This is a genomic window from Alicyclobacillus contaminans DSM 17975 (assembly GCF_000429525.1).
Classification (GTDB): domain Bacteria; phylum Bacillota; class Bacilli; order Alicyclobacillales; family Alicyclobacillaceae; genus Alicyclobacillus_A; species Alicyclobacillus_A contaminans.
On sequence record NZ_AUCA01000022.1, the window covers coordinates 1 to 57,439 of the forward strand.

Annotated in this window: 55 protein-coding genes, 4 tRNA genes, 3 riboswitches and 1 other annotated feature (1 of these 63 cut by a window edge); of the genes, 45 read left to right on the plus strand and 14 right to left on the minus strand. The window is 59.5% G+C overall.

Annotation, left to right across the window (positions count from 1 at the left end; translation table 11 throughout):
• Nucleotides 1–226, minus strand: a 226-nt coding sequence (locus G463_RS19675) for a transposase (RefSeq protein ID WP_035486590.1), incomplete at its 3' end; no start/stop codon positions are given.
• Nucleotides 227–615: 389 nt separating this feature from the next.
• Here G463_RS19675 and G463_RS0109450 point away from each other — a divergent pair.
• Both G463_RS0109450 and mctP read left to right on the plus strand, forming a co-directional pair.
• A complete protein-coding gene (locus G463_RS0109450) occupies nt 616–831 on the plus strand; it encodes a DUF3311 domain-containing protein (RefSeq protein WP_026974977.1) in 216 nt (71 codons plus the stop codon).
• Between the two features lie 34 nt (nt 832–865).
• Nucleotides 866–2,383: a monocarboxylate uptake permease MctP gene (mctP, locus tag G463_RS0109455; protein ID WP_026974978.1), complete on the plus strand. Its 1,518-nt coding sequence runs from the start codon at nt 866–868 to the stop codon at nt 2,381–2,383.
• 127 nt (nt 2,384–2,510) lie between these two features.
• Here the strand turns inward: mctP and thrB are convergent, their stop codons facing one another.
• Together thrB and thrC are read right to left on the minus strand one after the other, a co-directional pair.
• A complete protein-coding gene (gene thrB, locus G463_RS19680; RefSeq protein ID WP_051322144.1) occupies nt 2,511–3,473 on the minus strand; it encodes a homoserine kinase in 963 nt (320 codons plus the stop codon).
• Between the two features lie 19 nt (nt 3,474–3,492).
• A complete protein-coding gene (thrC, locus tag G463_RS0109465; protein ID WP_026974979.1) occupies nt 3,493–4,581 on the minus strand; it encodes a threonine synthase in 1,089 nt (362 codons plus the stop codon).
• Nucleotides 4,582–4,840: 259 nt separating this feature from the next.
• Nucleotides 4,841–4,953, plus strand: a riboswitch (SAM riboswitch).
• A gap of 98 nt (nt 4,954–5,051) precedes the next feature.
• Here thrC and G463_RS19685 point away from each other — a divergent pair.
• Both G463_RS19685 and coaA read left to right on the plus strand, forming a co-directional pair.
• A complete protein-coding gene (locus G463_RS19685) occupies nt 5,052–6,368 on the plus strand; it encodes a homoserine dehydrogenase (RefSeq protein ID WP_084171474.1) in 1,317 nt (438 codons plus the stop codon).
• 83 nt (nt 6,369–6,451) lie between these two features.
• Nucleotides 6,452–7,411 (plus strand): type I pantothenate kinase, encoded by a 960-nt coding sequence (coaA, locus tag G463_RS0109475; protein ID WP_035486593.1) that lies wholly within the window; start codon nt 6,452–6,454, stop codon nt 7,409–7,411.
• A 110-nt stretch (nt 7,412–7,521) separates the two neighbouring features.
• Here coaA and G463_RS0109480 read toward each other — a convergent pair whose 3' ends face one another.
• Nucleotides 7,522–8,520, minus strand: coding sequence for a DMT family transporter (locus G463_RS0109480; RefSeq protein WP_051322146.1), 999 nt, complete (start codon nt 8,518–8,520; stop codon nt 7,522–7,524).
• Between the two features lie 80 nt (nt 8,521–8,600).
• Nucleotides 8,601–9,860, minus strand: a complete 1,260-nt coding sequence (locus G463_RS0109485) for an adenylosuccinate synthase (protein WP_026974982.1) — start codon at nt 9,858–9,860, stop codon at nt 8,601–8,603.
• A 220-nt stretch (nt 9,861–10,080) separates the two neighbouring features.
• Here G463_RS0109485 and G463_RS19690 point away from each other — a divergent pair, with 220 nt between their 5' ends.
• The 5 genes from G463_RS19690 (at nt 10,081) to G463_RS0109510 (ending at nt 14,963) form a co-directional block, all read left to right on the plus strand.
• Entirely contained in the window at nt 10,081–10,995 is a 915-nt protein-coding gene (locus tag G463_RS19690) for a LysR family transcriptional regulator (RefSeq protein ID WP_051322147.1), read from the plus strand.
• Nucleotides 10,992–12,293 (plus strand): hypothetical protein, encoded by a 1,302-nt coding sequence (locus G463_RS19695; RefSeq protein ID WP_051322148.1) that lies wholly within the window; start codon nt 10,992–10,994, stop codon nt 12,291–12,293. Before G463_RS19690 ends, G463_RS19695 begins: the two co-directional genes overlap by 4 nt.
• Nucleotides 12,290–13,066, plus strand: a complete 777-nt coding sequence (locus tag G463_RS19700) for a lipoate--protein ligase family protein (protein WP_035486596.1) — start codon at nt 12,290–12,292, stop codon at nt 13,064–13,066. The genes G463_RS19695 and G463_RS19700 overlap by 4 nt, the downstream gene beginning before the upstream one ends.
• A 67-nt stretch (nt 13,067–13,133) precedes the next feature.
• On the plus strand, nt 13,134–14,390 hold the full coding sequence (locus G463_RS19705; protein WP_084171478.1) for an MDR family MFS transporter: 1,257 nt from the start codon (nt 13,134–13,136) through the stop codon (nt 14,388–14,390).
• Nucleotides 14,391–14,399: 9 nt separating this feature from the next.
• Nucleotides 14,400–14,963 carry a hypothetical protein gene (locus tag G463_RS0109510; protein WP_156900159.1) on the plus strand — a complete coding sequence of 188 codons (564 nt, stop codon included), beginning with the start codon at nt 14,400–14,402 and terminating at the stop codon, nt 14,961–14,963.
• A 10-nt stretch (nt 14,964–14,973) separates the two neighbouring features.
• On the opposite strand, the gene G463_RS0109515 is transcribed toward G463_RS0109510, so the two are convergent.
• On the minus strand, nt 14,974–16,278 hold the full coding sequence (locus tag G463_RS0109515; RefSeq protein ID WP_026974984.1) for a uracil/xanthine transporter: 1,305 nt from the start codon (nt 16,276–16,278) through the stop codon (nt 14,974–14,976).
• Between the two features lie 60 nt (nt 16,279–16,338).
• Between G463_RS0109515 and G463_RS0109520 the strand changes: the two genes are divergently transcribed.
• The 9 genes from G463_RS0109520 (at nt 16,339) to G463_RS0109560 (ending at nt 28,430) form a co-directional block, all read left to right on the plus strand.
• Nucleotides 16,339–17,058, plus strand: coding sequence for an HAD family hydrolase (locus G463_RS0109520; protein ID WP_026974985.1), 720 nt, complete (start codon nt 16,339–16,341; stop codon nt 17,056–17,058).
• Nucleotides 17,059–17,191: 133 nt separating this feature from the next.
• Nucleotides 17,192–18,724 carry a Na+/H+ antiporter NhaC family protein gene (locus G463_RS0109525; protein ID WP_026974986.1) on the plus strand — a complete coding sequence of 511 codons (1,533 nt, stop codon included), beginning with the start codon at nt 17,192–17,194 and terminating at the stop codon, nt 18,722–18,724.
• Nucleotides 18,725–18,861: 137 nt separating this feature from the next.
• Entirely contained in the window at nt 18,862–20,214 is a 1,353-nt protein-coding gene (locus G463_RS0109530; protein ID WP_051322149.1) for a glucose-6-phosphate isomerase, read from the plus strand.
• A 146-nt stretch (nt 20,215–20,360) separates the two neighbouring features.
• A complete protein-coding gene (locus tag G463_RS0109535) occupies nt 20,361–22,142 on the plus strand; it encodes an ABC transporter ATP-binding protein (protein ID WP_245575793.1) in 1,782 nt (593 codons plus the stop codon).
• Nucleotides 22,139–23,953 carry an ABC transporter ATP-binding protein gene (locus tag G463_RS19710; protein WP_051322150.1) on the plus strand — a complete coding sequence of 605 codons (1,815 nt, stop codon included), beginning with the start codon at nt 22,139–22,141 and terminating at the stop codon, nt 23,951–23,953. Before G463_RS0109535 ends, G463_RS19710 begins: the two co-directional genes overlap by 4 nt.
• Before the next feature lie 50 nt (nt 23,954–24,003).
• Nucleotides 24,004–24,426, plus strand: a complete 423-nt coding sequence (locus tag G463_RS19715; protein WP_051322151.1) for a cupredoxin domain-containing protein — start codon at nt 24,004–24,006, stop codon at nt 24,424–24,426.
• Between the two features lie 181 nt (nt 24,427–24,607).
• Nucleotides 24,608–25,486: a hypothetical protein gene (locus tag G463_RS0109550; RefSeq protein WP_026974989.1), complete on the plus strand. Its 879-nt coding sequence runs from the start codon at nt 24,608–24,610 to the stop codon at nt 25,484–25,486.
• A 7-nt stretch (nt 25,487–25,493) separates the two neighbouring features.
• Nucleotides 25,494–27,035, plus strand: a complete 1,542-nt coding sequence (locus tag G463_RS19720; RefSeq protein WP_245575795.1) for a hypothetical protein — start codon at nt 25,494–25,496, stop codon at nt 27,033–27,035.
• A gap of 105 nt (nt 27,036–27,140) precedes the next feature.
• A complete protein-coding gene (locus G463_RS0109560; protein ID WP_026974990.1) occupies nt 27,141–28,430 on the plus strand; it encodes a glycoside hydrolase family 18 protein in 1,290 nt (429 codons plus the stop codon).
• An 86-nt stretch (nt 28,431–28,516) separates the two neighbouring features.
• On the opposite strand, the gene G463_RS19725 is transcribed toward G463_RS0109560, so the two are convergent.
• On the minus strand, nt 28,517–30,145 hold the full coding sequence (locus G463_RS19725; protein ID WP_051322152.1) for a methyl-accepting chemotaxis protein: 1,629 nt from the start codon (nt 30,143–30,145) through the stop codon (nt 28,517–28,519).
• 191 nt (nt 30,146–30,336) lie between these two features.
• Nucleotides 30,337–30,573 (plus strand) — a binding site (T-box leader).
• A 76-nt stretch (nt 30,574–30,649) separates the two neighbouring features.
• Between G463_RS19725 and proC the strand changes: the two genes are divergently transcribed.
• The 5 genes from proC to G463_RS23830 all read left to right on the plus strand — a co-directional run bounded on the left by proC (nt 30,650) and on the right by G463_RS23830 (nt 35,053).
• Nucleotides 30,650–31,483 carry a pyrroline-5-carboxylate reductase gene (proC, locus tag G463_RS0109570; protein WP_026974991.1) on the plus strand — a complete coding sequence of 278 codons (834 nt, stop codon included), beginning with the start codon at nt 30,650–30,652 and terminating at the stop codon, nt 31,481–31,483.
• Nucleotides 31,484–31,547: 64 nt separating this feature from the next.
• Nucleotides 31,548–31,649, plus strand: a riboswitch (purine riboswitch).
• 178 nt (nt 31,650–31,827) lie between these two features.
• Entirely contained in the window at nt 31,828–32,439 is a 612-nt protein-coding gene (locus tag G463_RS0109575) for a xanthine phosphoribosyltransferase (RefSeq protein WP_035486642.1), read from the plus strand.
• On the plus strand, nt 32,436–33,731 hold the full coding sequence (locus G463_RS0109580; RefSeq protein WP_026974993.1) for a nucleobase:cation symporter-2 family protein: 1,296 nt from the start codon (nt 32,436–32,438) through the stop codon (nt 33,729–33,731). The genes G463_RS0109575 and G463_RS0109580 overlap by 4 nt, the downstream gene beginning before the upstream one ends.
• 217 nt (nt 33,732–33,948) lie before the next feature.
• A complete protein-coding gene (locus tag G463_RS23825) occupies nt 33,949–34,695 on the plus strand; it encodes a GGDEF domain-containing protein (protein ID WP_026974994.1) in 747 nt (248 codons plus the stop codon).
• Between the two features lie 55 nt (nt 34,696–34,750).
• Entirely contained in the window at nt 34,751–35,053 is a 303-nt protein-coding gene (locus G463_RS23830) for a GGDEF domain-containing protein (protein WP_026974995.1), read from the plus strand.
• 64 nt (nt 35,054–35,117) lie between these two features.
• Here G463_RS23830 and G463_RS21730 read toward each other — a convergent pair whose 3' ends face one another.
• Nucleotides 35,118–35,906, minus strand: coding sequence for a peptide deformylase (locus G463_RS21730; protein WP_051322153.1), 789 nt, complete (start codon nt 35,904–35,906; stop codon nt 35,118–35,120).
• A gap of 172 nt (nt 35,907–36,078) precedes the next feature.
• Here G463_RS21730 and map point away from each other — a divergent pair, with 172 nt between their 5' ends.
• The 5 genes from map (at nt 36,079) to comA (ending at nt 42,068) form a co-directional block, all read left to right on the plus strand.
• On the plus strand, nt 36,079–37,332 hold the full coding sequence (gene map / locus G463_RS21735; RefSeq protein ID WP_051322154.1) for a type I methionyl aminopeptidase: 1,254 nt from the start codon (nt 36,079–36,081) through the stop codon (nt 37,330–37,332).
• A 146-nt stretch (nt 37,333–37,478) separates the two neighbouring features.
• Complete coding sequence (locus G463_RS0109605) at nt 37,479–38,906, plus strand: NAD(P)/FAD-dependent oxidoreductase (protein WP_026974996.1); 1,428 nt, start codon at nt 37,479–37,481, stop codon at nt 38,904–38,906.
• 205 nt (nt 38,907–39,111) lie between these two features.
• The gene (locus G463_RS0109610) at nt 39,112–40,500 is read left to right on the plus strand and encodes a bifunctional folylpolyglutamate synthase/dihydrofolate synthase (RefSeq protein ID WP_169725460.1); all 1,389 of its coding nucleotides are present in this window, start codon (nt 39,112–39,114) and stop codon (nt 40,498–40,500) included.
• Complete coding sequence (locus G463_RS0109615) at nt 40,497–41,033, plus strand: manganese efflux pump MntP (protein WP_026974998.1); 537 nt, start codon at nt 40,497–40,499, stop codon at nt 41,031–41,033. Before G463_RS0109610 ends, G463_RS0109615 begins: the two co-directional genes overlap by 4 nt.
• Nucleotides 41,034–41,117: 84 nt before the next feature.
• Entirely contained in the window at nt 41,118–42,068 is a 951-nt protein-coding gene (gene comA / locus G463_RS19740; protein ID WP_245575804.1) for a phosphosulfolactate synthase, read from the plus strand.
• 101 nt (nt 42,069–42,169) lie between these two features.
• On the opposite strand, the gene tpx is transcribed toward comA, so the two are convergent.
• Nucleotides 42,170–42,679 (minus strand): thiol peroxidase, encoded by a 510-nt coding sequence (gene tpx / locus G463_RS0109625; protein ID WP_026974999.1) that lies wholly within the window; start codon nt 42,677–42,679, stop codon nt 42,170–42,172.
• A 192-nt stretch (nt 42,680–42,871) separates the two neighbouring features.
• A riboswitch (cyclic di-AMP (ydaO/yuaA leader) is annotated at nt 42,872–43,020 on the plus strand.
• On the opposite strand from tpx, the gene G463_RS0109630 reads away from it, so the two are divergent.
• From G463_RS0109630 to G463_RS0109650, 5 genes are all read left to right on the plus strand, one after another.
• On the plus strand, nt 43,021–43,599 hold the full coding sequence (locus G463_RS0109630; protein WP_051322156.1) for a C40 family peptidase: 579 nt from the start codon (nt 43,021–43,023) through the stop codon (nt 43,597–43,599). It abuts the riboswitch before it with no gap.
• Nucleotides 43,600–43,869: 270 nt separating this feature from the next.
• On the plus strand, nt 43,870–45,006 hold the full coding sequence (locus tag G463_RS0109635; protein ID WP_026975001.1) for a citrate synthase: 1,137 nt from the start codon (nt 43,870–43,872) through the stop codon (nt 45,004–45,006).
• A 164-nt stretch (nt 45,007–45,170) separates the two neighbouring features.
• Nucleotides 45,171–45,371 carry an alpha/beta-type small acid-soluble spore protein gene (locus G463_RS0109640; RefSeq protein ID WP_026975002.1) on the plus strand — a complete coding sequence of 67 codons (201 nt, stop codon included), beginning with the start codon at nt 45,171–45,173 and terminating at the stop codon, nt 45,369–45,371.
• A gap of 185 nt (nt 45,372–45,556) precedes the next feature.
• Nucleotides 45,557–45,754 carry an alpha/beta-type small acid-soluble spore protein gene (locus G463_RS0109645; RefSeq protein WP_026975003.1) on the plus strand — a complete coding sequence of 66 codons (198 nt, stop codon included), beginning with the start codon at nt 45,557–45,559 and terminating at the stop codon, nt 45,752–45,754.
• Between the two features lie 169 nt (nt 45,755–45,923).
• Nucleotides 45,924–46,331 carry a phage holin, LLH family gene (locus tag G463_RS0109650; RefSeq protein WP_026975004.1) on the plus strand — a complete coding sequence of 136 codons (408 nt, stop codon included), beginning with the start codon at nt 45,924–45,926 and terminating at the stop codon, nt 46,329–46,331.
• Nucleotides 46,332–46,378: 47 nt separating this feature from the next.
• Here G463_RS0109650 and G463_RS0109655 read toward each other — a convergent pair whose 3' ends face one another.
• Together G463_RS0109655 and G463_RS21740 are read right to left on the minus strand one after the other, a co-directional pair.
• Nucleotides 46,379–46,816, minus strand: a complete 438-nt coding sequence (locus G463_RS0109655; RefSeq protein WP_026975005.1) for a CBS domain-containing protein — start codon at nt 46,814–46,816, stop codon at nt 46,379–46,381.
• Between the two features lie 77 nt (nt 46,817–46,893).
• Nucleotides 46,894–47,271 carry a hypothetical protein gene (locus G463_RS21740; protein WP_051322157.1) on the minus strand — a complete coding sequence of 126 codons (378 nt, stop codon included), beginning with the start codon at nt 47,269–47,271 and terminating at the stop codon, nt 46,894–46,896.
• Nucleotides 47,272–47,422: 151 nt separating this feature from the next.
• On the opposite strand from G463_RS21740, the gene G463_RS0109665 reads away from it, so the two are divergent.
• The 3 genes from G463_RS0109665 to G463_RS0109675 are packed head-to-tail and all read left to right on the plus strand — an operon-like array spanning nt 47,423 to nt 50,367.
• Nucleotides 47,423–48,484 (plus strand): efflux RND transporter periplasmic adaptor subunit, encoded by a 1,062-nt coding sequence (locus G463_RS0109665; protein ID WP_026975006.1) that lies wholly within the window; start codon nt 47,423–47,425, stop codon nt 48,482–48,484.
• Nucleotides 48,481–49,158, plus strand: a complete 678-nt coding sequence (locus G463_RS0109670) for an ABC transporter ATP-binding protein (RefSeq protein ID WP_026975007.1) — start codon at nt 48,481–48,483, stop codon at nt 49,156–49,158. Before G463_RS0109665 ends, G463_RS0109670 begins: the two co-directional genes overlap by 4 nt.
• Nucleotides 49,159–50,367, plus strand: coding sequence for an ABC transporter permease (locus G463_RS0109675; protein ID WP_035486602.1), 1,209 nt, complete (start codon nt 49,159–49,161; stop codon nt 50,365–50,367).
• Between the two features lie 67 nt (nt 50,368–50,434).
• On the opposite strand, the gene G463_RS0109680 is transcribed toward G463_RS0109675, so the two are convergent.
• The gene (locus tag G463_RS0109680; protein WP_026975009.1) at nt 50,435–51,283 is read right to left on the minus strand and encodes a zinc metalloprotease HtpX; all 849 of its coding nucleotides are present in this window, start codon (nt 51,281–51,283) and stop codon (nt 50,435–50,437) included.
• Between the two features lie 233 nt (nt 51,284–51,516).
• Between G463_RS0109680 and G463_RS0109685 the strand changes: the two genes are divergently transcribed.
• The 5 genes from G463_RS0109685 (at nt 51,517) to speD (ending at nt 55,109) form a co-directional block, all read left to right on the plus strand.
• A complete protein-coding gene (locus G463_RS0109685; RefSeq protein WP_026975010.1) occupies nt 51,517–51,822 on the plus strand; it encodes a hypothetical protein in 306 nt (101 codons plus the stop codon).
• Nucleotides 51,822–52,961: a glycosyltransferase family 4 protein gene (locus tag G463_RS0109690; protein WP_035486605.1), complete on the plus strand. Its 1,140-nt coding sequence runs from the start codon at nt 51,822–51,824 to the stop codon at nt 52,959–52,961. The genes G463_RS0109685 and G463_RS0109690 overlap by 1 nt, the downstream gene beginning before the upstream one ends.
• Entirely contained in the window at nt 52,958–53,854 is an 897-nt protein-coding gene (locus G463_RS19750; protein ID WP_035486608.1) for an NAD-dependent epimerase/dehydratase family protein, read from the plus strand. The genes G463_RS0109690 and G463_RS19750 overlap by 4 nt, the downstream gene beginning before the upstream one ends.
• Nucleotides 53,854–54,495 carry a rhomboid family intramembrane serine protease gene (locus tag G463_RS19755; RefSeq protein ID WP_051322159.1) on the plus strand — a complete coding sequence of 214 codons (642 nt, stop codon included), beginning with the start codon at nt 53,854–53,856 and terminating at the stop codon, nt 54,493–54,495. The genes G463_RS19750 and G463_RS19755 overlap by 1 nt, the downstream gene beginning before the upstream one ends.
• Before the next feature lie 230 nt (nt 54,496–54,725).
• On the plus strand, nt 54,726–55,109 hold the full coding sequence (speD, locus tag G463_RS0109705; RefSeq protein ID WP_026975012.1) for an adenosylmethionine decarboxylase: 384 nt from the start codon (nt 54,726–54,728) through the stop codon (nt 55,107–55,109).
• Between the two features lie 104 nt (nt 55,110–55,213).
• Here speD and G463_RS19760 read toward each other — a convergent pair whose 3' ends face one another.
• On the minus strand, nt 55,214–55,699 hold the full coding sequence (locus G463_RS19760) for a PepSY domain-containing protein (protein WP_211227404.1): 486 nt from the start codon (nt 55,697–55,699) through the stop codon (nt 55,214–55,216).
• Between the two features lie 149 nt (nt 55,700–55,848).
• Here G463_RS19760 and G463_RS0109715 point away from each other — a divergent pair.
• The 4 genes from G463_RS0109715 to G463_RS0109735 all read left to right on the plus strand — a co-directional run bounded on the left by G463_RS0109715 (nt 55,849) and on the right by G463_RS0109735 (nt 56,329).
• A tRNA-Ala gene (locus G463_RS0109715) sits at nt 55,849–55,923 on the plus strand.
• A 120-nt stretch (nt 55,924–56,043) separates the two neighbouring features.
• A tRNA-Phe gene (locus G463_RS0109725) sits at nt 56,044–56,119 on the plus strand.
• A gap of 34 nt (nt 56,120–56,153) precedes the next feature.
• A tRNA-Gly gene (locus G463_RS0109730) sits at nt 56,154–56,228 on the plus strand.
• 27 nt (nt 56,229–56,255) lie between these two features.
• Nucleotides 56,256–56,329, plus strand: a tRNA-Cys gene (locus tag G463_RS0109735).
• Between the two features lie 912 nt (nt 56,330–57,241).
• Here G463_RS0109735 and G463_RS23545 read toward each other — a convergent pair.
• A protein-coding gene (locus tag G463_RS23545; protein ID WP_026975014.1) for a cold-shock protein crosses the window boundary here: on the minus strand, nt 57,242–57,439 show its 3' portion. 54 nt of this gene lie beyond the right edge of the window; the window shows 198 of its 252 coding nt (coding positions 55–252); its start codon lies off the right edge, out of view; the stop codon is at nt 57,242–57,244.

Below are 57,439 nucleotides of genomic sequence, written 5' to 3' on the forward strand. Positions count from 1 at the left end.
TACACAACTGGCGGAACGACGTGATCTCGGGTCTGGTGAAGTACAGGTAGTGCATCCGGAAATAGGCCACTGGGGATGTGGGCTTGCGGCCGGTCTTCTCATACAGAGGACCAATCAGATGCTCCAGGAACGAATCATCAATGTGGACCACGTAATCAATCAGTGCAGGATCGAAGCCGAGCGTGTTATACTCGGCATATGGAAGCAGGTCCAACTGCAATTCCATGGGAAACGCACCTCCGGAACTGGTAAATTGTTTGTTTTGGTCAGCTACAATTTTACCAATTCTACGGTTAGGTGCGTTTTGCTATTCACCCAAAATCAACGGCTTTTCGGACACGCTCTATAAGGTGACTTGTCCTACAAGATACCTGTCCGTTCCAACCAGGAATGGTTCGTTACTATGATATGCATATCCGTGGTATCACACTGAGATGTCATGGATTAGCACCATGAGATCAGTCATCACGTATCAGTTACAAGGTCCCTTACATGTAAATGGTTCGGCGCGAACGTGTGATTTTTACCACTTTCTCTTGACACAAAACCTATCACACCGCACTATATTTAGAGTAGTTAAAAAAATCTATATTCTGCAGAAAGGGGGGAGAGGCCATGGAAGAACGGGGCAGCAAGTGGTGGTATGTCCTGCTCATCGTTCCATTTATCGCAACGCTGTATCCTCCGTTCTACGCCTCGGTCCAGCCGACGCTGTGGGGGATTCCGTTCTTTTACTGGTATCAGTTCCTGTGGGTGTTGATCAGCGCGGCACTGACGGTCATTGTGTACAAGGCGACCACAAAACGGCGCGCCACGCCACCGGAAGACTGAATGTAGAATAATCTGAATGGAAAGGGTGCACTTCATGCAGTGGCCGGCACTTATCGTATTTATCGTGCTGTTTCTGTTTGTGACGGTGCTCGGTTTTGTCGCCGCCCGCTGGCGGCAGGGAGACCTCAGTCAGCTCCATGAATGGGGGCTCGCTGGAAGGCGGTTCGGCACCGCCGTGACGTGGTTCTTGCTCGGTGGCGACCTGTACACAGCGTACACGTTCATCGCTGTGCCGGCGCTGATGTACGGATCGGGCGCTACGGGATTTTACGCGGTGCCGTACACCATCATCATTTATCCGTTCGTGTTTGTGGTGATGCCGCGTCTGTGGGCGGTCGCGAAGAAACACGGGTATGTGACGATATCGGATTTCGTCCGCGGCCGTTATGAGAGCCATGGTCTCGCCCTCGCTGTGGCCATCACGGGGATTCTGGCCACCATGCCGTACATCGCGCTTCAGTTGGTCGGCATGAAAGCAGTTTTAGAGGCCATGGGCATTGCCGGCGAGTGGCCGTTGATCATCGCGTTCATCGTCTTGGCGCTCTACACGTATACCAGCGGCCTGCGCGCACCGGCGATGATTGCGGTGGTGAAGGACCTGCTGATTTACATCACGGTGATTGCAGCCGTCATCATCATCCCCATCAAATTGGGTGGATTCGGTCATATTTTCCAATTGGCGCAACAGGGGCTCGCGGCCCGGCCGAAACCGGGTTCCCTCGTCATCGGCCCCAAAGCGTATGTGTCGTACGCCACGCTGGCGCTCGGTTCTGCGCTCGCACTGTTTCTGTATCCGCATTCATTGACGGGGATTTTCAGTTCCAGCAGCGGCAAGGTCATTCGCCGCAACGCGGCGCTGTTGCCCGCCTATTCGTTCGCGCTCGGCATCATTGCGCTGCTCGGGTTCATGGCGATTGCGGCCGGCGTGCATCCACAGTCCAACAACGGCGCCGTGCCTGCCCTGTTCCTGAAGGAGTTTCCGTCGTGGTTCGCCGGCGTGGCGTTCGCGGCCATCGCCATCGGCGCGTTGGTGCCTGCGGCCATCATGTCCATTGCGGCGGCGAATCTGTTCACGCGTAACATCTATCGTGAGTACATCAAGAAGGATTGCTCGCCGGCGCATGAGGCGAATGTGGCTAAATTCGTGTCGCTGGTGGTCAAGTTCGGCGCTCTCCTGTTTGTGGTGGCGATGCCGAGCGAATTTGCCATCAACCTGCAGCTGTTGGGAGGCATCTGGATTCTGCAGACCTTCCCGACCATCATCATCGGGTTATACACACGCTGGCTACATCGGTGGGCGCTGCTCATCGGGTGGCTGGCCGGTATGGTCACCGGCACGTGGATGGAGGCGGCCCTCAACTTCCAAGGCTCCACCTTCACCATCGGCTGGCTTGGCAACATTTCTGGATACGCAGCCATCTGGGCCCTGATTGTCAACCTTGTGGTCACCGTGGTCCTGTCCGTGATCTTCCACGCGGTGGGCTTGGCCAACGGGAAGGACAGCACCGAGCCCGTGGACTACAACGATCACGTATTGACGCTCGAAGCGTAATCGGCACGGCACGCGTCCAAACGCGGGCGGGGCAGGTGGGTTTCATCCCTGGGATGAATCCGCCTGCCCCGTGTTTCTTCGAACATAACAAAAGGAGAAGTCCGTGTCGTTGGCTGCGGCGCCTTCGCTATGCGAGCACCTCGGTCGCCACCGTCTGCTCCCGCGCGACCGTGAATACCTCACTTCGACAAGGGACGTTGTGTTCGCGCCAAGCGAGCGTCATCTGATCCGCCACTCGCCAGGCCACCCGCTCGTCGTCGCACCAGGCGAGAATCGACGGTCCGGCTCCGCTCAGCGTGGTGGTCATGGCGCCCGCCCGCAGCGCCGATTTGCGCACGTCCGCGTAGCCCGGGATGAGCGCCTCGCGGTACGGTTCGTGCAGCTTGTCCCCGAATCCACCTTTGAGAATTGACAGGTCTCCGGTGGACAGCGCCAGGGTCAGGCGTGCCGCCTGCGCCACGTTGTACACGGCGTCCGCGCGTTCCACCTGTTGCGGCAGAACGCGCCGTGATTCCTCCGTGAGCAGTGTGAAATACGGCACGGCCACCACAAAGTGCAGATGCTCCGGCACCGGCAGTGGAATCGTGCGGTAGCCCGTGTCGTCCGGGCAGCTCAGACATCCGCCGCCCTGGAAGGCCGGCGTGACATTGTCCGGGTGCCCCTCCATCTCCGTTGCAAGTTGGATCAATTCGGTGCGCGCCAGCGCCTTGTCCGGATCGTACTGTTCGAGCAGCGCATTGGCCAACAGGAGTCCGCCGACAATGGCGGACGCGCTCGATCCGAGTCCCGCCCCCACCGGGATGCGATTGTGGCAAACCAACTTCCAATCGGTGGGGACGCGCTGGCTGCCCACCTTTGCCAACAGGGTGTCCATCGCCGCCACGACCGCGTTGCTGCGGTCGGAGGGAAGCAGACGGCTGGATTCGCCGGTGACCTCGACCGCGAAGGGCACCCCAACTTCCACGTTCATTTCATTGAACAGCGTCAGTGCAATCCCCATGCAGTCGAACCCTGGGCCAAGGTTGGCGGATGTGGCGGGAACCCGAACGCGAAAGCGTCGAGCCGCGGAGGCACGGTGTGTTGAACGCATGTTGCTTGGCCTCCTTCCCTCACGCGTGCACGAGCGTGCTGGAGATGGCATCCTCCACGGCGGACCTGCGGCAATCCACCACGGTCGGTTCCTGAATGGCGGTGGCGATGGCGCAGTCCGGATCTTTCAATCCGTTTCCCGTGAGCACGCAGACCACCGTTTCACCGGAAACAATCCCGCCGTTGCGGTGCAGTTTCAGCAGTCCCGCCACCGAAGCGGACGACGCGGGTTCCGCAAAGATCCCTTCCGACGCCAGCAGGGTGTAGGCGGCGCGAATTTCGTCGTCCGTCACGAAGTCGATGGCGCCGCCGGAATCCGCCGCCGCCTGCAGCGCGAGGTGGCCGGATGCGGGCTTGCCGATGCGAATCGCGGTGGCGAACGTCTCCGGATGTTCAATCGGATGCCCTTTGACCAACGCGGCGGCCCCCTCCGCTTCGAACCCGTGCATGCGCGGGCGCTGGTCAATCACGCCGGCTTGGTGATAGGCCGTAAACCCTTTCCAGTACGCGCTGATGTTCCCGGCATTGCCGACCGGGATGCACAGCTTGTCCGGCACTCTTCCCAACGCGTCGCAAATCTCGAATGCCGCCGTCTGCTGTCCCTCCAGGCGAAGGGGATTGATGGAATTGACAATCGTGACCGGCAGTGATTCCGCCACCTCGCGGACCATCGCCAGCGCCTCATCGAAGTTCCCACGGACCGCCAAAATTTGGGCGCCGTAGATCATGGCCTGCGACAACTTGCCGAGCGCCACGTATCCGTCCGGGATCAGGATGATAGCTCGCATGCCCGCGCGCGCAGCGTAGGCGGCCGCGGAAGCGGACGTGTTGCCGGTCGATGCGCAGATCACCGTTTGGCGGCCGGCTTCCTTGGCTTTGGCGACGGCCACCACCATGCCTCTATCCTTAAAAGATCCGGTCGGGTTTGCCCCTTCCAGTTTCAGATACACGTGGGCGCCGGTACTTTGGCTGAGCCGGTGCGAGTATACCAACGGCGTGTTCCCTTCCCCCAGCGTCAACAGTGGCGTTTGCTCCGTGACGGGGAGCCACTCGCGATATTCCGTCAACAGGCCGCGCCACAACGAATGGCGCCGTGCTTCCTCTGTCATCCCTTGGACCTCCTTCGGCACGGACGTCGCGGCTTTTCCCGAATTTCCCTCGTCCGCCGCCCGTACGGCCAATTCTGCCGCATTCTCTACCTGAATTTCGCATATTATTTCATAAGTTTCGCGAACCAGCTCCGGGCTGTCAAGCCTCAGATTTTAACGGCTGACCTGTCGCTTCCGGGTCTGTCGCGAGATTGACGCTGAGGAAGTTTGGGTGATATAGTAACTTCCAAATTGAATGAGTGTTTCGCACACTGTGCAACTCTTATCCAGAGTGGCGGAGGGACTGGCCCAATGAAGCCCGGCAACCACCAGCGCAACCCGTTGGAGAGGTGCCAATTCCTGCAAACCGGGATCCGGTTTGAGAGATGAGAGGAGTGCTGATCTGGCAAGTTTGGCTTGTCGGGGACCGCTCCTTCGGAGCGGTCTTTCTTTGTATATTGCGCATCACACGGATGGTTGGAGGTAGAGCGATGACAAAGAGGTGTTTCGTCGGGTTGTTGGGCTGCGGCGTGGTTGGTAGCGGTGTGGTGCAGGCGCTGGCGTCCTGCCGAGATACCGTGCTGCAGCGATTTGGTGTGGACATTGAGGTGGTTCAGATTGCAGTGCGCCATTTGGAGCGACCGCGCCCCGCCCAAGTCCGTCGGGAGTGGTTGTGCGACAACTGGCGGGATGTGGTTGGAAATCCGCGCATTGACGTGGTGATTGAGGTGATGGGCGGTTTGCATCCCGCTTACGAGGCGGTGAAAACGGCGCTGTCGAGCGGGAAGAGTGTCATCACCGCGAACAAGGAGCTCCTGGCCATGCACGGTGCGGAACTGGCGCGCATTGCCCAGGAAAACCGGGTGACGCTGTTGTCGGAAGCCAGTGTATTGGGCGGCGTGCCCGTGCTGCACGCGCTGCAACACTATTTCTCCGCCAATCGAATTACCAAGCTAACCGCCATCGCCAATGGGACTTCCAACTACATCCTCACCCGCATGCGGCTGGCGGGCGTGTCGTTTCCCGAGGCGCTCGCGGAGGCGCAGGCAGCCGGCTACGCGGAGGCGGATCCCTCCTTCGACGTATTGGGATTGGACGCAAGGTCGAAGCTGCAGATTCTGTGCCAGGCGGCGTTTCATGCACACCTGGACGGACAGAGCATCGCCTGCGAAGGCATCGCCCACCTGGACGCGGGAGACCTGGCCATTGCGGAAACGCTGGGGTGCCGCATTCGCCACGTGGCGCTGGCGGAACCCACGCTCGACGGGATTCGCGCGAGTGTTCGGCCGATGTTGATTCCAGAACACCACCCCCTGTTCGGGATTGACGGCGTCAACAACGCACTCTGCATCGACGCGGATTTGGTGGGGCAGTTGGTCTACGCGGGCCCCGGCGCCGGCGGGGCCGCCACAGCCAGCGCGGTGGTTGAGGACCTCGTACAACTGTTGACCGGAGGCGCCGGTGAATCCCAGGGGGCACTCCGGCCCGCGGCGGCCGTACCCGCGGTGTTCCCCGCGTACCTCATCTGGCGGCGCTGGACGGGTCGGCACCAGCTCGGCCCCAATGGGCTGCCGATGGACGGGGGCGTGGTGCCCACCGTGGACTACCTTCCGCTCCCAGCGTTGAACGTGGAGTGTTGGGTGGTGCGGGCGGATTTTCCGCTCGAACCGGGCATCGTGGACGGTCTCCTGGATACGGACGGCGAACCGATGCGATGTCTGCCGTTTTTGGAGATCCCGAGGAACGGCGCCGGCGTCTTTTCCGCCGTTGAGGTGGCGGACGCGGAAGCCCGCATGCGCGCGGACTGAAATCAGTTGCATGCGGGAACTCGATTGCGGTACGCTGTACCACGTGCACGCTGTAACCTGGTCCTGTGAAGGAGTCTTGCACGATGACGAAGCCACCGCTGTCGAAGCGTTCGTTCTCTCCTTACGTATCATTCCGTCGCGAAGATTGGGCTCGTCTGCGTGACGCGACACCGTTGCCGCTCACGGAGGAAGAACTGGAGCGGCTGCGGGGGTTGAATGAACAGATCTCGTTGGACGAAGTCTCCCAGATCTATTTGCCGCTGTCCCGTCTGCTCAACATGTACGTTGCTGCGACGCAAAAACTGTTCACAGCAACGCACACCTTTCTTGGGCATCCGTCGCAAAAGGTTCCATATATCATCGGAATTGCCGGCAGTGTGGCGGTGGGAAAAAGCACGACCGCCCGCATCATTCAGGCGCTGCTCGCCCGGTGGCCGAATCACCCCAAGGTGGACCTAGTTACCACCGACGGGTTTCTGTATCCCAACCGGATCCTTGAGCAGCGCGGCATCATGAACCGCAAGGGGTTTCCGGAAAGCTACGATGTTCGCCGGCTGGTGCAGTTTGTGGCGGCCGTCAAGTCGGGAGCGCCGGAGGTCAAGGCGCCTGTGTACTCTCATCTGGAATACGACATATTGCCGGATGAGTTTCACGTGGTTCGGCAACCCGACATCATGATTCTGGAGGGGTTGAACGTGCTCCAGATCAATCCGACCTCGGGTCGCAAGGGGCCGCAGTTGTTCGTGTCCGACTTCTTTGATTTCTCCATTTATGTGGACGCCGACGAGGAGCACATTGAGCGCTGGTATCTGGAACGGTTTCACACGCTGCGAGAAACTGCGTTCCGCAATCCGAACTCATACTTTCATCGGTACGCGCACATGTCGGCGGAGGAAGCGGACGCCTACGCTCGGCGGATTTGGAAGGAAATTAACAGCGTGAACCTGCGCGAGAACATTCTGCCCACCAAGCACCGCGCCGACCTCATCCTGGAAAAGGGGGAGTCTCACGCCGTGCAAGGGGTTCACCTGCGCAAACTGTGAGTGTGTGCTTCCGTATTCGGGCGTCCCGTGGGGCGTGCGGAATGGGAACCTCAGACGGATAAAAACATCGCCCGCCCGGGGTGACCGAGTTCGGGCGATGTTTGTCTTTCTTACGGGGAACCGCTTTCCATCCTGTATGTTTCCTCATGGTGCGTCCGAGATGATGCGCCCGACCGAGACCCGGTGGCGAGGATGCTGACCGTGCCGAGAATGCATAACCCCCCGAGCAGGGTCGACACCCCGAGCGGCGTGTGCAGCCAGAGCGCGCCGGCCGCCGCGGCAGACAGCGGTTCGATGTTCGCCAACAGGCTGGCCTCCGTCGGCGTGATGTGATGCATGCTTGACAAGTACAGGTAAAACGCCGCCAGAGTTCCGAACAGAACCACAAACGCCACCAGGGATGCGGACGAGAGATGCCAACGCATTGCCTGGCTTTGCCACGGGCGTGCCACGGCCAGCAGCGGCAGGCTGCCGATGAACATGGCCCAACCGGTGGTCAGGGCGGCCCCCCATTCGCTCATCAACCGTCCGGGATACAGCGTATAGAAAGCGAGCGCAACGGCGGACAACAGTCCCCAGATCACGGCACCGGGCGGGACCACCATGGTTCGGAGGGATCCGTTCGTCACAAGCAGGAATGTGCCAACCAACGCGAGACCGAGCGCGGCGCGTTCTTTCCCGCTCGGCCAGGTGCGGCGCCGAACGGCCTCCGACATGAGGATGACGGCGGGAGCCAAGTACTGCAGAAACGTCGCGGTGGCGGCGTTGCCGAGCTGGATGGAGGCAAAGTACGTGTACTGCACGCCGACCAACCCGAACAGGCCGAAAATGCACACGCGCACACCATCCCGCGGGTGCTGCCAGATTTCGAACACGCGGCGCCAGCCGGATTGAATGCCCACCATGACCAGCAACAGTAGGCCAGAGACGCCCATGCGTACGGTGACGAGCCAGCCGGGCTCAAACCCGTCGGCCTGAAACAACTGCTGCGCTGCGGTGCCGGACAGTCCCCAGAGCGTGCTGCCCACAAGGACCATCCAGATGCCGCGTGTTCGATGCTTGGCGCGGGAGAGGGGGGCCGTGTTCTGTTGGGACAAGGTGTTTGTCATGAGCGTGTCAACCTTTCCCGCGAGGGTTGTGTTGATAGATACTATGACGCCGAGTACGGGCTGGCGTCAATCCCGCCGCGTCACCGCACCAGCGTTTGTTTCCGATCCGGGCCCACCGACACGTAGGCAATCGGCACGCCAACGCGCTGTTCGACGAACTCCACGAACGCTCTGGCGTTGGCGGGCAAATCATCGTACGAGGAGACGTCATCTATATCCTCCTGCCATCCCGGCAGCGTTTGATACACAGGTTGGACCTGCTCCATGTCCGCGGTCAACAGCGGTGTGTCGTGCACCTCGCCGTTCAGTTCGTAGCCCGTACAGACACGAATCTCAGGCAATCCGGACAGCACGTCCAACTTCATCAGCGCGAGTTCCGTATACCCGTTCAGCCAAGCGCCGTACCGCAGCGTGGGCAAGTCCAGCCAGCCGCAGGCGCGGGGGCGGCCGGTGGTCGCTCCGTACTCGTGCCCCTTGTCGCGCAGGTACTGGCCAAATGCATCGTCCAGGCGCGTCGGGAACGGTCCTTCGCCAACCGCCGTCGTGTACGCTTTGGTGATACCTGTAACGCGGCGAATGGCGGTGGGGGGAATGCCTGCCCCGACGGACGTTGCGCCCGCAATCGGATTGGAGGATGTGACAAACGGATAGGTCCCCCAGTCCAGGTCGCGCATGACGCCCAACTGCCCTTCCAGCAGCACATGCTGTTCCGCCCGAATCGCCTTTTGAATCAGCGGCAGAGAATCCTGGATGTGCGGCAGCAGCACTTCGCGCGCAGCCATCAGTTCGTCCCACATCTCCTCGAACGATCCGCTGAATTCGGCCATCCCCGGCATCCGCTGCAGCTTCGCTGCAAACGCTTGCTCGAGCCGCTCTCTGAAGCGGCGGAGGTCCCGCATCTCGCCAATTTGAATGCCGAACCGTCCTGTCTTGTCCTGATACGCGGGGCCAATGCCCTGCAGCGTGGTACCCACTTTTTTCTTCCGCGAAGCTTCTTCGTACGCGTCCTGCCAAATGTGGTACGGAAGCACGAGATGAGCGCGCTCCGAGATCACCAAATTGTCCGTGGAAATCCCGGCTTCCTGCAGTGTGCGCAGTTCCTTGACCAGGTTGGCCGGGTGAATCACCACACCGGTGCCGAGCACGCACACGGTGGATGGATTGAAAATACCGGACGGCACCAGGTGCAATGCAAATTTTCCGTGTTCATTGACAATGGTGTGACCCGCGTTGCCGCCGCCCTGGTAGCGGATGACCATGTCCGCTTGCACGGCGAAGTAGTCCACCATCTTCCCTTTTCCTTCATCCCCGAACTGAGCACCCACCACTGCGTGCACCATCCGAGCAACCCCTCCTCTATCAAGCCCCGCTGTAACGGGGATACCAGCTTGCGCGTCATGATGTACGCGACATCCAATTTGTAGTGTATGATGTCCGTATCTATGTGTAAAATTGATTTATTGCATACCATTGATACGGATTTTGCATAAATGCCCGCCGAACCCGTCGCGGTTGGGTGGTGGCAGCGTGGCGACAATCCGGGGGAATGGAGGGACAGGCGTGTTTTCGCTGCTCGAGACGTTTGTGCACATCGTCGAACAGGAGACGCTGGTCAAGGCTGCGGAGGTGATGCACCTGTCGCAGCCCACCGTCACCCGCCACCTGCAGCAGCTCGAAGAGGCATACGGCATGCCGCTCTTCAACCGGTCTGGTCGCAAACTGCTGCTCAATCCTGCCGGTGAATTGGTCTATCGATACGCGAAGCAGCATCTCGCGCTCGACGAGAAACTGCGCGACGAACTGAATAGTTTTTCCGATCCCGAGCAGGGCACGGTGCGCCTGGGCGCGGGATTGACTCTGTCCATCTACCTGCTGCCGCCCGTGCTCGCCCAGTTCCGGGCCCATCATCCACACGTGGCATTTCAGGTGCGGACCGGAAGTTCCGCAGAAACATTGCGCGCGTTGCGGGAGCGCGAGGTGGATGTGGGGCTGGTCACCACCTTTCCGGAGCCGAATGACGACCTGGAAGGCGTTCCGCTCCTGCGGGATCCGTTGCGCGCCGTGGCCGCTCCGAATCATCCTCTGGCCCAGCGGACGGATGGCGCCACGCTGGAAACCATCCTGGCGCAGCCGCTGGTCCTGATGAAGCGGGGATCGGGCCTTCGCGACATGGTGGAGGAACTCGCGGCCAACCGGGGCGTGGCCCTGACCATCTCGATGGAGACGGACAGTTTGGAAAGCATCAGTCGACTGGTGCAGCATGACGCTGGGATCTCGTTTTTGCCCCGCACCCTGGCGGCGGACGACGTGGCAGCGGGGCGTTTGCGCGTCATCCGCATCACCAACGCCTCCCTCGGTGCCCGCACCATGACGCTGGTGACGCGCAGGGACGGCATGCTGCCCGCGTGTACGGCACTGTTCTGCCAAGATATTCGCCAATGGCTGCGAGGAGAAATGGAGGAGAAGGAACCATGATTGACGTACTGCGGCGGCACGCCCGCCCGCTGCTATGGCTGGTGGCCATCAACGCGGTGCTTCGGGGCGCTTGGCTGTGGTGGGTGCACCCGCCGCAACTGTACGATTTCTCGTGGTATTACACGCACGCCGTGGGCATTCTGCACGGAGAAGGATACAGCTGGTACGGCCATCCCACAGCGTACTGGCCCATGGGATATCCATTCTTTCTGGCCGGGTTGTTTGCTTTGTTCCGGCCATCGGTGCTCCTTGGCCTCGCGGTCAACGCCATGCTGAGCACCGCCACCGTGCTGGTGGTCTACTCGCTGTCTCTGTTGGCGACGGCGAGGCGCCGCGTCGCGTTCGCTGCCGCGCTCGGGTATACGCTGCTGCCCAGTCAGATTGAGTGGAATGCGGTGCTCGGATCGGAAGCGTTGTACACATGCCTGTTGATGGCCGGCCTGGTTTTATACGCGTGGCTCCGGCAACGCGAGAAATCCCCGGCCCTGCTGGTTTGCGCCGGGCTTTGCGTCGGCGTTTCGTGCGTCGTGCGTCCCATTGCGCTCCTGTTTCCATTGGCGGTTCTGTGTGTGGAACGGTGGAGCTATCGACAGTCGTGGCGGCGGTCCCTGGTTCACGGCTGCGCGTTTGCCCTCGGCCTGGCGATTGGCGTGATGCCAGCCACGCTGCGCAATCTGTTGGTGATGCACCACTTCATTGTGGTATCTACCAACGGAGGCGTGGATTTGTGGCAGGGAACGCACGTGGACGGCGTGTACTTCTGGTCATGGGATCCCAAAGTCAATCCGCTTCTCCCCTACAGCCAGAACGACGTTCTGCAGAACCAGGTGGCGACGCACGTGGCGGTGCAGTACATCCTGCATCATCCGCTGCGAACGTTTCTGCACGGCTTGGCCAAATGGTTTTTCCTCTATTGGCAGGACAACAACGTGGTCGGTGTCACTTTCGGCCAGCTGACACCCGCTTGGTCCCCGCGCGCCCTGTGGTGGACAGGTGTCGGCAATACCGCCGTCTACTACCTGTGGATGGCGGTGGCGATGGTCGGGCTGTGTTACGGATTGCGGCACCGCATACCGCTGTCGCCGGCTTGGTGGTTGGCGTTCGCCTACGTCATTTACAACACGGCCATCTTTTTCTTCTTTCCGGCGTGGGACAGGTTTCGCTACCCCATCATGCCCTGTCTCGCCGTCAGTTTTGGCGTCGGTTGGATGGTCGTCTCGGAGCGCTGGCTGCAACGTCGCCGCTTGCCGCGTCTGCTACTATGGAGACGTCAGGATGAGGAGGAGGAACGGGTGTGAGTACCGCATGGAAATGGCCGGAAGATATCGCGGTGGAATGGATCGACGACATTCACCGGCCGCAATACAACAATGATCTCGATCCGGCGCTGGGCCGGGCCGTCGCGGCGGGCGAGCGGCCACCGCTGATCCGCGTCTGGCGGGCGGCGCGCCAGGAGGGCATTGCCGTGAGCCGGAAGGATGTGGCCACCGAAGGTGGACAGGCGGCGCAACGCCAGTTGGAAGCGGAAGGTTTGCAGGTGGTGGTGCGTCAGACCGGCGGCACCGCGGTGCCCCAAGGGGAAGGCGTGGTCCATGTGTCGTACCTGTTTCCCCGTACGTCGGCCAAGGTGACCACCGACGATTATTACCGGGCGCTCTGCACGCCGCTGATGGCGTGGCTGCAGGGACATGGCTGCAATGCAAGCACCGGCGAACTGCGGGGCAGCTATTGCGACGGGAAGTACAACATCCTCGTGGACGGCCGCAAGTTGGTGGGGACGGCTCAGGCGTGGCGCGGCGGCCTGGCTGGAGTTCGCTCGGCGCGGCCGGGGTATGTGCTCGCGCACGCGAGTATCGTGGTGGACGTGGACATGGCCGTGGCCACCGAACGGATCAATCATTTTTACGAATTGGCCGGGAATCCGTATCGGGTCGAGTTGCAGACATCGACGACGCTCCGCGCGTGCGCGCCAGCGTGGCTGGTCGGACAATCCGCCGCCGAAGCGGCGGACACTGTGGTGCGCGACCTGATGGGTTTTTACGAACAGTGGCTTCAAACCGCGAAGCGGTGATTCGGCAGGGAGTTTCCCCTATCGGCTGCACTTGTCTGAATGGTATACTTCAGAGCGGTGATGAAGGGTGCAGCTGAGACGGACATCGAATACAACCCGACATTCCGTGCGGGATTATCCGCTGACGGTTTGGTTGCTCGGCATCGGATGTTTTCTCAATGTGGGCGGCCTTTCGTTGCTTTGGCCGGTGAACGCCATTTACATTCATTCGGTGCTGCACCAGCCGCTGACGGTGGCGAGCCTGGTGCTGATGGTGTACTCCGGCGCGGGATTTATCGGCAGTTATGTGGGCGGACGCCTGTACGACGCGCTGGGCGCCACGCCCGTGCTCGTCGCGGGCTTGGTGTTGTCGGCGATACTGATTTTGATTCCCGTGGCCACCGCCGACTGGTACACGTACATTGCGGTGATGGCGCTGTTCGGCGCTACCTGCGCCATCCCCTTTCCGGTGTTGAACGCGATGGCTGGCCACGCCTGGCCGGAAGGCGGCCGACGGGCGTTCAATTTTCTGTACGTCGCCAACAACCTGGGGGTGGCTGCCGGCACCGCTGTCGGGGGCGTGCTCGCGCAGTGGTCGTTCGACACTGTGTTCATTGGCATCTGCGCGGCTTATCTGCTGTTTGTCCTGCTGGTGGTGGGCGTGCTCCGCAAACCGTTCGCAAGAATCTCCGAGGTGCGGCGCCAACACGCTGCAGCCGCAGATGACCAGGTGTCTATGGCCGTTCAGCCGCGGGTGCCCTGGGTCCCCGTGGTGGTGATGTTCATCGGCTACGTATCCGCGTGGATGGTGTACGTCCAGTGGCAGAGCACCATTTCCGTGTATATGAAGGCCATTGGGTATCCGCTCACCATGTACAGCGTGCTCTGGACGTTGAACGGCCTGCTCATCTTTGCCCTGCAGCCGCTCATTTCTCGAATTGTGGCGCGGTGGTCGTCGCTGTCCGCGCACATGATTGCGGGGACTCTGCTGTACGCCGTCGCGTTTGGCCTGCTCATTCGGGGAAACCAGTACCCGATGTTTGTGGCCGCCATGGTGGTGACCACCGTGGGCGAATTGTTCGTTTGGCCGGCGGTGCCTGCGGCCATCGCGGTGTTGGCTCCGGACAACCGCTTGGGCACGCTGCAGGGATTGGTCGCCAGCTGCGCCACACTGGGGCGGATGATTGGCCCGGTGATTGGCGGGGTGCTGTACGATCATACGGCCATGGCCAACGTTCTCGTCGTGATGTGCTGCGCCACGGTGCTGCCGGCGGCCTGTTTCATCGGGTTCGGATGGCTGAACCGGAGAGGCTTGTCGGCGTCCGGTGTCCCCCATTCCAGCTGAGCGCGCATGATGGAAACCGTTGATTTGTCGGTGATCCTGGGCTACTGTGAAGAGGAATCCACAGGCATTCGGAAGCGAGGGGTACGGATGCGAGAAAGCGGTTTCTCCGCGGCGCCCACGGACACATCACGTCTTCGGCGCCATCGTTGGCTGTTCCTGGCTGGATTGGGCGTTGTCCTCGCCATTGGCGCCGCGTTCGCGGCCCTGACGCTGCAGGCGCTGCGCTACCGCGCAGACAACCGCGGCGAGTTTGCAACGTACATCGCCAACCACCAACTGGGGCAGGTGGATCTCAGCGATGACGACGCCGGTCTATCCCAGCCGTTCTGTGTTGTGCATCTGGCGAGAGACGTGGCGGACAGCCGGATGGAACAAACGCTGTACGACCTAATGTATCAGTACCACACGCTGGACGACGGGACGCAGCTGACGGTGGAGTATCGCAATCCGTCCACCGGCATGACGCACATTCTCGGCGACGCGGTGTACGACAAACCGAACCACGTGCTGCGGCTGACCATCAACAGCGCCGCCGGAGAGCGCGTGGTCACGGAATCCGTGGACTGGAGCTGATGGTTTCACCTCACGAGCCGTCTTTGGACGCTTGCTGTGTCCACCGACGCCACGGCAGGCGCTCCAGCAGCACGGACACGATGATGCCGACCAACATACCGTTGCTGAGCAGCGGCTGCAGCAGGGACGGAAGTGTTGCAAATGCCTCGCTCGGCGTGTTCTGAATGGCCAAACCCAGCAGTGTGGGCAGGGCGATGCGAAAGATGGTGCGAAAGTCGAACGCAATGCCTTGAAGGTTGTTCAGGGCCGCGCCGAATAACTGCAGATACGCCACGAACAGCACCGCGCTGCCGACACTCTCCGGGAGTGTGGCGAAGAAGCCGGAGAGCGTTGGAATGGCGCCGAGCATGGTGAACAGGGCGGCGCCGATGGCAAATGGCGTGCCGTCCAGCAAGCGGGTGGTTCGCAGAAACCCGATGGACGAGGTGTACGGCGCGTACGGAACCAGCGCCAGCGGCCCCGACACGGCGGTGAACAGGCCGGACAGTAGCAGGGAGCGGCGGTATTGCACATCCCGGATGCGGGTTTGAAACACGGGTTCCGCCGCCCGCAGGGTGGCGATGGTGTTGGTGGTGTTGAGCAGGGCGGTCGTCGCGCAGGTCAAGACCATGCTGAGCTGCCAATGCGCGGGCCCCCACGCGAATCCCTGTGCGATGTCTGTCCACCGGGGCACCACCAGCCGCTGACTCGCGCCGAACAAGAGTTGATAGGCCAACCAACCGCCGGCCAATCCAATGAGGATGGCAAAATGGTTGATGAGACCTCTTCCGGCGATGGTCAGGGCGCTGACCAATACCACCACCGTCAGCGACAACAGTGCCACCGGAATGATGAGGCGGCCGGACGCCGTCATCCCGAGCATACCCCGAAAAAAGATGCTGATGAGCTGCGATGAGAGCAGAAATAGAAGGGTTGCCATCACCACTGGGGAGAACCAGCGGTTCAACCACCGGTGTAGCCCGAGCACACCAAAAATAACGACCAAAAGACCGCCCAACACAATCCCCACACTGAGACTGCCTCCGACCACCGGCAATGGTACGCCGGACGCCACGCCCAACTGCGCCAGCCCGAGAATCACGCTCCACCACATTCCGGATTGCCCTTCCATCAATGGCAGCCGGTGGCCAATCAGCCATTGAACAAGGCAGGCGATGCCGGTTACCACAAACGATCTCGACATGGCCCCGGCGACCATTTCGGGCGGCTGGTGGAATGCACTGCCCACGGACAGCGGAATCACGACGGTGTTCGCAAACATGAAGCCGAGCCATTGGACGCCGGCGATGGTTTGCACCCATAGGGCGCGCTGCATGGCGGTGCACTCCTTTCTGTGTCTTGTTGTACCATAAGAAGGGTCTAGGAGGGACAGCCCATGCGACCATACCGCGTAATTTTTTTCGATTTGGATCACACGCTGGTGGACACCAATCGGCAGCACCAGCTCAGCTTGCAGCGCACCGTGCAAACCCTGTACGGCGGTCAGGTGCCACAGGACTTCATTCCTCGGCTGCTCCGGCACCATGACGCACTCTGGAAACAGTACGACGAGCGTATCATCAGCATGCAGGAGCTTCGCCGCCAACGGTTTCTCCGAACCTGGCGGGACTACGGCGTGGAACGCACCGATGACGAAGCGGACGTGTTCAATCAACTCTACATGGATGCCGTGGAAGAGGCGTTGTTTGCGTTTCCGGGCACCCTCGCGATGCTGGCCAACTTGGCGGCGGATCATCAGCTCGGTATCATCACCAACGGCTCCCCTGATTTACAGTGGCGAAAGATGCAGGCAACCGGTATCAGCAAATATATTCCGGAAAGCGCGCTGATCATTTCCGAACATGTCGGCGCCGCGAAACCGCATCCGAGCGTGTACGCGGCTGCGTGTGCCGCGTTGTCCGTCGCGCACGGGGAAGCGCTGATGGTGGGAGATAACTATGCGGCGGATGTGGCTGGGGCGGAAGCTTGTGGATTGGACGCCCTGTGGTACGTTCCAGATGCAGGCATGCCCCACCGCCTTGGCGAGCGCACGGCCTACAGGACGGCGGAAGAAGTCGTTCTGGCCATTCGGGAACGGGAACTCGCGCGGCCCTGACCTCGGGATCGGGAAAGCCGGCGAAGATACGGTGGAAAGCTGCGGGCAGGTGGGTAGATGCTTCGTATGAATCGGCGGATCCAGATGCAGGTTATGAACGAAATCTGTTGACTTTCAGGAAAGAGGTGCTTTCGTGTACGCCAGTATCTGGTCGCTGGTTCCATACCTCGTCGTCGTACCCATCTCCCTGCTGACGCGGCAGGTGCTGCCCGGTTTGTTCGTCGGACTCGTGGTCGGCGCATACATGCTGCATCCGACCTGGTTCGGCGGTGTCGATGCCACATTGTCGTACATACTGAAGGAGTTGGCCATCCCGGACAACCTGCGTCTGATTGTCTTTCTGTACGGCTTCGGGGCGTTTGTCGGACTGGTGCGTGTCACCGGCGGAGTCAGCGGATTCGCGCGCTGGATGTCAACCCGCATTCAATCCGTCCGCGGAGCGTTTGCGGTGACCTGGTTGTCCGCTGCGGCCACATTCATGGCGCCGGATTTCCGCATCATCACCGTGGCGCCGGTGATGAAACAAGTGTTTTCCCGACTCCACATTCCGCCGGAAAAGGTGGCGTTTGTGATTGATGTGACGTCCACGCCCCTCTGTGCCGTGATTCCCATCGGCACAGCGTTCGTCGGATACATGGTCGGGCTCATCAGCACATCCGCCCGCCACTACGGGATTGCGGGCAGTCCGTTTCGCCTCTTTGTGTCGAGTATTCCCCTGAACCTATTCGCCTTCCTGATCATGGCCTACGGGCTGTTCACCACGTTTCGGCCGCAGCGGACGGTGAACCCGCAGGAGGAACGACAACCGGTGACGCAGGAGCGGCGGCTGTCGCTGCCGGTGGACAGCCGTCTGCGGTTGGCATCGCAGCGGCTGCGCATGGAAACCGCCGGTGAACTCACGGCGCAACCGACGGAGCACCGGAACGCAGAGCACCGGGACGATGATGTTGTCGATCCGGTCGAGGTCCTGTCCGAACACGTACCGCCAAAGCTGGTGAACCTGGCGCTTCCGCTCCTGCTGCTGCTCGCGCTCACGCTGTTCCTCACCTGGTGGGACGGCCACCAAAGGGCCCCCGGTTTGTTTCCGGCGTTGGCCCAGGCCAACGCGGCCAAGGCGATGCTGGAGGCGCTGCTGATGACACTGGCGTGCAGCTTCGTGTGGTACACCGTGCAACGCCACCCCATCCAACGCACGTTGTTTGGTTTTCTGGCGGGCGGCAATGAGATGATGAGCGTGATTGTGCTGCTCGTCTTGGTGTGGGCGGTGTCGGCCGTTTCCAATGACCTTGGTTTCACGCAGTACGTGGAGCGAACCATCGGCCACCTTGTGCCTTCTGCGTTTGTGGCACCGGCATTGTTCTTATTCGGATGCGCGCTGTCGTACGTCATCGGCAGTTCGTTTGGAGCCTGGGGGATGCTGTTGCCCCTCGGGTTTTCGCTCGCCGCCGGTACGCACGCATCCGTCGCGTTGATTGCCGGCGCCGTGTTCGCCAGCGGGACGTTCGGCGGGTTTGTTTCACCGCTCAGCGACGGCACCGTGGCGATGGCCACCGTGATGAAAATGCCGCTGATGAGGTACGCCCGGTACAAGCTGAAGCCGGCGCTGTACGTCGCAGGGGTGAGCGCGGTTGGGTATGCCGTCGCCGGCTGGATTCTCCCCGGGTGAACCGCTGCCGATTTGGTATTTCCGATGAGTTGTGATAACACTGAATCAGACGGTGCTGGCTTGAAGACGTCGCGGCTGTGTATCGTCATCCGCGTGCCGCGGTGTTCAACGCATCGAAGGAAAGGAGCCAATGCAGCGTGATAGACCTCAACTTGCAATTTGCCAAAGATCACATCGCCGATGAGGAGTGGCAGCAATTGCAGCCGTTTGTGGAAGATGCGCATCGACGGCTGCACCAGGGGCAGGTGCCGGGAGCGGATTTCTTGGGCTGGATTCACCTGCCGAGCCAAACGTTGCAATCCGGCGTCGCAGATATTCTCAGTGCTGCAGAAGAAATTCGCGCGCAGGCGGACGCGCTGGTCGTCATTGGGATTGGCGGCAGCTACCTGGGGGCCCGTGCTGCGTTTGAGTGGGTCAAACCGGAGTACTATAACCAATTGCCTGCGGAAGTGCGCGGCGGCCCGGAGCTGTACTTTGCTGGCAACCATCTGAGCCCCGTCGCGCTGCAGCAGCTGCTGAACGTGCTGCAGGGAAAACGCGTCTGCTTGAACGTGATCTCCAAATCCGGCACCACCACCGAACCTGCGGTCGCCTTCCGAATTCTGCGCAAATGGCTGCAGGACCAGGTCGGAGTGGAGGAGGCGCGCAAGCGCATCTATGTGACCACCGACCGGGCGCGGGGCGCGCTCAAGAAGTTGGCCGACGAAGAGGGCTACCGCACGTTTGTCATTCCGGACGACGTGGGGGGCCGCTATTCCGTACTGACCCCGGTCGGCTTGTTGCCACTGGCCGCCGTCGGGGTGGACATCCGCGCGCTGTTGGAGGGCGCCATGCAGGCGGAACAGCGGTTGTCCACGCCAAAATTCGAAGACAACCCGGCCTATCGCTACGCTGCGGTGCGCAACGCGCTGTACCGCAAAGGCAAGACCACGGAAGTCCTCGCGCATTATGAGCCTTCCCTCCGATTGTTCGCGGAGTGGTGGAAGCAGTTGTACGGGGAGAGCGAAGGAAAGGACTTCAAAGGCATTTATCCATCTTCCGTCGCCTATACGACCGATCTTCATTCGCTGGGGCAATACATTCAGGAAGGGTATCGCAACCTGTTTGAAACCGTGGTGAACATTGAGAAGCCCGCTGTCGACTTGACCCTGCCGTCCAATCCGGAGGTGGACGACGGTCTCGAGTATCTCGCTGGCAGACCGCTGTCCTGGGTCAACGATACGGCGCGCGTCGCCACACAGCTGGCGCACTCGGATGGACAGGTGCCCAATCTGTTGGTGACCGTGCCGGATCAATCCGAGGCGTCGCTCGGACAGACGTTTTACTTCTTCGAATTGGCCTGCGCCATCAGCGGGTTGTTGCTCGGCGTGAATCCGTTCAACCAACCCGGCGTGGAGGCGTACAAGGTCAACATGTTTGCGCTCCTTGGCAAACCGGGGTATGAAACACAGCGCAACGCGATTGAAGGGCGCCTGAAGGCAGGCAACTGACAGGCGCTGCGCCCCTTTGTTTCGTAACGCGCAGAAATTCGTTACAATAGTGACCAGCACATCCATGAGCGGCGGTGCGCCATCGGGCGCCCGCCGCTCGGCTGTCGGAATGGACGGTAAAGCGTTCGGGGTTGGGGGGATGCAGGTTGCCGCATCAGTCGGGAAATTCACAGCGGACAGAGAGTCCGACGCGCCTCTTGAGACAGTTCATGTGGTCCAACAAGGGATGGTACGCCTTGTCCATGCTGTCCATCATCGCGTCGGAAATCGTGATGGTGCAATTCCCCAACTTGCTGGGGCGCTTCACCGATGCATTGTCCGCTCACCGCCTGTCGGGGCGGATGATCTTGCAGTACGCGGGGTGGCTGTTGCTGGTGGGCGTGGCGTACGTCATCCTGTACGGCATTGGTCAACTCCGCAACGGACAGCTCGGCCGGGCGTTTGAATATCAACTTCGGAAGCGGTTGTTTGAGCATTGGGAGCGCTTGTCCACCAGCTATTTTCGTCGGCGAAGCATCGGGGATTTGCTCAATCACGCCATGAACGACGTGCGCGCGGTACGAGAAGCGTTGACGGGGGGCATGAACCTGTTCACCAATGCCATTTTTCTCCTCGTCACCACACTGGTGATGACCTTTCGCACCATCAGCGTCCGTCTCACACTGGTCAGCATCATTCCGCTGCTGGCGCTGCCGGTCTTCATCATTTGGTGGGGGCCGCGCATTCGTGAAGCGTCCAAATCCGCCCAGGAGGCGTTGTCCGACATGGCGGCGGTGACGGAGGAGAGTCTGTCCGCCATTCGCCTGGTCAAGGCCACGGCGAGCGAACCGGTGGAGAGCGCCCGCTTCACGGAGAAGGTCGACGCCATCGTCCAGCGCCAAATGGTGGTCTTTCGGCGCAGCGGGCTGTTCCAGACGCTCATTCCGTTCACCGGCAGTGTGAGCTTCGGCATCGCGTTGGCGTACGGCGGGTACCTGACGGTGAGCGGACAGATTGCGCTCGGATCGTTCGTCGCGTTCACGCTGTATCTGGCAATGTTGATCACCCCGCTGCAACAGATGGGTTTTGTATTCAACTACTTCCAGCGGGCGTCAGCGTCCCTGAAACGGTTGGAAGTGCTGTTGAGCGAGGTGCCCGAAATCCAAGATCCAGCCGTCCCCGCGCCCGTGACGCATCTGGAAGGAGAGATTGACGTCAACCTTCCTGCGTTTCAGTATCCTGACGGATCGGAGCCGGTGCTGCGGGACATTCGCTTTCACGTGGCGGCCGGGCAGACCGTGGGCATTGTCGGGCGCACGGGCAGCGGCAAAACGACACTGGTGAACCTGCTTCCGCGCGTGTTCAATCCACCACCCGGCACGGTTCGAATGGATGGCTATGACGTGCATGACTTGGCGCTGCGGACGCTTCGCGAAGCGATTGCGTACGTTCCGCAGGACGGGTTCTTGTTCTCCGCCACCATCGGCGAGAACATCGGGTTTTCCCGCGATGACGCGACGCCGCAGATGCTGCTGCAAGCGGCTGAATACGCCGGGTTTCGCCGCGAGATTGAACAATTTCCGGACGGATTGGACACGGTCGTTGGCGAGCGCGGCGTGACGCTGTCGGGCGGTCAGAAACAGCGCGCCGCGATTGCGCGGGCGCTGCTGAAGGATGCGCCCATTCTCATTTTGGACGACAGCCTGTCGGCGGTGGACATGAACACCGAACAGCATATTCTCGCGCACCTGCGCCGGATTCGCGCTGGCCATACCACCATCATCGTGGCGCATCGATTGTCCGCTGTTCGCCACGCCGATTTCATTCTGGTCCTCGATGGAGGACGCATCGTCGAGCGCGGGCGGCACGAAGCGCTGCTGGAGATGGGTGGATTGTACGCGTCCATGTACCATCTGCAGGAAGCGGCGGTGGAGGAGGTGACGTCATGAGCGCGTTGACACCGTCGGAGCAAGCGCGGCGCGGCGGGAACCGCAGCATGGGCAGTCTGCTGAAACTCCTGCCGTTCGCCAAGCGGTATCGCTGGCACTTCGCAGCCGTGGTGCTGTTGGTGATTGTGTACAACGCAACCACCGTCCTCCCGCCGTACCTTGTGAAGATTGCCATTGACAGCGACATTTCGGGACCGCGTCCCAATCTGCACGGGCTGTGGACCATCAGCCTGCTGTACGTGGGCGTGGTGCTGCTCAGCGTGGCGGCCAACTACCTGCAGATTTTGCTCGTGCAATACGCCGGACAGAGCGTCGTTCGCGAAATCCGCGTGGCGTTGTTCCAACACATCGAACGGCAATCCATGGCGTTTTTCGATACCAACGCCATCGGGCGGTTGGTCACCAACGTGTCCAGCGACACGGAGACCGTCAGCCAGTTTTTCACGAACTTTTTCCTCAGCATGCTTCGGGACGGGCTCTCGCTGGTCATGGTGGTGGTGGCGATGTTTGAGCTTAACGTGCGCATCGCCGCCTGGAGCATGCTGTTGATCCCGGTCCTGTTCGGGATCTCCGCGCTGTATCGCAAACGTCTGCGCCGGGCGTACCAGACCACGCGGACCCGCTTGTCCAACATCATGGCGTTTCTCGCCGAGAATTTGGCCGGGATTCGCATCATCCAGATATTTCACCAGGAGCAGCGGCAAGCCGCCCGCTTCGACGCGTTGAATCGCAGTCATCGCCAGGCCAGCGTTGTCGAATATCGAACGTCCGTTCTGTTCAATCGCACGTTTGAAATGCTCGGCAACGCGGCGGTGGCCGCAGTCGTCTGGATTGGCGGCGGGGCCGTGCTGCACAAGACCATTCTGTTCGGCACGCTGTACGCGTTCATCAATTACATCCGGCAGTTTTTCCAACCCATCAACGCCATCACCCAGCAGTGGAATACACTGCAGTCGGCCGCCGTCGCGGCGGATCGAATCGGTCAGGTGTTGTCGGTGGAGCCCGCCATTGTGGATGCGCCGAACGCCTTTCCGCTCGCCCTCGAGGCGGTTCGCGGAGAGGTCGAGTTTGAACACGTCACGTTCGCGTACAAATCGGAGGTGCCGGTGCTTCGCGATGTGTCGTTTCGCGTGCCGGCGGGGAGTTTCGTGGGAATTGTCGGGCCCACCGGCGCCGGCAAGAGTTCGCTGATGAGCCTGCTCATCCGCTTCTATGATCCCACCTCCGGCCGCATCCTGTTGGACGGCCGGGACATTCGGGACATTCGTCAGACAGATTTGCATCGGGCTGTGGGCTTTGTCCAGCAGGAAGCCAATCTGTTCACCGGTACCGTGCTCGACAATATACGCCTGTTCCGCGACGACATCTCGCGCGACGCTGTGATCGCCGCCGCCGAGGCGGTGGGGGCGCACGAGGTGGTGAATCGGCTGCCGGACGGATACGACACGTTCCTGTACAGCAAGGGGGCCAATCTGTCGATGGGCGAGCGGCAGCTCATCTCGTTTGCGCGCATTGTTTGCTTGAACCCGCGCGTGCTGATTCTCGATGAGGCCACCGCCAATCTGGACAGCCACACCGAAGCGCTCGTGAGCCGCGGCCTGCAGGCGGTCTCGGCCAACCGCACCACGTTGGTGATTGCGCATCGCCTCGCCACCGTGCGGCGCGCGGATTGCATCTACGTGGTGAACCAGGGGCGCATTGTGGAATCCGGACCGCATGAAGCGTTGCTTTGCCGGGGCGGATTGTACGCCGAGATGTACGCGAAGTCCGGGGCGGCGTATGAGGATGGGAAAATGGTGCAACCTATTTAAAGACATCCTTCCCGGCCCCTCGGTGTGGGGCTGAAAGAGAGGGTTGCACCATGCGATGGATGCAAATGCGCCGGGCGGTAGGCGGCGCACTCGCGGTGATGGCTGTGACCGCGGCGCCGAGGGTCGCCCCGACCGCACACGCGGCCGTCGACACGTACCAAGTGGTGACCAATGAAATTTCCGCCAAGCAGCCTGGCGGTGGAACGGTGGACGTGTACCGGTTCGATCCGGCCGTATACGTGGCAGAACAGGGCGACGAGGTGGTGCTCCAGTTTCGCGGTTTGAAGGGGCATGACCATCCGATTGTACTCGATGGGTACAATCTGCATGCCACGGTGCGCCGCAACGAGCGGACGACGCTCCGATTCATTGCGGACAAGCCTGGTTTCTTTCACCTGATTTGCACGGCCCACGCCGACGCGGCGCACGAAGGGCCGATGGAAGCGTATCTGGTGGTCACGCCCAAGTCCTGACCCATCGATACCAGCAAATCTGCGAACGGCCGTCCCGTAGAAAGGGCGGCCGTTTGTCGTGATGATTCGACGGCTGTGAACCTCCGTGCTCCGAGGCAGCGGCGGCCAGGACGGGGGTCATCGGTGTGGTATGATAGGAGAAACGTTTTCCGGCGCGTGCCGTGGAGGAGGAACTATACATATGCCGTTTGGCACTCAGGAGATACAACCGCAGTCCATCGGGCAGATTCTGGATGACACCTTCCGATCCCTGCGACAATTTGCGCGCCCGCTGGCCGTGGCGACCCTGTCCATTTATCTGCCTTATCTGGTGGTGGAGGATATTTTCACCGTCCAGTCCAGCAACGCGCTCGGGGGCTTGGAGAATGTACAGTCGTTCAACGAGGTGATGGCGTACCTGCAGTCGGCCATGCCGCACATCGTCGCCGTGGTCCTCTGGTCGATGGTCGGTGTGTTGTTGGTTGTCCCTCTGCTCTACGCAACGGTGGTCCATTTGTTGATCCGCGCCGCGGATCATGGTGAACCCCCGACCTTTTCCGACGTCTTCCCGCTGGCGTGGCGGCGTACGTTGGCGTTGATTGGCACCACACTGTTCAAGTGGCTGGCGCTGTTTTTGGTGTTTCTCATCTCCGGCGGGATCATCGCCTTGATGATTGGACTGCTGGCGGCGTTTGGCGCCTCCGCCTTGGTGGCGGGCATCGTCGCCGCGGTGCTCAGCGTGATAGCCGTCGTGCTGTACGTGTGGTTGATGCTCAAGTGGGTGATGTCGATTCCGGCGGTGGCGGCGGAGGGCCGGGTCGGCTTCGGGGCCCTGCGCGCCTCGTCCGATTTGGTCAGGCACTCCGTGTGGCGAGTGCTCGGCTTCTTCATCATCGTTGAACTCATTGCTGCGGCTGTCAATGTGGGATTGACCGCCTTGTTCCGTCTGCTTCCAAACGCGGTCGCCGCCTCCGTCCTGGACAGCCTGGTGCAGTTGCTGACCGTTCCGTTCACACTGGTGGCCGCGACGAAACTGTATATGGATTTGCGCGTCCGCCGAGACGCTCGGGAAAACGGGTGATTTCCGCATGAAGAAGGGGCTGCTGGCGTGGATGGGCGATGCGTGGCGCGAACCACCCGATGTGGTCATGGAGGATGCCGCGCTCCCGTGGCTGCGCGTGGAGCATATGGTGTTGGTGGTGTGGTTGGTATCCTTCGCCGTCTACCAACTGGCGCCTCTGTCCGATCCGGATACGCCCTGGCACCTGGCGACCGGCCGCTACATTCTGACACACCATACCGTCCCGACCACCGATCCGTTTTCGTGGACCATGCGCGGCCAACCCTGGGTGACGCAGGAATGGTTGTTTGAAACGGTGCTGGCCTGGCTCGGGATGCACTTTGGCTTTGCCGGTCTCTGGCTGTTGATCACCGTCGTGCACACGGCCACGGTACTCGTTCTGTACCGCGTCTGCCGCAATCAGTCCGCCGGCCATCCTGTGTCCGCCGCTGTCTGTGCGTGCCTCGGGACGCTGGTTCCGCTCGTCTTCTGGACCATGCGTCCGCAGATGGTGTCGTACCTGATGTTCACCGTGTTCCTGTGGATTCTCTCCAATGTCCGCCGCGGGCGTTTTCGTGTGCTGTGGCTCGTACCGCCGCTGATGCTCATCTGGGCGAACGCGCATGGCAGTTCCACCATTGGCATCTTCATGCTGCTGTTGGAGGTGGCGCTGTCCTTTGTGCCGCGGCTCGGCCGTCTGCAGCCGTTGGCGCTGCCGAAGGGCGCGCGTTGGCGTCTGCTGTTGGCCGCGCTGGTGGGCGCAGGGGTGGGGCTCATCAATCCGAACTCGTACCGCGCCTACACATACGCGCTGCTCTCCACCAACCCCACGATGGTGGACAACATCAATGAGTGGCATTCGCCCAACTTTCACATGGACATTTTCAAGTACGGACTGCTGCCGTTTCTGATGCTGTCCTGCCTGATTCTGATGGGGCGAAGAACGCGCCTGCCGCTGCGAGAAACCCTGTACTTTATGGGCAGTTTTGGCGTCATGCTCATCTACCAACGGTTTGCGCCGTACATGGCCATCTCGGCGGCGGTGCTGCTGGCTCCGGTATTGGCCGCATGGGTTCCCCGGCGCCTGTGCGCGACGCGCTTCGTACGGATGATCAGCGGTCTTGTCATGTTCGGCAGCCTCGTGTACTTTGGCACCCAGCTGCCGGAGGCGAAGGGGCCGGTTGACGCCCATTGGTCCACCGGATCGTACCCCGTGTACGCGGTGAACTGGCTCGAACAACACCATCTCACCAGCCGGATCCTGAACGCGTATCAGTGGGGTGGATACCTGATTTACCGCGGCATACCCACATTTGTCGATGGACGAACCGATATTTTTCTGCAGGGACAGAACGTGTTTTCGGATTATCTGGCTATCAAGGATGTCTGGTGGAATGGCCCGGATTTAATCGACATCTACAAATGCGACGTGGTGCTGTTCCCGAGCGGAGATCCCGTCGTGACCTACCTGGTTCACAATCCGGAGTGGCACGTTGCGTACCAGGATGCCACCGCCGAAGTGCTCGTGCGCAATACGGTATCCGCGCCCGACCCCCAGACAGGGACCTGAAACACCGGGGAGTGGCCGGTGTCACCATTCTTCCTCCGCCTTCGTATCATGGCGTAGGCGTACGTCCATGGCGTATGTGGATAAAGAGTGAAGGGTGGTGCAAGCATGCGAATCCACACGGTGGTTGCAGGGAACACGCTGCGCGCCGTCGCGGCGCAGTACGGAACCACGACTCGAGAGCTGCAGCATCTCAACGAACTGCAAAGCGAGGACGTGATTGTTCCCGGTCTCCATCTGTTGGTGCCAGGGCCCGCCTATTTGGCGAGACCATACACGGTGCAGACGGGGGAATCGGTGGATGTGCTGGCTCGCAGGGTGGGGTTTCCGACCGAGGACCTGCGGGGGTGGCTCGGGCTTCGGCCCGGTCAGACGCTGCGTGCCGGGGATCGCCTCTACATGCCGGCGCGCGTTCAGAGCCGTCGGACCATTGAAGTGAACGGCTACCTGTTGCCGCAGGGAAATGTCAACGATGCCCGCGTTGTCCAGGATGTGGGGCAACGCTTGACGTATCTGTGCGTGTTCAGCTATCAGGCGCGCGCCGACGGGAGTCTGGTGGGACAGCGGGACAACGAGGCGCTGTCCGCCACGCGCCAACTGCGGGTGGCCCCTCTGATGACCGTGACCAATTTTGACGGCAACAACTTCAACACGGAATTGGCGCACACGCTGCTCTCCAACAATACGCTCACGCAGCGATTGATTGACAACGTGCTTCGGACCGCGCGTAACCGCGGCTTTCGGGGCGTCAATGTGGACTTTGAGCACATGCGTCCCACGGATCGGCCGCTGTACAACGAGTTCATTCGAAAGTTGGGCGCCGCGCTGCGGCCCCAGGGATTATCGCTGTCCATTGCCATGGGGCCAAAGACGTCGGATGATCCCACCGCCAGTTGGATGGGCGCCTTCGACTACCGGACGCTCGGCGAAGAAGTGGATTTCCTGATGCTGATGACGTACGAATGGGGCTGGGTCGGCGGCCCCCCGATGGCCATCGCGCCCATCAACCAGGTGCGTGCGGTGTTGAACTATGCGACCTCGGTGATTCCATCCACGAAAATCCTGATGGGCATGGCGCTGTATGGCTATGACTGGCCGCTGCCGCATCCGCAAGCGGGGCGCGCGTCGGGATTGAGCAACAAGAGCGCGCAAAACCTTGCGCTGGATCAACAGGTGCCCATTGAATGGCATGTCGCCGAGGCATCGCCGAGCTTTCGCTACCGGGGATCGGAAGGGAACGAGCGGGTGGTGTGGTTCGAGGACGCGCTCAGTGCCGCGGCAAAGCTGCAACTGGTCTACGATTACAATCTTCGAGGCATTTCCGCGTGGGTGCTCGGCAACGAATTTCCGCAACTGTGGCACTTGGTGCGCGACAGCTTCACGGCCCGCAAAGTGTAGCTTCCATGGACCGGGAGCGCGTGGAAGCCTGTCTCTGTGCAGTGGCGGCTGAACAGAGACGGGCTTTCCGACGCGCCTTTCGCGCGTCAGATTTGAAAACTGCGCACCGCTTCCACCAGTTCGTTGGCCAAGGATGTGAGGGCGGTGGCCGAAGCTGCAATCTCCTCCATGGTGGCCAATTGCTGTTCCGTCGCGGCTCCTGCGTCCTGCGTGCCCGTTGCGTTCGTGTTGGCCACGTTGTGAATGTCCCGAATGGCATCCGACAAGCGCGTGCTCTGGGTCAACCGTTGCGCAGCGTCGTTGACGCCGCGGATCTGCTCTGCAACTTCCTCGACGGCGCGGTGAATATCGGTGAAGGCCGTCCCGCTGGTCTCAGCCGTCGCGATGCCCGTGGACACCTCCGCTGCGCCGGCTCGCGTGGCCTCCACTGCGGAAGCGATATGATTTTGGATGTCCTGAACGTACGCCTGGATACTCTGGGCGGACTTCGCGGATTGTTCCGCCAGGGCGCGAACTTCCGCCGCGACGACGGAGAATCCCTTCCCTTCAGCCCCTGCCCGCGCCGCCTCGATGGCCGCGTTGAGCGCGAGCAGATTGGTCTGTTCCGCGATGGTGGTGATGGTTTCCACAATGCTGCCCACGTGGACAGATTTCTGGTTCAACTCTTCCATGGTCTGGGTCAGGTCCGTGATCTTTCCGTGAATCGCGTGCATCTGCTGAATGGACTGGGCCACGCTGTTGCGGCCGCTCGTCGCCAGGTCGGACGCCTGCTGGGCGTTCGCGGTCACCTGGGCTGCGCCGGCGGCAATTTTCTCGAGCGCATCGGACAGTTCATCAATCACCTGTTGACCGATTTCAATGCGGGACAGCTGTGTTTCCGATCCGGCCGCGATTTGTTGGATGACGCCCGCGATGTGTTCGGAAGCTTTGCACGTTTCATTGGCGCTCGCTGACAATTCTTCGGCGGATGCGGCCACCTGATCCGCGGTGGACATCACTTGACCGATGACCGACCGGAGGTTCTGCTGCATTTTGGAGAATGCCCTGCCCAATCGGCTCACTTCGTCCTTGCCGTCGCTGTGAATGGGAACACTTTCGTCCAAGATACCGTCTGCAATGCGCTCGGAAATGCCGATGACGACGCGCAGCGGGCGCAGAATGGTCCGCGTGGTCACCCACCACACGGCGGCCACGGTGAGGAGCAGCAGCACCACGCCCGTACCCAGCACCGCCCACAGGAGCTGCGCCAGTTGTTGAAGCGCCGAGGCCATGCTGAACTGCACGCCAACCACATAATTCGGAACCCCATCACTGCCGTGAATGGGCGCGGTGACGTCGATGATGTTGCCCGACACACGAACGACGCTGCTGTCGGACTTTGCCGCCTGCACATCTTCGGAATCCGCTTTCTTCCCAACATCCGCAGCGACCGTGGACACCACCGCGGTGGCTGTGGCACCGCTCAGTTTATACAGATCCAGCCGCACCAACTGGTTGTCGCGCTGCTGCAGTTCGTTGATATCGGCCTGCAGGTCGACCGTGGTGGTGGTGTTTGTGACCATGGCATCCAAGGTTCGGATGATGGCCAACGACCGTTGTTTTTCTTCTGAGATGATGAGACGACGACTCTGCGCGTAAACAATGGTCAAGCAAATGGCTGCGAATGCAGTGATGGCTGTACCGCAAAGCAGGACGAACTTACGACTGATACTCACCCTTACCCCTCCAACATTCTCTGTGTTGCCGTACGCTGGCGGCGTGGTTCGTCAATTCGCCGAAAGAATGCGCTTTCCTGTTTGGTCGCGATCGTTTTTTGGCGAAAAGATCACTTTCTGGCCCGGCCTGGGAGAAACGACTTGCGCATGGTCCGCAGGGGAAGTATAATCACCATAATATCAGAATATTGTTTGGTTCGATGAAGAGGAAAAGTACTTCGCGTTGCTTTTGCGCAGAGAGGGATGGTCAGCGGCTGAAAGCCATCCTGCGAAAGTGTGAAGGAACCGGCCTCCGAGATGGCACCCGAACGCACAGTGAGTAAGGTGCCCGTTGACCACGTTATGGTCACAAGAGATCTGGGCGTGGATGGTGTTGCATACGCCTGGAATCAGGGTGGTACCGTGGGATGCAAACTCCCGCCCCTGCCAACGGCAGGGGCGGGAGTTTTTGATTTCCGCGCGGTTCTCACTGTCATTGCAAAAATCAAGGGGAGGCGAGTCAGGATGACGTACGACAAAGTGTTTGTGATTGGTGCGGGTTCCATGGCGGAAGCGTTCATTCGCGGCGTGACCGGGGCGGGGGTTGTCCGACCGACGGATATCCGCGTCATCAACCGAAGCCGAGCGGATCGGTTGAAGCACGTTGTCGACACCTATGGGGTGGTGGCGGCCGACGGCTACGCGGATGCGGCCGGCGCGGCACTGGTGGTGTTGGCCGTCAAGCCGGCGGATGTGGCGGAAGCGCTGCTGCGCGTGGCCCCCCACCTGAACCAAGCGCTCCTGTTGTCGTTTGCGGCAGGTGTGAACCAGGGATATATTCGTGAACGGTGTCCGTCGGTTCGGACGGTGCGGGCCATGCCCAACCTGCCGGTGGCCGTCCGGAACGGCGTGACGGCCGTCGCCTTTGGCGACGAAACCACGCCATCGGACAAAGAATACATTCACACGCTGTTGAACGCGCTCGGGGCTGTTGTTGAACTGCCAGAGCACCTGATGGATGCGGCGACCGCCGTGTCCGGCAGCGGACCGGGCTTCCTCTGCTACATCCTTGAGGGCATGGAGACGGCCGCTGCCAAGCTCGGGTTGGCACCCGAATTGGCCCGCATCATGCTGATTCAGACGATGGTGGGGACAGCGCGGACACTGGCTGAGTGGGATGTGTCCCCGGAGACCCTGAGACAACGCGTGACGTCGCCTCACGGCACCACCGAAGCCGGGGTGAAGCAGTTGGACTCAGGATATGTTCGCGGTTATGTGTACGAAGCGGTGCTGGCCGCAGCGGCGCGGGCGGCGGAGATGGGCAAGTCGTATCTGCCCGCGCAGACGGCCGCAGAGTAACATATTCCCCTTGCCGCGCGGTACGCAATTTGATATGTTGGGATAAGCAACCGGCCGGTTGCGTGTGATGAACTTCATATCGGCTCGTATAATCGCGGGAATACGGCCCGCAAGTCTCTACCAGGCAACCGTAAATTGCCTGACTACGAGTGGAAGCACATCTAGGGTTCCGTCGCGGTTCATTCGTGACCGGCGAGTCTGGACCGAGCGATGTGAGCACATGGTGCTACACCTTTGGGAGAAAAGCCCGGGAGGATAGGTTTCACTTGGCGGCGCAGTCGCGCAGGCCGTACCTGTCCGACCGGGCTTTGCTGTGTTTCCACGAGAGGACACGGAGGGATATTGTGAATCGATTGCAGGAGCGGATTGTGCAGGACGGTGTGGTCCTTTCGCCAACCGTGCTGAAAGTGGACGCCTTCTTAAATCACCAGGTCGATCCGGAGCTGGTGATGGACATCGGCGCCGCCATGGCGGCACCCCATCGCGACGCCGGCGTGACCAAAGTGCTGACGGTGGAGGCGAGCGGCATTCCCTTGGCCATGGCGACCGCCCTGGCGTTGGGAGGGATTCCGTTTGTCTACGCGAAGAAAAAGCGGGCCATCACCCAGGGTGACGCGGTCTGGACGGCGCCGGCGTATTCGTTCACGCGCCAGGAATCCTACCATGTGAGTTTGTCCAAAGCGTACCTCGGCTCGGAGGATGTGGTGCTGATGGTCGACGACATTCTGGCAGAAGGTTCCGCGTTGACCGCTCTGACGGAGATTGTGCACCAGGCGGGGGCCCGTGTGGTCGGCGCCGTGGTGGCCGTGGAAAAGCGATTCCAGTCTGGACGCGAGAAACTGGCGCAGATGGGCGTCCAGGTCCGGGCGTTGGCGGGGATTGAAAGCATGTCAGCCAATGGTATCACGTTTGCCCAAGATGACGAATCCCGGACTCCGGAGGTGATGCTGCCATGACCAGCGGAAAGACATGGATTCTCGGGATTCAGCACGTGCTCGCCATGTACGCGGGGGCTGTGGTGGTGCCCATTTTGGTCGGGGGCGCTTTGAAACTGTCGGCTGTGCAAATGGCGTATCTGATCTCGGCAGACCTGTTTACGTGCGGCATTGCCACGCTGCTTCAGGTGCTCGGCACCCGCTGGCTGGGCGTGGGGCTGCCGGTGGTGCTCGGATGCACGTTCACCGCGGTCGGTCCGCTCATTTCCATCGGTTTGACGGACAATCTGCCCACCGCGTTTGGCGCGATTTTGGTGGCCGGTCTGGTGGTCGTCGTGTTGGCGCCGGTGTTCGGACGTTTGTTGGCCCTGTTCCCAACCGTCGTGACGGGATCCGTGGTGACCGTGATTGGTTTGTCTCTGATTCCCGTGGCCATGAACGACGCGGCCGGCGGGCAGGGAAGTCCGGACTTCGGCCAGCCGGTCAATCTCTTGTTGGCGTTGTTTACACTGTTGGTCATTTTGCTTTTGAACCGGTGGGCCCGCGGATTTCTGCGCGCGATTTCCGTGCTCATTGGCTTGGTGCTCGGCACCCTGGCCGCAGCGGTGTTTGGAAAAGTGTCCCTGCAATCGGTGGCGCAGGCAAACTGGATGGGTCTCATCCATCCACTCTATTTCGGCCGCCCTCAATTCCATTTGGCCGCCATCGTCACAATGTGTGTGGTGTGCGTGGTCAGCATGGTGGAATCCACCGGCGTCTACTTTGCTCTCAGCCGGATTACCGGCCGGGAACTCAAGGACGCGGATGTGGTGCGCGGTCTGCGCGCGGAGGGCGTCGCCATTGTTCTGGGGGGATTGTTCAACACTTTCCCATACACGACCTTTTCTCAAAATGTCGGCCTGGTCTCCATGACTGGCGTGAAGAAGCGCAGCGTGGTGGCGGCTGCGGGGGTGCTGCTCATTATCCTCGGGTTTCTGCCCAAAATCGCGGCACTGACGACGGAGATTCCCAGTTCAGTGCTCGGTGGCGCCATGATTGCCATGTTTGGGATGGTGGTGGCATCCGGACTGAATATCCTAAAAATGGTTGATTTACACCGTCAGGAAAATATGCTGGTTGTCGCCTGCAGCGTTGCTGTCGGCCTCGGTGTCGCGGTGGTACCACAAATGTTTGATCATTTGCCGGGGGCGTTAAAGATGCTTTTGCAGAGCGGAATCGTCATGGGTTCCGCCACCGCCGTCGGCCTCAACCTGCTGTTGAACCGTTCATCGGTGAGATCGGTGACAGCACCGGACATGGCGATGGAGTCCTAGCGGACTTCGTCCTTGGGCGCGCTCCGTTCACAAAACTTTTCTCGCTGTATAGATGTTGAATTCAGACAGATCACATATAATAAGGATACATGGTTTACATGCGTTCGAAGTCAGCAACCGTGTATTCGATGCAGACGCTGCGGCTGACCGTCCAAACGGGAAAGTTGTGGCGTTTTGTTTGATGTCTGATAACCCAGGGGGAAGTGAGGCCTCTGCCATGAACATGCAAGACTTGCACCGAATGCTGCAGCCGATTGAGCACTGGAATCGCAAAATCCTGGCCGTATTGTGGGTTGTGTTCGGCTTTGCCGTCTGCATCGGCATCGTTCATTTGGTGGTTGTGGGAGAGGCTTGGAAGCATATTCTGGTTGGCTCTGTGCTGCTGCCCATCGGACTGCTGTTGGTGGTAATCGGTGTGTCGGAGTGGCTGGTGCGTTCTTCGCCCGTGCCAAAGGACTGGATTTTTCTGGTGGCCGCTGATTTCATTGCCGTTTGTCTTCTCATCTGTAATCCGGAACTGCCGATAACGGCTTCAGTCTTTTTCCTTCCCATACTCATTTCCGTGTTCTATTTCGTACCGAAGAAAGTCATGTACATGACCGTGGCGGCCTGTCTCACGCTGCTTGCCGTATACGGTGTGGATCCACCTCTGCGCGCGCATCTGGATGTGGCCGACTTGATCACGTTCATCGCGGTGCTCTTAGTGGGCGGTTTCATCTGTGTCCAATTCATGCAGCGGAGCGTGGAAATGGTCGCCCAGTTGCAGCTTTCCATTGAAGCGAATCAAGATTTGATGGTTCAAAAAATTATGATGGAAAGTGTATCCAAACGGGATGGACTCACGGATGCGTATAATCACAAATCATTTCATCAACATTTGGAAAATGTATTGCGGCAGAGTGACGCTCAGGGCACGCCCGTACACCTGCTGATCTTTGACATTGATAATTTCAAGCGAATCTAATGATACGTTTGGACATCATGTCGGCGATCAGATTTTGCGCCGAGTGGTTCAGGTCATGAAGGAACAGGTGGGGCCCAATGACTTCGTGGCGCGTTACGGCGGGGAGGAATTTGCGCTGATTCTCCTCGACCGCAGCGACGCAGAGGCGGATCAGATTGGGGAATGCATCCGCCTCAACGTTCGCGCCATGCACCATGAGGAAATTGACGGTTCGGTGTCCATCAGCGGTGGACTCGCCCGGTATGAACCCGGACGCGGCAAGGAGTGGTTGTTCGTCACGGCGGACGAAATGCTTTATCGCGCGAAACACGAAGGGAAAGACAAGATTGTCGCACACCACGCGATAAGTGCGCGATGATCCGCCGCAGATAGTCACCCGCAGGGTTTCATCCGCAGCGGCCAACGCCCATCGGAAATGAGCTTCAAGCGTGCTCAGCAGGAGGTGGGTCCGATGACGACGCGGTGGCGGATGTCTGCGGCTCAGACGACGCGGCATCCACAGCCTCTGAGAGTTCGGTCAACGCTCGCTCCATCTGCCACACCTGCTGCCAGTCGAGGTCAGGCAACAGGTCATGAAAGTCGTACAACCATTCCGCGGCCAGAGAGTACTTCCATGCGGCGTCGGCAAAAAAACCGGCAGCCTGAGTAAATTCTTCCCATCGGGCCTGAAGAATTTGTTTTGTGGTATTCTCCGCTGCGGGTTCTTCGGCTTCGTCCAGGTGTTGGGCGACGTGCCTTCCGACGTTGTCCCAGAGCTGCGCGAACAGCGCATCGTCATCCAGGTGGTCAATGTGCAGGACACCGCGGAGGTGGTCCAGTTCATGGCATATCACGCGAGCCAGCACCCCTTGCGCGGTCCGTTGGCGGATGTTCCCATGTCTATCCGCGCCCTCCACAGTCACCTCCCATGGACGCGTCAACCGCACCGTGAGGTCCGGGAAGCTCGCGCACGATTCCGGTCCGAGCTGCTCTCCGCGCTGAGAGACCAACCTCGGGTTTACCCATTCTTCCACCTGTTCGCCGGTGTCAACGACCATGACTTGAACCGGTATTCCGAACTGTGGCGCGGACAACCCCAGCACACCGTGAGCCGACAGGGCCTCCGCCAGGTTATCCAGCAGTTGATGGAGTTCCTGGTTGAACTGTACTACGGGCTGGGAGATCTCTCGCAAGCGGGCGGTGTCTCCCTGTTCAATGCTGTGGACGGACATGTCCACCATCCCTTCCTACGATGGAATTCCCTATTACATACGCTCGGCCGCTGTACCGTGGCGCGGGCGCTGGCCTAGTTCAATTCCGAAGACCTGAAGTATAGATAAATCATGGTGCTGTCATAACTTGAGTTTGCCGAACGTGACAAACTCACGCGGGAGGCGGAGGGGGATGGAGATCCTAACAGCGGCGCAAATGGACGCACTTCGCGCGTCCGGCCGCATCAATGCGGAGGTGCATGCGGCGCTTGCCACACAAGTGGTCGCGGGGGGCACCGGTAAGGCGTTGGAACAGGTGGCCAAGCAAATGATTCATGACGCTGGTGGACATTCCTCGTTCGAGAGAGAAGGGCGTTTCCCAGCCTGTCTGTGCGTGTCCATCAACGATGAAATCGGTCACGGTCTGCCAAGCGAACGACCGTTTCAACCGGGCGATGTGGTCAAAGTGGATCTGGGTGTGGAATTTGATGGAATACACACCGATTGCGCGCATACGTATTTGATTGGCCCTTATGACGACCGGGCGGAACGGTTGGTGCGTGCCGCGTACCGGGCGCTGTACGACGGGATTGCGGCGGCTCAGCCCGGCCATCGAATTTCCGATATTTCCTATGCCGTGGCGCGATCCGTGCACAACGACGGATGGGAGATTGTGCGTCACGCATTCGGGCACGGCATCGGCGCGCGTTTGCACCAACCTCCGCAGATCCCGAGCTTTGGACCACCGGGGCGCGGCGCGCGATTGCGGGTGGGGACGGCCATCACCATTGAACCCGTGGTGGTGGCGGGACTGCGCTACACCCGCACCTTGGCGGACGGTTGGACTACGGTCACCGTCGATGGGAGCCTCGCCGCGCATGTCGAGCACACGGTGCTGATTTCAAACGATGGTCCTGAAGTGGTGACAGCGATGCCCGCCTCTTCGCACGAAGACGCGCGACCACGTCTGGGTGATCCGCTGACGCGGCCATCGGCCATAGATGTCGGGGGCCACTCCATTGATTTGCACAGCCTGGGTCCGGCCGATATGGAGGAGGCTCTCGCGTTGGCGCATCGGACGATGGACTCGGTTTTGGTGGAAGCCTGGGGCCGTCGCGTTCATCCGAATGATCTGTTCGGCCGGAAGGGCAGTCAGGGGTGGGTGTGTCGCGATGCCCAGGGCGACCTGGCGGCGTTCGTCATCTTCGAGAAGGTGCATCTTCTGCACGTGCACATCCTCGCGGTGGCGGAGGCTTGGCAGGGCACAGGGCTTGCCCACGGGTTGTTCGATGTTCTGGAGCAGGCTGCGGCGGAGAGCGGATTGCCGGGGCTGGAGCTGTGGGTACAGGAAAACAATCTACGTGCCATTCGCTTTTACCAGCATCGCGGTTTCCAAGATGCGGGCGTGCCGTACGTCAACACACGACGGATGATCAAGCGGTTATGACGCCGATTACGGAAATCACCCACCCAAAACCCGAACGATAACTTGCCAAAAAGGTAAAATGTACGTATATTGTTCTTTTGGGTTTTGTCTCCGCGCCACTGTACTGCAGCGCGGCGAATCAAGGATGGGGAAAGCAGGTGGTTGACGTGTCGCAAACCTACGACGCGCTCATCGTCGGCGCAGGTCCCGCTGGATTGTATGCTGCCTATGAATTTACGCGGAAGCGGCCGCAGAGCCGCGTTCTGTTGCTTGACAAAGGGGTGGAGGCACACCGTCGGCGCTGTCCAATCTTGGAAGAGCGGATCGCAAAGTGTCCGCCCGCCAACAAGAAGAAGGATTACGCGGGCTGCCTGCCGGCCTGCGGCATTTTGAACGGCGCTGGGGGAGCCGGGAGCTTCAGTGATGGGAAGTTCAACATCACCGCGGAGTTCGGTGGATTTCTGACTGACTATTTATCCCCGTCCGAAGTGCTCAACTTGATTGAATATGTGGACGCCATCAACCTGGCGCACGGAGCGCCGGGCGCCATCACCGATCCGACGACGGATGCCGTCCGGGCGATTGAACGCAAGGCGGCCGGGGCTGGTCTGAAGCTGCTCCGCGCGCGCGTGCGCCACATCGGTACCGACAAAAACCTGGAATTGATGAACAGCATCTTTGAGTATCTATCGGCGCGGATTGAACTTCGATTCCGGACGTTTGTGGAGGACTTTTTGATTGCGGACGGGCGGGTGCATGGCGTGGTCACCCGCGACGGCGAGGAAATCTACGCGAAAAACGTTCTGGTTGCGCCGGGCCGCGATGGCTCAACCTGGTTGAGCGATCTATTTCGAAAACACGGGCTGAAGATGACCAACAACCAGGTGGACATCGGAGTTCGGGTGGAAACATCGAATGTGGTCATGCAGGAGATCAACGAACACCTGTACGAAGGAAAGTTTATTTTTGAGTCTCCGTCCACGGGTCTGCGCTGTCGAACGTTCTGCAGCAACCCATCGGGTCATGTGGTGATTGAGAACCATTCCGGCGTGATGGCGGCCAACGGACACGCCTACAAAGATCCGGCGCTCGGCACCGAAAATACCAACTTTGCACTGCTCGTCAGCCATCGGTTCACCGGGCCGTTTGACCGGCCCAATGAGTTTGCGAAGCAGATCTGCCGACATGCCAATGAATTGTCGAACGGATCCATCATCATTCAGCGCTACGGGGATTTGCTGAAAGGCCGTCGCAGTACGCCACAGCGCATTCGCGAAGGATTTATCGAGCCTTCGTTGAAGGAGGCGGTGCCGGGCGATCTCGGTTTGGTGCTGCCCTACAAGACGATGGTGGCGCTCCGCGAGATGATAGAGGCCCTGAATTACGTCACGCCGGGCATTGCCAGTGAACACACGTTGTTCTACGGCGTGGAGGCCAAGTTTTACGCCGCTCGGGCGGACGTGGATTCACGCCTGGAGACCCAGGTGAAAGGGCTGTACTGTGCCGGCGACGGCCCGGGCATTTCCCGGGGCATTTCTCAAGCCGCCAGCAGCGGCGTGTATGCAGCACGCAATATCATGGAGACACTGGTGTAGACGCGAGATGCACCTGGGTTCGTTTGAACGGGTTTCTGGCTCTCGCATCACCACTCGGGTGTATTGAGGAAAAGGGAGGTTATTCCTCCCGTTTCTCTTACCCGTGCGTATCGTTGGAGTGTGGTACACTCGGGGTGGCGAGCGGGCACCCCGGCGCATCATTCGGGACCTGCCAGGGGAAAAATTGGACTAAGGCGGATGAATGGTGCTTCAGGACGATGCATACATAGTAGAGACAACCTACGATGCGATTCATTGGATTTATACGTCGTTTTTGGCCGTGAAGGCGTCCATCGCGGGCAAACCGGATTGCGAAGTTCGACATCCGGAGTGGACAAGCCACCTGTTGGAACGGTTCGGGCGGCCAGACAAGTACGGATACAACGTGGCCGTGACCGGAAGCAAAGGCAAGGGATCCCACGCCATTTTGCTCGCAGGGATGCTGCAGAAACTGGGTTTTCGCGTCGGGTTGTTCACGGGCCCGCATCTGGTGGACTTTATGGAGCGATTCCGCGTGAACGGTCGAATCATGCCTGAGTCATCCTTCCGGGCGTACATTCAACAGGTGCGCTCCGAAGTGAACCGCGTGGCGCTGCCAGACGGACAATATTTTGGTCCGGTGGGTCTGCTGGCGGTGGTTGCAGCGCTGTGGTTTCGAGACGAGCGCACCGATGTCAACATCTTTGAATTGGGCCGCGGCGCGCTCCACGACGACGTGAATCGCATTCACCACGAGGGCGCTGTGGTTGCGCCCGTATTTCTCGAGCACGCGCGAGAATTGGGACCGACATTGGCCGATGTTGCGCGAGAAAAGGCTGGGATTATCACGTCGGATACGCGGTGGGTGTGCAGTCATCCTCAGTCCGATGTGGTGCAGCGGGCGCTGTTGGCGCGGGCTGGCGCGGAGCGGGCGGCCGTTCGTTCCCTCGGTGCGCAGATTCCGAAAGGGACGGTGGCGGGCGATGTTTTAACGCTCTCCTACCCCGAGGCGCAATATCGCATCACACTTCCTTTTGCGGACGGATTTATGGCGCAAAACGCCAGTGTGGCGTTTGACGCCGCGCGTCAGGTGTGGCGGAGGCTCCGCGAAGGGGAGCGTCTGGCGACAGCCATCGACCTGTCACAGCTTCGCTTGCCGGGGCGGCTCCAGGTATTGGCGGATAAACCGCTGACGGTGCTGGACGGGACCATTCACGCAGAGTCGGCCGTGTACCTGAGACAGTGGGTGGCCGCGCGACGGCGTGGCCGGGCGGGGAAAGTGGTCGCCGTGGTCAGCGTCCCTGCGGACAAGGACGGCGAAGGTGTCATTCGGGAACTGTCGCAGGTGGTGGATAAAATTCTCTTGACAACCTCCGGTAATCCGCATCTCCGTTATCATCGGCAGTTGTACGACGTGGCCCGCCGGTATCACGCGGCCTGCGACTGGTTCGAGCAGGTTCAGGATGCATTGACCAGATCTCGGCTGGAGACCACCGCCGAGGATCTGCTGGTCTTCGCCGGAACGCAGTCGTTTGTGGGAGACGTGTTGAAGAGGTATCCAGTCGATACCAGGACCTTATGGGCGGATACGGAAACGGAGCGTGAGCGCTGTTGATCTGGCAATTGATACTGCTCGGCATCGCCATGGGCATGAACAATGCGTTGGCCTCTGTTGCACTGGGAACCATGAATCTCTCGAGGGTCCAACAGTTCAAAACGGCGGTGGTGTTTGGCGCGTTTGAGGCGCTGATGCCGGTGATTGGGCTCTTCCTCGGCAGCGAATTGGCACAGGTGGCTGGGCGGTTCGCCAAATTCATCGGGATTGGCGTATTGGTTGTGCTTGGCGTCTATCTGCTGCTGAAGCAGGCCGACGCCAACGACGACGAGTCGCCGCGCAAAATGGGAGCGCAGGGGCTGCTGTTGGCCGCGGCTTTAAGTCTGGACAACCTGACGGTTGGATTCGGTCTCGGGATGCTTGCCGTGCCCATCGGATTGGCCGCCGTTGTATTTGGCTGCATCAGTTTGGTGATGACACTGGTCGGGCTGGAGGCTGGGCGATTTCTTGGATCGAGAGTGTCCATCTCTGCGGACAGGTTGTCCGGCGGTGTCTTGCTGTTGATTGCCACGGTCATGCTCGTGGTGCAGTGAGCCTGGGGGTGGCACAGATTGAGCAGAGCGCCCATAGGCTGTGGGTAGCGATGAGCAACGCACAGAGGAGAAGGGGCGTGCAGTGTGAATAACCCAGTTTGGTCTGAATTACTCAACGACGTGCTGCCAGGCAGAGTGGAAAAGCCGCGATTGTCGGGATTGACGATGGTGATTGACACAGGGCTGCCGTTGGGGCTGACGCGCGATATTCTGGAAATGGCCGCGCCGCACATTGACTTTTGGAAGTTTGGATTCGGCAGCGCCTCCGTGTGTCCGCCGCATGCGATGGTGAATAAGGTTGCCCTTTGTCAGGAGTATGGTATCCTTGCGTATCCCGGCGGAACCTCTTTGGAGATTGCCGTGCTGCAGAATGTGTGGACAGAGTATCTGGACATGTTGTGGGATGGCGGCGTACGCGTGGTGGAGGTGTCGGATGGCACCATCACGCTGCCTTTGGCACAGCGTCGGGAGATCATCCGCACGGCTCGGCACAAAGGTTTCACCGTGCTCGCCGAGGTTGGGAAGAAGGAGCGCGGGCGCTACCTCGACGGCGATACGATGGCATCCCTCATCCACCAGGATTTGACACACGGGGCGCACTATGTCATCGTGGAGGGCCGCGAAGGGGGAAAAGGCGTTGGCGTTTTTCAGGCGGACGGCGGCGTCAAAGAGGATGCGGTGGACCAATTGTTGCGCGGACTCGGCCCCATGGCCACCCGCGTCATCTGGGAAGCGCCGCTGGTCGAGCAGCAAATCTACTATCTGCGCACGTTCGGACACAAAGTGAACCTTGGCAACATCAAGCCGCTTGAGGTGATCGCATTGGAGAGCCTGCGCCGAGGATTGCGCAGCGACACGTTGCGCGAAGCGCTGCCGGCGTCGGAGGCCGCTGAGCCGTCCGAGGCGAGCGACGAGATGGTCACGTTGCCGCCTGCCGCCAGTGACGAAGTGCTGCCACGACCCACGTTGTGGACGCAGGCGCGCACAGGCATGCATGATGAGCGCCGTCATCGCAGGCAACGGCTGAATGGATAGTGGCGGTGGCCGCAGCGTATTGTGCAGCGGCACACCGCACAACAGCGGTGCCCGGACCATGCCGGGCACCGAGTCTGTATGATGATTTCCGTGGTGGACGGTTATTTGGCTGCTTTGGCGGCGTTCAGCGCAGCCTCGTAGTTCGGATGCTGTCCTGCTTCGGGAACATATTCCACGTGGACGAGCGTGTCGTTCGAGTCCACGACGAACACGGCGCGGGACTCCAATCGCAGTTCCTTAATGTAGGTGCCATACGCCTTGCCGAACGACATGGAGAGGTGATCTGACAGGGTAATCACACGGTCAACGCCTGCCGCGCCGCACCAACGCGCTTGAGCAAAGGGCAGGTCCGCGCTGATGGTCAACACCACCACGTTGTCGCCGAGACCTGCCGCAGCTTCGTTGAACTTCCGGGTCTGCGCGTCGCAAACGCCGGTATCCAGCGACGGCACGACGCTGAGAATCCGAACTTTCCCCTTATACGCTTCCAGAGTGACCTTCGACCGGTCATTTGCAACCAGTTCCGCATTCGGAGCTTTATCCCCGACCTTCAATTCCGGGCCTTCCAGGGTCACCGGCTTGCCCGCAAACAGAAACGTCCGCTCTGCCATACGTATCTTCCCTCCGCTTCACGAAGCTGGGCGGTGCTTCCGCCTGTCCGTATCATAGCACACCGGTACGGCGATTGGTAACGTTGGACACCGTTGGTCAATTCGGCACCGATTGACGAGCCCACCAGAACTTTAGCATTTCTTTCCCCGACATTCGTTGATAAGGTGGTAGACACACGGGGACGCCGTGGCGTCCAAATCACGCCGAATCCTGGAACCCAGGTACGGGGGATTTTCGCGTCGTCGATGGCGGCGACAGGGGTGAAGGCTGTCCACACAGCCCGGGTCCTTTCCTCGATCCGAACCCGTCAACTAACCTCGGAGGCATAAGGAGGAAACCAATGCAACGAAACTGGATACAGGCGCTGAAAAAAGGCATTTCCACGCTGGTGTTGGCCGCTTCCGCGGCAACCGCGGTGGTCGGAACATCGGTGGCGGTGCAGCCGCTGCAGCAAACGGCAGAAGCAGCAACCCTGCTGCCGCCCGGGGTGACGCTCGACACCCATATTCAACCGGTGGCTCCGCTCAGCGCGAGTACCGCGGCCAAAGAGCAAGCGGTGATGCAGGTGGCCATAAGCAAGCTGGGGACGCCGTACGTGTGGGGCCACAACGAGGATCGCGGTCAGTACGGCTTCGACTGCTCGAACTTCACGGCCTACGTGTATCATCATGCGCTCGGCTACAAGATGAGCGGGGCTTCCCGCACGCAGGCCCAGAGCGTGGGGTGGACGGTTCCGCGGTCAAGCATGCGCGTGGGGGATCTCATTATTTTTGATAATGGCCACCACGTGGGAATTTATGCTGGAAACAGCCGGGTGATTCAGGAGGGCGGCGGCCTCGGGAAAGTGGGCTACTTGTCGATTGCTCCGGGATCGTACTGGGGGAAACACATCACCGCCGTGAAACGGATGTTCCAATGATTCGGAACCCGTCGGACGAACCATGAACAGGCTGTCGAGAGGGAGTGTTTTCCTTCTCGACAGCTTTTTTGCTTTCCATCGTGGAGCCGGCGAAGAACGGAGCCTTGGTGGCGGCCCGTGTAGAGTATTTTTTCCGTTGAAAGGTCTGTAGTATAATGTACGAGGTGTCATTTGCTCAGGGTCTGCAGCGCTTGCCGGGTGTGCGCTGTGTCGTAAAAACTGATGCGTTGTCACAAACTGTCCGCATACTGGGATGAAGGGAGAACTGACATGTCGAAAGAAACCGTGAATTTTGCAGCTGGTTTGGAAGATGTGGTTGCCAACACATCGGAAATTTGCTTCGTGGACGGCCGCGAAGGACGGCTGGTCTATCAAGGGTACGACATTCACGATCTGATTGGCGGCAACGCCACATTTGAAGAAGTGATCTACCTTCTGTGGCACGGAGACCTTCCGAACGTTTCTCAGTTGAAGGCGTTTACGCAGGAGATTGCCGAACAACGCGAACTCCATCCGGATGTGTTGAAATTTTTGAAATCCATTCCGAAAGATGCAAATGCTATGGAAGTGTTGCGGACGGCCGTGAGTTTGGCCGGTCTGTACGATCCGGACGCGGGCGACGATTCCATGGAAGCGAACGTTCGCAAAGCAACGCGCCTGGTTGCGCAAATCCCCACCATGGTGACTTCCTTTGAACGCATCCGCAACGGTCAGGAGCCCATTACACCCGATGCTTCGCTCAGTGCGGCGGCCAGCTTCTTCTACCTGTTGAACGGCACCAAGCCGTCCGAATTCGTGGAGAAGGCATTCAACATCGCCTTGATTCTCCATGCCGACCATGAATTGAATGCATCGACGTTCTCGGCTCGCGTGACCGCGGGAACGCTCTCTGACATGTATTCCTGCATCACCTCCGCTGTCGGTACGCTGAAGGGCCCGTTGCACGGCGGCGCGAACGAACAAGTGATGCGGATGTTGCTGGAAATCGGCGAACTGTCGAAGGCAGAGTCGTACATTGAGAACGCACTCGCAAATAAGAAGAAAATCATGGGCTTCGGCCACCGCGTGTACCGTACCGAAGATCCCCGCGCGACCCATCTGCGCAAGTTGAGCAAGGAAGCAGGGGAATTGGCGGGTGACACCCGCTGGTTCGAGATGTCCCAGGTGATTGAGCGGATTGTGAAGGAAAAGAAGGGTCTGAATCCGAACGTCGACTTCTATTCTGCCTCCATGTACTACTCCATGGGGCTGCCGACACACCTGTACACGCCCATCTTCGCCTGCAGCCGCATTTCCGGTTGGACGGCGCACGTTTTGGAACAGCTCCGAAACAACCGTCTCATCCGTCCGCGCGCAGAGTACACGGGGCCGACGCACCGCGAATTTGTTCCGCTGTCTCAGCGTTGAACGTCCTCGTTTACAAATGCCTGACTATCTCACCCCGACGGGCACATGCCCGCGGGGTGATTTGTTTGTCATGGCGTACTGGTTTCACTGGATATTTATGCAGAATATAACAGTGTTTTTTGCCGTTGCGTGGAGAGGATAAAGGCCAAGGAGGTGTTGAAACCATGGCGAGAGGAAACAGCAACAACGTATTGGTGTCCAACGCGCAGCAGGCGCTGGAGCAGATGAAGTACGAAATTGCTTCGGAGTTCGGTGTCCAACTCGGTGCCGAAACCACTTCGCGCCAAAACGGCTCGGTTGGAGGGGAGATCACAAAGCGCCTTGTGGCCTTTGCTGAACAAGCTCTGTCTGGCCGCGCTCAGTAACATCCTCCGCAACCACAATTGTACAACGTGTTCACCGACAGCGGACACGAGGGTGTCCGCTGTTGTGCTGGGACAAGACGGTGACGGATTGTCGGCGGCTGGGAATTGCGTTTACTTCAAGCAGAATGTGTCAGCGTATCGATGGCACGGGTGGACACAATAAGCCCACAAGGAGGTGTTGACAAATGGCTGGAAACAACAACAATAGCGTGCTCATCTCCAATGCGCAGCAAGCGTTGGATCAGATGAAGTACGAAATCGCTTCCGAGTTCGGCGTCCAGCTGGGTGCGGAGACCACGTCCCGTCAAAACGGATCCGTGGGTGGTGAGATTACCAAGCGCCTGGTGGCCTTCGCCGAGCAGAACCTGGCGGGCGGTCGGTAACCCGAACAACAACTGAACATCGTTTGTTGATCCGAGGACTCCGCGCACAGCGCGGAGTCTTTCGTTTGGCCTGAGGAGCATCCACCATATCTACGCGTTCGCACATATCGTCGGTGTCCCCCGCTTCCCCGTGTTCCGGCAAGTAAGGGGGCAGAGGAGGAGATGCAATGTGCACAGTCTCTGGTTGACGGTGCTGCACCAGATGGTCATGCTGTTGCTGCAGAGTGTGTTCTGTTTGCTGCTGGTTCTGGTCCATTGTCTATGGCCAACGGTGCGCCGTTGGTTGAATCAACACGTGTCGCAACAGGAGCGTCAACTGCTCTCAACCATCGGACACGAGGCGTACATTTTTGCAGAATCCGTCTATGCGGGTCACGGTGGAGATGAAAAACTACAGCAGGCGCTCACCTACGCGCTCGCGGTATTGGGCAAGAGCGGACAATCTTTCACGGTCGGAGAAATCCGAGCGGCCATTGAGAATGCGGTGCGGATGGCCAAACGGGTGGAGGTGGCTGGTCACCGTTCACAAGCCACAATCATGCGAGACTCGCCCGTTCCAATCGTCCCTGAAGCATAAAGAAACAGCCCTCGGGGAGGGCTGTTGGTTGTGGCGCGGTGCAACGGTCATTGCAACGCGTTCTGGCTCGTCGTGGGCTGCGAAATTTTGCTCAAGGCGTCGCCGGCTTCATTGATGTGGATATCAATCGTCGCCAAATCGCCGATGGCACAAATGCCGACAATATTGCCGGATGCGTCGCAGACGGGCAGGCGGCGAATTTGGTGGCGGGCCATCAAATCGGCCGCTTCGTGCGCATCCGTGTCCGGTGTGCAGGTGATCACCTGGTTGGTCATGCACTGCGAGACCGGCGTGGTATGGGAGGCGCCCTTCGCGACGGCCTTCAATGCAATATCCCGATCCGTACACATGCCGACCACCTTGTTGTTTTGACACACCGGCACGGAACCGACATTCAACTGCTCCATAATCTGAGCGGCTTTCTGGATGTTGTCCGTGGTCTGAACACAGGAGACGTTGGACGTCATGATATCTTTAACCTTCACACAGCTTCCCCCTTTGCGCATGCTTCCTCGGGTCCTCGGATGGAACCAAGCCATAGTATGCGCCTGTCCGCAAGGGGTTATGTTTGCGGCGGATTCGCCAGTTTGGTACGGCGCCAGCTGAGCACGTCGGTGACCGTGCAGTACATGCCCCACAGCCCGGAGAGAACGCGCAGCATGGCTTCGAGCGGATCGGCCTGCGCGTACGGCCAATTTGGCCACGCAAACCCGGCGAATCCCCAGAGCAACAGCAGGATGCCGTACAGCACGCTCGCCATCGTCGCGTCTCGCCAGCGAAGCCGCGCAGCGATCATGCCGAATACGCCCAGCGCCGTATAGGCGATGGCTTCGGCCAGGGACACATGGATGTAATTCCCGAGTCGTCCGCTCGTAAAACCCACCATGCCCAGTGCAAAATACAGCCAGCCGCAAATCCGGTTGAAAATTGGGCAGTACATGCGCGAGCTCCTTTGCATGGATGTTGTCCCTACACTGTATGTCCGCAAAGCAGCGGATAGACCGAGGGAGACGAAGGACTTTCAGCCGAACCGGGCCGCATGGTAAGGTGAATGAGACAGGTTCTAGTAGGATGGAATGGGTGAGCGGAACATGAAGAGAGAACCGGAACGCGTGCGTCGTCGGCGTTGGCCGTGGGTGCTTGGCGGCGTTGGTGTCCTGTGCAGTGCGGCTGTGGCGTTCACGGTCTGGGAGCGGCTGCGTCCGCCCGTCGTAGCAACCGCCGTGGTGCAGCGGCAGTCTCTGAGCAATCAGCTGTTTGAAACCGGAGCCGTCAAACCGACCCAGAGTCAGATGGTCACAGCGCAGCAGCTGACCGGGCCCGTGGTGGCGGTCGATGTGCAGCCCGGCCAAACAGTGCATGTTGGACAAGTGCTGGTGGAATTGAACCACGAGTCCGCGAGGGCCAGCGTGCAAGCTGCGCAAACAGCGGTTCAGCAGGCTCAGGCGGCGTTGAAGGAAACGGAAACCGAACAGTCGTCGGCACCGGCCGGTTTCCAGAGTCAATTTGCGGGTACCCTGGCCAGTGAACGAACCACGCTCGCGCAGGCCCAGGCGCAGTTGGCCCAGGCCCAGGCCGCGCTGGATGCCACGTATATTCGCGCGACCATCTCCGGCACCGTGTTGACCGTCAATCCAAGTGGAGTGGACAGCACAGGCAATCCGGTGCCGATTGTGCAAGTTGCTGGAACCACCAAACAAATTGCGACACAGGTTTCCGAAGTGGACGCTGCACAGATTCATCCGGGCATGCAGGCCCGCGTCACGACCGATGCCTATCCGGGGCGGCAGTGGACCGCGCGCGTGGTGCGCGTCGCCAACTACGCAGAGGCTAACAGCGCCGGCAGTGGTCAAGTCGAGGTGGATCTCGAGGCTGCGAATTTCGAGGTCCCCATTGGCTATCAGGTGAATGTGCAAATTACCACAGCCACCAAGCCCGGCGTGACGGTCGTGCCGTACGCGGCGATTGTGCAGAACGGCAGCGTGGATGAGGTGTACGTCGTCCAAGATGGAACGGTGCATGCGGTCACGGTCAGTCTCGGCATCACCGCCAACACGGTGGTGGAGGTCACGCGCGGATTGTCGCCGGGTCAGAGGGTGGTCTTGAATCCGCCGGCCTCGCTGCGGGATGGGCAGGCGGTGAGAACCTCGTGATTGTCCTGCGTCATGTATGGAAGACGTACACCGTCGGCGGTGAGCCGCTGCACGTATTGCGAGACGTCACGCTCGATGTGGCGGCGGGCGAATTCGTTGCCATCATGGGGCCGTCCGGCAGTGGAAAATCAACCCTGATGCACATCCTCGGGTGCTTGGATGTTCCCACGCGCGGAACGTACCATCTGGACAATCAACCCGTGCACGAGTGGCATGGACGGGCGTTAGCCCACGTTCGAAACCGGGATATTGGCTTTGTGTTTCAACATTTTCACCTGCTTCCCCGCATGACCGCGCTGCGCAACGTGGAATTGCCGATGATTTACGCGGGAAGACCGCGGGCGGAGCGGCGCAGACAAGCGAGGCAGCTGCTGGCGCAAGTCGGAATGGAGGAGCGGGCGCACCATTATCCGAATCAACTGTCCGGGGGGCAGCGCCAGCGCGTTGCCATCGCCCGGGCTCTGGCCAACGGCCCGCGGCTCCTGCTCGCCGACGAACCCACTGGTGCGCTCGACAGCGCCACGGGCCGGGGGATTCTGGAGCTGTTCCGTCAATTGAACCAACAGGGTATGACCATCGTTATGATCACGCACGATCCGTCGGTGGCCGCGGCGGCCCACCGGATTGTCCATCTGGTGGATGGCCGCGTGGCGGACCCGGAAAGGGTGGACTGAGTGGAGATTCGGGAATTGCTGGCAGCCGCCTGGCTGTCACTCACGGCGAATGTCTTGCGCAGTTTGCTGACAATGCTCGGGATTTTCATCGGGGTTGCGTCCATCATCGCGATTGTGGCCATTGGCCAAGGAGGGACGACGGCGGTGGTCAACGTCATCGAAAGCCACGCCGCGCAGCAGACCATCGAAATCCTTCCGAAAGAGTTGGTCGAACCGGGGCTTCCCCAGCCGGGCCAGGTGCTGTCGTTCACAGAGGACGACTTGCAACTGGTGCGCCAATTCGACGGTGTCGCCGACGTGTCCTACTCCGTCAACGGCCAGGGCGACGTGGGGTACCGCGGGAAGACCATCAACGCCAATATCGAAGGCGGCCCGAGCGACCTGAATGAACTGGCCAACTTCACCGTGGTGCAGGGACATATGTACACGTCCGCGGACTGGCTTGCGCATCGACGGTTGGCTGTGTTGAGCACGTCGCTGGCGCATAAATTGTTTGGCAACCAGTCACCGGTGGGGCAAGTGATTCAAGTGGGCGGACAACCGTTGCAGGTGGTGGGCGTGGCCGTGTCCAACCAATTCAATTTCATGTCCATGTTTCTCGGGGCCGACACCATATATCTGCCAGCAACAACGTGTACGGATCTCTTCCCGTGGTGGAACATTTCCGAGATGGACGTGACCATTCAGCCGGGAACCGATAAGGCCGCACTGTCCAAACGACTGGTGACGGCGTTGAACCTCCACGCGCATCAGGCGGACGCATTTATTGACAGTTCCGGGTTTCTTCTTGGATTGGAAAAGACCATTGGAACCATCACCACCATTCTCACCGCAGTGATTGGGGCGGTGGCGGGGATTGCGCTGGTGGTGGGCGGCGTTGGGGTCATGAACATGATGCTGGTATCCGTGTCGGAGCGCACGGAGGAAATTGGACTGCGCATGTCTCTCGGTGCCACGCAGAGCGACATTCTGCTGCAGTTTTTGTGCGAGTCCGTGATGATCACGGGGTGCGGCGGGCTGCTCGGCATTGCGTTTGGCGTGGTTGCCTCAATCCTGGTGCACGCCCTCACCCCGCTGCCCTCCGTGGTATCCTGGCAGGCTGCGGTCATTGGATTTCTGTTTTCCATGGCGATGGGCGTGGTGTGTGGCCTGTATCCCGCCTACAAGGCTTCAAAGTTGCACCCGATTGATGCGCTGCGGTACGAGTGAATCCTTCGCCCGGATTGTGCATCAAAATGAAGGGGGGGCATCCTCGCGGATGCCCATGGTTCTTGTATCAACCGAGGATTCTCATGTTTCGCAAGCGCCGAACCCGTTCCTCCGTGGGCGGGTGGGTGCTGAACAAACGCAACAGGGATTCGCCCCGGAACGGATTCACAATGAACAGGTGCGAAGTGGCTGGATTGAACTCTCCCGGGATGCGGTGCGCGTACGCATCCAGGCGCTCCAGCGCGTCGGCGAGCGGATTGGCGTCACCCACCAGGCGCGCCCCCACTGCATCCGCTTTGAACTCCCGGGTCCGGGAGATGGCCAATTGGACAAGGGTTGCCGCAATCGGGGCCAGGATCACCATGGCGATTTCCGCTGCTACGTTTCCTCTATCGTCATCCCGTCCGCCGTTGAACCCAAACATCATCGCCCACTGGAGCATGTTCGCGATGGACGTGATGACGCCCGCCAACATGGCGGCCAGTGAACTGATGAGAATGTCGCGGTTTTTCACGTGAGCCATTTCGTGGGCAAGGACGCCCTCCAACTCCCGTGTCGACAACGCCCTCAGAATGCCTTCCGTCACGGCGACCTTGGCGTGTTGCGGATTGCGTCCGGTGGCGAATGCGTTCGGCTGCATGGAGGGTGTGAGGTAGATCTCGGGCATCGGCAAATTGGCTCGGTGGGCCAACCGACGCACAATCGCGTAGACCTCCGGCAATTCGGCTTCTGACACCGGTCTCGATCCGGTCATCGCAATCGCGACACTACCACTGGTCCAATATCCGATGAAGTTCATCACAATCGACAGAATGAGGAAAAAGATCATCCCGCGGTATCCGCCGATGAGGCGCCCGAACAACACCAGAATGACGGTCAGTACGCCCATCAACAGCCAGGTCTTCAGTGAATTCATTCCACCAATCCTCCGTCGTTGTGGCAGTAGAAAGCTGGATTCAGCATTATTGTATGCCGCGGGCTCAAAATACAAAAGGGGGGCGTCGGACAACGGGCTGCCAATCCTTGAGATGTAAAGAAAATGTCAACGCTGCCCAGATGGGCAACGGGCGTCGATGGTTTGTTTGATGGAGAGGCTTTCGCTATACTGGGAGCGGACAGGCAGTACTGTTTTGGAGAGGAAGTGACCTCATGCGGCTCGGATTGAACATCGAATACGACGGGAAAAGCTACGACATTCTGGAACTTCCCCTGGAGGCCTTTGTGCAGATGGTGCCAGGGTTGACTGAAGATCAGTTTCTACTATTAGATAAGTATTTTGCGGACTTTTGGCCGGAATCCACACAACGACGTCATCACATCTTAAATTTCGCTGCCGAGCAGGTCGGTGCGTCGTTGGACTACCTGCTGCTCAACCGGGAGAGCATTCATTTTGACGAAGCCGACATGGCAGAATACGTACAGCGGTGTACGAAACAGGGGAATCGGCCATCTTGATGAATTACCGTGTGGTGATTTACGCAGCCGGCAATGAGCGCGGAGGAGCCGCCTCACATCTGTTGACACTGGCATCGGTCATTCGGCAGCAGGCGCTGGGGCAAGCGTTTCGCTTTGCCCTGCTTGGTTCGGGGCCGCTTGCGGACGGGTTGTCGGCCAAGGGAATCGAGGTCTCCATTTTGCCGACGGCTCCCCGGCTGGCCATGCGTGCGCTGCGCAATCACGTCGAGGGTCTGCCAAGTCCGGTGATCTTGCATTCCCATGGCCCGCGCCTCAATGTGCTGGCTCACTTTGCGTCTCGCAAACGGCGACACAAATGGGTGAGCACCATACACAGCAACATCTATAAGGATTTCCTCGATAGCCGCTGGAAGTCCATCCTGTGGCCGCGCCTTCATCGCTGGAGCTTGAAGCACGCGGACGGGCTGTTTGTCGTGCATCCGATGTTCGCGGAGTGGTTTCCGAGAATACCTTCCTTTGTCGTGCCAAATGGGGTTTCCATCCCTCCATCCACGCGGCTGCGGTCAGAAAGTCGGGCCGCTCTGCGGGCGCGGTGCAATGTGCCGCCCGAAACGCCGTTGTTCGGCATTGCCGCCCGACTCGATCCGGTAAAGGACATTCCCACGCTGATCCGCGCGCTGCCGCACCTGAGAACGAAGGATGCGCACCTGGTCGTGGCGGGGGACGGATCGCAGAGAGCGGCACTGGAACAGCTGTGCCACACCCTTCAGGTGGCGGACAGGGTGCATTTCCTTGGTTTCATCGAAGATGTGATGGCCTTCTATGAAGGCCTTGACGTGCACGTGCTTGCGTCGCGGAGCGAAGGCGCGCCCACGTCCGTCCTCGAGGCGGGGGCGGTTGGAGTTCCCAACGTGGGTACGGAGATCCCAGCGTTGACGCGTCTCCTTGCGCACGAGGAGACCGGACTGTTGTTTCCGGTCGGTGATGAACAGGCGTTGGCTCATCAGCTGGATGTGCTCTTTGAACACGCGTCCCTGCGCGAACGCTTGGTGCATGCGTTTCAACAGCGCGTTCTGCCAGAATTCACGCCGGACAAGATGCTGCAAGCCTATCTGGATGGCTACGAGCAAATATTGGGCCATGCGCGCATGGTGGTCAAGGACGGTGGACGAATGTGAAAATTCTCGTGACGGGCGGCAGCGGCTTTATCGGTGGGGCAACGGTTGCGGCCCTGCTGAACCGTGGACACGACGTCATCAACGTGGATCTGCAGCCGGCCGTACACGGTGAAAGGCACTATTCTGTGGATGTAACGGACGCGGCAGCGGTGGACGAGGTGTTCGCAGCGGAGCGGCCACAGCGTGTCATTCACTTGGCAGCGCACATCAGCGTGCCGGTGTCGGTTGAGCAACCGCGCATGGACATGGTGCAAAATATCGGCGGATCGCTCAACGTATTGGAATCCAGCCGCAAATTCGGCGTGGAACGGGTGTTGTTCGCGTCTTCTGCGGCGGTCTATGGCAACGGCGCGGTGCCGCCCATCGATGAACAGACGGAAACGGTTCCGGTGTCACCGTACGGTATTTCCAAACGAGCGGTGGAGATGTATCTGACAGGTTTTTATTGTCAATGGTTCAGCTATGCAATTCTGCGGTACGCCAACGTCTACGGTCCTCGGCAGACGCCGGAAGGCGGTGCGGTGATTGCCCGGTTTGTCGAGGGGGCGGCCCGGCATCACGCCGTGCAGGTGTTTGGTGACGGTTTGCAGACGAGAGATTTCGTCCATGTGGAGGATGTCGCTCGCGTCAACGCGCTGGCCATCGAACACAGCAACTCCGTACTGCTGAACGTGGGTTCCGGAGTCCCCGTGACGGTGAACGATCTCGTGTCAACCTTGCAGTCGTTCATGTCTCGTCCGCTCGAGGTGAAGCACCTCCCCCCGCGTCCGGGAGACATTCGCGACAGTTATTATCGGGCAACGCAAGTGCGCGATGTGCTTGGGTGGACACCAACCATCACGCTGACGGATGGACTGCGTCAGCTCTACGAGATGGCGGTGGCGGAACGCTGATGCGGTACAGATGGCGCACGCCGGTCACCGGAGCCCTGATTGGTGTGAATATCGCTTGGTTTTTACTTGTGGAAGCTCCACACGGATGGGATGCAAACGGCCTGCTCGCCGCCGGTGCTCTTGCACCGGCGCTGGCGGTGACCGGTCAGTGGTATCGGTGCGTCTCCGCGATGTTCGTGCACATGAATTTCATGCATCTCACCATGAACATGGTGTCCCTTTGGTTTCTGCGCAGCATCGAACCGTGGTTGGGCAAATCGGCGTTCTTCTTCATATATTGGATTGCCGGCGTCGCGGGATTCGTCCTGTCCGCCAACTGGGCGGATCCGTTCACGGTATTTGCCGGCGCCTCCGGGGCCGTGTTTGGAATTTTTGGCGTCGCGCTTTATCTTGCCTTTCGAGGATATTTTCATAAATCAGTGCGAAATCAGATGCTTTGGATACTCGGAATCAATGGGATTTACGATATCTTCGCGCCAGGTGTCGACGTTCTTGGCCACGCGGTGGGGCTGGCGGTGGGAGCGTTCTGTACGGCCGTCCTCTACCGGAAACCCCAGTGGAAGACGGGCAGGGTTGCCAACGTCGCCGCAATCTTTGCCTTGGCCGGTACACTTTGGGCATTTGTACGCGTCATTGGGTAACCATACCCAATCTTTTAGTGGGCGCAAAAATCTTGTTGCAAATTGTCGGTGATGGACTTATACTATCAGTCGTAATGTTTGGCGGGGCACGTAGTGCCACACGTCAAGGAATCTCCTTCACTTAAAGGGTTAGGACCTCGAAGGACTAACTTTCCCCCGTGGTGAAAGGGTAAGATTCCACATGCCTGCAAAGGGTATGGCTATTTTTCTGTAAAGGGGGATTTTTTGGTATGGACACAATGGGTCGTCACGTGATTGCCGAGTTGTGGGGATGTCCCGCCGAAAATCTGAACGATTTGCAATCCATCGAACGAATTATGGTCAATGCAGCATTGGAAGCCGGAGCGGAAGTTCGTGAAGTTGCGTTTCACAAATTCGCGCCACAAGGTGTCAGCGGTGTGGTGATCATCTCGGAATCGCACCTGACCATCCACAGCTTTCCAGAACACGGTTATGCGAGCATCGATGTGTACACCTGTGGTGATCGTATAGATCCGAATGTTGCCTGCGATTATATTACAAAGAGACTCGGCGCAACTCGTCTGGAATCCATTGAAGTTCCTCGGGGTGTCGGACCCATCCAAATGCAGGACGTAAAGGTCCGCGCGCTTTGAATCCATTCATGCATACCATCAATGCGAGAGCATCGCGCTCTCGCTTTTTCATTTGGTGAACGGGAGGGGCGGCGATGCGGAATCACCGCCGCCAGCTCCGCGAGCTACTCGTCTCCACCTGCGAAAGCTCGTTCGTGGTGGGTGGGAAGCGGTTTGTCCAACAGCACCTTGCCGTTGCCGGCGTCAACAATCACCAGGTATTTGTATTCTCCATCTTCCGCCATGCCGAAATACACCAGATTGGTCCGAATGTTGCGCAGCTGCACGTCGTTCAACTTTGCCCCTGGATGGGCTGCGGCAATCGCCTTCTTGGCTTCATTCGGTGAGCATTTCGCATATCTCTGTAACTTTTCCGTATACGCGTTGCGGCTGGCGAGATACGCCTGACGGAGATCATCGCGCGAGACCTGCACACTGGATTTAATGTCCCAGTGATGGGTGGGCGTGCTTGCGTTGAATTCACCAACGGCGGTTGCGGCTGTACCGGTTTGAGGGTGAGCGCGTTGAAGACCCTCACCTGCCCATGCATGAGGGACCGCCGTGGCCAGCATGGCCACCAAGGTTCCTCCCATGATCCATCGCTTCATCATGACTGTCGTCCTCCTCGGCCGTAGCAATTGACGTTGGTAGCGTGTCCAAAACCATCCAGCTGTATTCACGGATCGTCCGTGGATTTTCCTCTTGATTTTTGTGTGGATACCCGGTACAATAAATCGTGTTCGCCGCGATGACAGCTCGCGGGACCGTAGCTCAATGGGAGAGCACTGCGCTGGCAGCGCAGGGGTTGTGGGTTCGAATCCCATCGGTTCCACCAGAGAGATGACGGGTGCTTCCATAGCACCCGTTTTGATTGCCTGGATGGACGTTCTGCTGACGGCACATTGACAAATGCCTCGGGTCTGTTGTATAGTTTAGGACGTTCGCTCCAGCACAAGGCTCGGTAGCTCAGTCGGTAGAGCAGAGGACTGAAAATCCTCGTGTCGGCGGTTCGATTCCGTCCCGAGCCACCATTTTCGAACAGGTGCTGTTGAACTGACGATGTATGCGGAAGTGGCTCAGGGGTAGAGCATCGCCTTGCCAAGGCGAGGGTCGCGGGTTCGAATCCCGTCTTCCGCTCCAAGATTGCCGCGGTGATGCGGCGGAAATGGCGCCATAGCCAAGTGGTAAGGCAGAGGTCTGCAAAACCTTTACCGCCGGTTCGAATCCGGCTGGCGCCTCCAAGTGAAAAGCCTTATATGACGAGGCTTCTCGGGGCAACGAGAGCCGTGTTTTTCTTTTTCATGGCTTGTTTTGATCATCGAATTGATCATCAATCCTTATTCACAATGAATTTTTCATCGAAGATGGACGCGGCAAACGTGTTCGCTGCTTCATGTTGTTGTTCGTCATTACCGTGGACATAAATGTCCATCGTGATGCTTGTTCGTGCATGCCCTAGCCGGTCACTTTCGCCGCTGCTTGTATTCCACAGTTTCAATGTGCGGAGATCGTGGCAATTGTGCATGGAATAAATTATCTGTGTGTTATGACGGCTGCGTTAGGGCGGAAGGGAAATGATTCCCTGTGGAGAATATAGACGAAACCCAAGGACGGTTGGGGGTTATTTTGATGAATGCTGACATCTGAGCCGAAGTTGAAAAATAATCGGCGAAGATCCGTTTCACAAGTACAACATCGTTGAATACAAAGTGATCGAATTGTCGCCGACGTAATATGATCCACGCTCTCTTGTTTTGTTGACTGACGTCAACTTAGGAGCTAAATGGCGGGATTAGTTGTTTGAAGTATTCAATTATAAAGGGGACCCCGAAGAATGAATCGCCGAAAATTGCTTACGACAATCAGTGTACTTTTCTCTCTCATAACCATTATCTTAATTTCGTGTGAGTATATATTCGTGGAGTCTCCAAACGGCGCTGTTCAAGTCACCAGATGGGCATTACTGTCATTGAGTCTCATGTTTCTTTCGAGTGGTCTGAACATGTATATAGACAAGAGACTAGGTGGTTTGGCGTATATGGGAGCTGGGTTATTCCTCGCCATAGTGGTCGTTACCAAATTTGCTTTGCATATGTAGGAAGTCCTTGATAAAGTCTTTACAGACAAAAGGGAAATATGGTCCATGCGCACGACTAATCGGACAGAATTTCGACGTCGGTGGCCGTCAATCTTTGACTGTCCGTTGCATGTGGACGTTCAATCAAATGAAAAGAAACCTTCTGACCTTCCTTTAGAAAACGGAATCCATTAGGAAATCTTACAGGGTCAGGTCTGATCCCGCTGAAGTGAACGAAGACATGGTTCCCATCCTGTCCCTCTAACATGATTCG

Coding starts and splice junctions, on each gene's coding strand:
- thrC (WP_026974979.1), bottom strand. CDS start 4,581: ATGACAGAGGAAGCACGGCGCCATTCGTTGTGGCGCGGCCTGTTGACG.
- G463_RS0109485 (WP_026974982.1), bottom strand. CDS start 9,860: ATGGTGCACGCAGTGGTGGGTGCTCAGTTCGGGGATGAAGGAAAAGGG.
- G463_RS23825 (WP_026974994.1), top strand. CDS start 33,949: ATGAACATGCAAGACTTGCACCGAATGCTGCAGCCGATTGAGCACTGG.
- G463_RS0109580 (WP_026974993.1), top strand. CDS start 32,436: ATGACCAGCGGAAAGACATGGATTCTCGGGATTCAGCACGTGCTCGCC.
- coaA (WP_035486593.1), top strand. CDS start 6,452: ATGACGAAGCCACCGCTGTCGAAGCGTTCGTTCTCTCCTTACGTATCA.
- G463_RS0109665 (WP_026975006.1), top strand. CDS start 47,423: ATGAAGAGAGAACCGGAACGCGTGCGTCGTCGGCGTTGGCCGTGGGTG.
- G463_RS0109680 (WP_026975009.1), bottom strand. CDS start 51,283: ATGAATTCACTGAAGACCTGGCTGTTGATGGGCGTACTGACCGTCATT.
- G463_RS0109550 (WP_026974989.1), top strand. CDS start 24,608: ATGCCGTTTGGCACTCAGGAGATACAACCGCAGTCCATCGGGCAGATT.
- G463_RS19715 (WP_051322151.1), top strand. CDS start 24,004: ATGCGATGGATGCAAATGCGCCGGGCGGTAGGCGGCGCACTCGCGGTG.
- G463_RS23830 (WP_026974995.1), top strand. CDS start 34,751: ATGAAGGAACAGGTGGGGCCCAATGACTTCGTGGCGCGTTACGGCGGG.
- G463_RS19710 (WP_051322150.1), top strand. CDS start 22,139: ATGAGCGCGTTGACACCGTCGGAGCAAGCGCGGCGCGGCGGGAACCGC.
- tpx (WP_026974999.1), bottom strand. CDS start 42,679: ATGGCAGAGCGGACGTTTCTGTTTGCGGGCAAGCCGGTGACCCTGGAA.
- map (WP_051322154.1), top strand. CDS start 36,079: ATGGAGATCCTAACAGCGGCGCAAATGGACGCACTTCGCGCGTCCGGC.
- G463_RS19720 (WP_245575795.1), top strand. CDS start 25,494: ATGAAGAAGGGGCTGCTGGCGTGGATGGGCGATGCGTGGCGCGAACCA.
- G463_RS0109515 (WP_026974984.1), bottom strand. CDS start 16,278: ATGCAGCGCGCCCTATGGGTGCAAACCATCGCCGGCGTCCAATGGCTC.
- G463_RS0109560 (WP_026974990.1), top strand. CDS start 27,141: ATGCGAATCCACACGGTGGTTGCAGGGAACACGCTGCGCGCCGTCGCG.
- G463_RS0109640 (WP_026975002.1), top strand. CDS start 45,171: ATGGCGAGAGGAAACAGCAACAACGTATTGGTGTCCAACGCGCAGCAG.
- proC (WP_026974991.1), top strand. CDS start 30,650: ATGACGTACGACAAAGTGTTTGTGATTGGTGCGGGTTCCATGGCGGAA.
- G463_RS0109635 (WP_026975001.1), top strand. CDS start 43,870: ATGTCGAAAGAAACCGTGAATTTTGCAGCTGGTTTGGAAGATGTGGTT.
- G463_RS21730 (WP_051322153.1), bottom strand. CDS start 35,906: ATGTCCGTCCACAGCATTGAACAGGGAGACACCGCCCGCTTGCGAGAG.
- G463_RS21740 (WP_051322157.1), bottom strand. CDS start 47,271: ATGTACTGCCCAATTTTCAACCGGATTTGCGGCTGGCTGTATTTTGCA.
- G463_RS19695 (WP_051322148.1), top strand. CDS start 10,992: ATGATTGACGTACTGCGGCGGCACGCCCGCCCGCTGCTATGGCTGGTG.
- G463_RS19685 (WP_084171474.1), top strand. CDS start 5,052: ATGACAAAGAGGTGTTTCGTCGGGTTGTTGGGCTGCGGCGTGGTTGGT.
- G463_RS19760 (WP_211227404.1), bottom strand. CDS start 55,699: ATGATGAAGCGATGGATCATGGGAGGAACCTTGGTGGCCATGCTGGCC.
- thrB (WP_051322144.1), bottom strand. CDS start 3,473: ATGCGTTCAACACACCGTGCCTCCGCGGCTCGACGCTTTCGCGTTCGG.
- G463_RS0109630 (WP_051322156.1), top strand. CDS start 43,021: ATGCAACGAAACTGGATACAGGCGCTGAAAAAAGGCATTTCCACGCTG.
- G463_RS0109480 (WP_051322146.1), bottom strand. CDS start 8,520: ATGACAAACACCTTGTCCCAACAGAACACGGCCCCCCTCTCCCGCGCC.
- G463_RS0109690 (WP_035486605.1), top strand. CDS start 51,822: ATGAATTACCGTGTGGTGATTTACGCAGCCGGCAATGAGCGCGGAGGA.
- G463_RS0109520 (WP_026974985.1), top strand. CDS start 16,339: ATGCGACCATACCGCGTAATTTTTTTCGATTTGGATCACACGCTGGTG.
- G463_RS0109510 (WP_156900159.1), top strand. CDS start 14,400: ATGGAAACCGTTGATTTGTCGGTGATCCTGGGCTACTGTGAAGAGGAA.
- mctP (WP_026974978.1), top strand. CDS start 866: ATGCAGTGGCCGGCACTTATCGTATTTATCGTGCTGTTTCTGTTTGTG.
- speD (WP_026975012.1), top strand. CDS start 54,726: ATGGACACAATGGGTCGTCACGTGATTGCCGAGTTGTGGGGATGTCCC.
- G463_RS0109685 (WP_026975010.1), top strand. CDS start 51,517: ATGCGGCTCGGATTGAACATCGAATACGACGGGAAAAGCTACGACATT.
- G463_RS0109450 (WP_026974977.1), top strand. CDS start 616: ATGGAAGAACGGGGCAGCAAGTGGTGGTATGTCCTGCTCATCGTTCCA.
- G463_RS19755 (WP_051322159.1), top strand. CDS start 53,854: ATGCGGTACAGATGGCGCACGCCGGTCACCGGAGCCCTGATTGGTGTG.
- G463_RS0109645 (WP_026975003.1), top strand. CDS start 45,557: ATGGCTGGAAACAACAACAATAGCGTGCTCATCTCCAATGCGCAGCAA.